The sequence below is a fragment of the Burkholderia sp. Ac-20392 genome (assembly GCF_017104585.1).
GTDB lineage: Bacteria > Pseudomonadota > Gammaproteobacteria > Burkholderiales > Burkholderiaceae > Burkholderia > Burkholderia lata.
The window spans coordinates 1-40,602 of the sequence record NZ_JAAGPB010000026.1 but is presented as its reverse complement, the minus strand read 5'-3'; the positions used below and the strand labels follow the sequence as shown (position 1 = coordinate 40,602).

Below are 40,602 nucleotides of genomic sequence, written 5' to 3'. Positions count from 1 at the left end.
CCGGCGGGCGGCCCGTGGGCGGCGCGCACCGCGGCACCGTTGCGGTGCATGCGGGCTACCGATCAGCCGGTTTGGGGCGACCGACTTCCGGGTATAATTACGGCCTTCCTTTCGCCCCACGTCGCCACCTCGCGCGACTCATCGACGTCAGTCCAGCCCATGGCTCACTTCTCGTGTTTTCCCGGCGCTTCGGCCCTCTCCGATTTCCGTCAAACCCGTCTGCTCGACACGCTCAGGCAAATCGACGCCAACATCGTCGCGGTGCGCGGGCAGTTCCTGCACTTCGTCAATGCGGCCGAGCCGCTGTCGGCCGACGACAGCGCGCGCATCGACGCGCTGATGCACTACGGCGCGCCGTTCGAACCGGCGACTGAAAAGGGCACGGCCGAGACCTTCGTCGTACTGCCGCGCTTCGGCACGGTCTCGCCGTGGGCGAGCAAGGCGACCGACATCGCGCAGCATTGCGGCCTCACGCAGGTGCGTCGCATCGAGCGCGGCGTCGAGTTCACGGTCACGCTGAAGTCGGGCCTGCTCGGCGGCAAGAAGGCGCTGTCGGACGACGCACGTGCGGCCGTCGCAGCCGCGCTGCATGACCGGATGACCGAAAGCGTGGTCGCGGCGCGCGACGACGCGAAGCACCTGTTCGACGAACTGCCGGCCAAGCCGCTCGCGAGCGTCGACGTGCTGGGCGTCGGCCGCGGTGCGCTCGAACGCGCGAACGTCGAGCTGGGCCTCGCGCTCGCCGACGACGAGATCGACTACCTGGTCGACGCGTTCCGCAAGCTCGAACGCAACCCGACCGACGTGGAACTGATGATGTTCGCGCAGGCGAACAGCGAGCACTGCCGCCACAAGATCTTCAACGCGCAGTGGACGATCGACGGCGAAGCGCAGGACATGTCGCTGTTCGCGATGATCCGCAATACCGAAAAGCTGAACCCGCAGGGCACGATCGTCGCGTATTCGGACAACTCGTCGATCATGGTCGGCGCCGAAGCCGAACGCTGGTTCCCGCGCAACGCGGGCGCGGCCGGCGAGCCGGGCGAGCGCTATGGCCGCCACAACGAGCTCACGCACACGCTGATGAAGGTCGAGACGCACAACCACCCGACGGCGATCTCGCCGTTCCCGGGTGCGGCGACCGGCGCAGGCGGCGAGATCCGCGACGAAGGTGCGACGGGCCGCGGTGCGCGCCCGAAGGCCGGCCTCACGGGCTTCACCGTGTCGAACCTCGATCTGCCCGACGCACGCCAGTCGTGGGAAAACGCGCGCGACGCGGCCCAGCCGGTCGGCGAGCGCAACCCGAACGATGCGCACGGCCCGTACGGCCGCCCGGACCGCATCGCGTCGCCGTTGCAGATCATGATCGACGGCCCGCTCGGCGGCGCCGCGTTCAACAACGAATTCGGCCGTCCGAACCTCGGCGGCTACTTCCGCGTGTACGAGCAGAACGTCGGCGGGAAGGTGCACGGCTATCACAAGCCGATCATGATCGCGGGCGGCCTCGGCAACATCGCCGATCAACATACGCACAAGCACGACGTGCCGGCCGGCTCGCTGCTGATCCAGATCGGCGGCCCCGGCATGCGGATCGGGATGGGCGGCGGCGCCGCGAGCTCGATGGCGACCGGCGCGAACACGGCCGAACTCGACTTCGACTCGGTGCAGCGCGGCAACCCCGAAATCGAGCGTCGCGCACAGGAAGTGATCAACGGCTGCTGGCAGCTCGGCGCGGAAAACCCGATCCTGAGCATCCACGACGTTGGCGCGGGCGGCCTGTCGAACGCGTTCCCCGAGATCGTCGACGGTGCGGGCAAGGGCGCGCGCTTCGAGCTGCGCAAGGTCGCGCTCGAGGAATCGGGCCTGTCGCCGCGTGAAATCTGGTCGAACGAAGCGCAGGAGCGCTACGTGCTGGCGATCGCACCGGCCGACCTGCCGCGTTTCGAGGCGATCTGCGTACGTGAGCGCTGCCCGTTCGCGGTGGTTGGTGTCGCGACCGACGAACGCCAGCTGAAGCTCGTCGACGACGAAGCGGCGGGCGCCGACGAATACCCGGTCGACATGCCGATGGAAGTGCTGCTCGGCAAGCCGCCGCGCATGCATCGCGACGTCACGCGCGTGGCGACCGAGCGCGCGCCGGTCGACGTGACGGGCATCGCGCTGTCGGAAGTCGCGGTCGACGTGCTGAAGCACCCGACGGTCGGCAGCAAGTCGTTCCTGATCACGATCGGCGACCGTTCGGTTGGCGGCACGTCGGTGCGCGACCAGATGGTCGGCCCGTGGCAGGTGCCGGTGGCCGACTGCGCGGTCACCGCGCTCGACTACGCGGGCTTCAAGGGCGAGGCGATGACGATGGCCGAGCGCACGCCGCTCGCGGTGATCGACGCGCCGGCGTCGGGCCGCATGGCGGTCGGCGAGGCGATCACGAACATCGCGAGCGCGCCGATCGCATCGCTCGACAAGCTGAAGCTGTCGGCGAACTGGATGGCTGCATGCGGCACGGCCGGCGAGGACGCCGCGCTGTTCGACACGGTCAAGGCGATCGGCATGGAGCTGTGCCCGGCACTCGGGATCGGCATCCCGGTCGGCAAGGATTCGCTGTCGATGAAGACGAAGTGGGACGAGCAGGGCGTCGCGAAGGAAGTGGTGTCGCCGGTGTCGCTGATCATCTCCGCGTTCGCACCGGTCGAGGACGTGCGCCGTCACCTGACGCCGCAACTGCGCCGTATCGCCGACGCAGGCGACAGCGTGCTGATCGCGATCGATCTCGGTCGCGGCAAGAACCGGATGGGCGGCAGCATCTTCGCGCAGGTCACGCAGCAGGTCGGCGACACGACGCCGGACGTCGACGACGCAGAAGACCTGAAGCGCTTCTTCAACGCGATCCAGTCGCTCAATGCGCAGGACAAGCTGCTGGCATACCACGACCGCTCGGACGGCGGCCTGTGGGCGACGGTGTGCGAAATGGCGTTCGCGGGCCACGCGGGCGTGTCGCTGAACGTCGACATGCTGACGCTCGACCCGAATCACGAATCCGACTACGGCGACGCGAAGGACTGGGCGAAGCAGACGAGCGGCCGTCGCGACGATCGCACGCTGCGCGCGCTGTTCTCCGAGGAACTCGGCGCCGTCGTGCAGGTGCGTGCGACCGACCGTGACGCGGTGCTCGGCGCACTGCGCGAGTTCGGCCTGTCGGCGTGCTCGCACGTGATCGGCTCGGTCAACGATCGCGACGTGATCGAGGTGTATCGCGACGCGAAGAAGATCTTCGACGCACCGCGCACCGAACTCCATCGCGCATGGGGCGAAGTGAGCTGGCGCATCGCGCGCCTGCGCGACAACCCCGCGTGCGCGGATGCCGAATACGACGCGCTGCTCGACGCGGCCGATCCGGGCATCTCGCCGGTGCTGAGCTTCGATCCGGCCGACGACATCGCCGCGCCGTTCATCTCAACGGGCGCACGGCCGCGCGTCGCGATCCTGCGCGAGCAGGGCGTGAACTCGCATCTGGAAACGGCCTACGCGTTCGATCGCGCGGGCTTCGATGCACACGACGTGCACATGAGCGACCTGCTGGCCGGCCGTGCCACGCTCGCCGATTTCGCGGGTGCGGTCGCATGCGGCGGCTTCTCGTACGGCGACGTGCTGGGTGCGGGCGAAGGCTGGGCGAAGACGGTCCGCTTCAACGCGAACCTCGCCGACATGTTCTCGGCGTTCTTCGCGCGTCCCGACACGTTCGCGCTCGGCATCTGCAACGGCTGCCAGATGCTGTCGAGCCTCGCGTCGATGATCCCGGGCGCGGAAGCGTGGCCGAAGTTCACGCGCAACAAGTCCGAACAGTTCGAGGCGCGCTTCTCGTTCGTCGAAGTGCAGAAATCGCCGTCGATCTTCTTCGCGGGGATGGAAGGCTCGCGGATTCCGGTCGCGGTCGCGCACGGCGAAGGCTACGCGGACTTCTCGCAACAGGGCGACATCGATCGCGTCGCGGTCGCGATGCGTTACGTCGACCACCGCGGCGAAGCGACCGAGGGCTATCCGTTCAACCCGAACGGCTCGCCGGCCGGCATCACGTCGGTCACGACGGCCGACGGCCGCTTCTCGGTGCTGATGCCGCACATGGAGCGTGTGCATCGCACGGTCGCGATGAGCTGGCACCCGGAAAGCTGGGGTGAAGCGAGCCCGTGGATGCGCGTGTTCCGCAACGCGCGCCGCTGGATCGGTTGATCGGGATGATGTTCGATCCGAACGCGCCGGTCGAGGTCGTCACGCTGCGCGACCAGCGCGCGAGCGAGGCCGACGCGATCGGCCGCGTGATCGTCGCGGCGTTCGCTGGCGAGCCGGAAGGCGGGCAGTTCGAACGGCGGATCGTCGATACGCTGCGTGCGGACGGTGCGTTGAGCGTCTCGCTCGTCGCGGAGCGCGACGGCCGCCTGATCGGTCACGTTGCGTTCTCGCCGGTGTCGATCGGTGGTGAACCGTCGGGTAGCCAGGGCTGGTACGGGCTGGCGCCGCTCGCGGTGCTGCCCGACTGCCAGCGACAGAGCATCGGTGCGGGGCTGGTGCGCACGGGGCTCGACGCGTTGCGCCGGCTTGGCGCACGCGGCTGCGTGCTGCTCGGGGAACCCGCGTACTACACGCGGTTCGGCTTTGCGCCATCCGGCGACATCGTGTTCCCGGGCGTGCCGCCCGAGTATTTCCTCGCGCTGTCGCTCGACGATTCGGCGCTGCGTCCGTCGGGTGACGTTCGCTATCACGACGTGTTTTATCCCGCGTAACCTGCGCATGCGGTGCGCGTGAATCCGGCACGGAAAGGGCCGCTCTCTGGAGAGCGGCCTTTTTCTTTTGCCGGGCTGCAAGCGCATCGTGACGCGCCCGCAAGCAGTGCGCGGGCAATAAAAAAGCCGCTCCGAAGAGCGGCTTTTCGATGCGGCGACGAGCGCCGGCGTTACTGGATCTTTGCCTGCTGGCGCAGACCTTCCTCGAACGCCTGCAGCTTCTGCTGCACGAGCTGCTGCGCGATCTGTGCCTTCACCTGATCGAACGGCGGCGGGGCGATGTCGCGGATGTCGTCGACACGGATGATGTGCCAGCCGAACTGCGTCTTCACCGGCGTGTCGGTCATCTGGCCTTTCTGCAGCTTCTGCGCAGCCGCCGCGAATTCCGGCACGTACGCCTTCGGGTCGGACCAGTCGAGATCGCCGCCGTTCTTGCCCGAACCCGGATCCTTCGAGTACTGCTTCGCGAGATCCTCGAACTTTGCGCCGGCCTTGATCTTCGCGATCAGGTCCTTCGCCTGCTGCTCGTTGTCGACGAGGATGTGGTGCAGGTGGTATTCGCGATTGCCGCCGGCGCCCTTGACGAGGTCGTCGTAGCGCGCCTTCACTTCGGCGTCGGTCGGCTGGTTCTTCTTCAGGAAGCTCTCGATCATCGAACGCAGCACGACGGTCTGCTGCGCGACGGCGACTTGCGCCTTCACGTCCGGACGGTTCGGGATGCCTTCACGGATCGCTTCCTGCATCAGGATTTCGCGGTTCACGAGTTCCTGGCGGACGGCCTGCTGCAGTTGCGGGCTGTCGGTCTGGCCTTGCTGGACGAGCTGAGCAACCATCGCGTCGGCGCGCGACTTCGGAATCGGCGTGCCGTTGACGACGGCGATGTTCTGGGCAAATGCCGGTGCCGCTGCAAAAGCAGCCGCCGCGACCCACAGGCGGGGGGATTTCAGGATCATCGGGAATTCCTAATGAGACTAGATTGAAGATTCGTTGAATTCTTCGGGCGTGTAAGCCACGATCGCGAGCGCGTGAATGCCGCGCTGCATCGCATCAGCGAGCGCATCATACACCAGCCGGTGCCGCGCGACGCGCGGCTTGCCCGCGAAGGCGGCCGACACGATCGTGACCGTGAAGTGGCCGCCGGCGGACGCGCCGGCGTGGCCTGCGTGCTGCGCGCTGTCGTCGCGCACGGTGAGCGACACCGGGGCGAGCGAGGCGGTGAGGCGCGCTTCGATCAGCGCGATGCGTTCGTCAGGCGACGCGTGGAGAAAGGCGTCCGTCATGTCACTCGTCCTTCAGGTATTTCGTGAGCCACAGGCTCTGCAGGATGATGAATACGACCATCGCGCCCGTCGTGCCGAACAGCTTGAAGTTCACCCATTGCGATTCGGTGAAGTTGTGCACCACGTACAGGTTCGCGACGCCGAGCACCGCGAAGAACAGCGCCCAGGCGACGTTCAGCTTGTCCCACACGGGGTGCGGCAGCGTGAGCTGCTTGCCCATCATCTTCTCGATCAGGTTGTTGCCGAACGCATAACGCGCGGCGAGCAGCCCGACCGCAAACAGCCAGTACAGCACAGTCGGTTTCCATTGAATGAATTTCTCGTCATGCAGGACGAGGGTGGCGCCACCGAAAACGACGATCACGCCGAGGCTGACCCACAGCATCGTGTCGACCTTCCGGTGCCGGAAGGCAACCCATGCGACCTGGGCCAGCGTCGCGACGATCGCGACGGCGGTAGCGGTAAAGATGCCCCAGACCTTGAAGGCGGCAAAAAACAGGATGATCGGAAACAGATCGAACAGGAATTTCATGGCGCTCGCAGCTGCGTGAAAGGCCGCTTGCGCGGCCTTTCACCGTTGTAGGGACCCGCCAGGCACCGCCGGAGCGGATCGGGGCGGCGGCGAGGAGTGCCCCGCGGATCCGCCCGGCGCCGCTCATTCGTTTTCGGGTCGGGACTCGAAGTTTAACGCAGCCGAATTGATGCAGTACCGCAAACCGGTCTGGTCGCGCGGGCCGTCCTCGAACACGTGGCCGAGATGCGCGCCGCAGTGGTTGCAGCGCACCTCGACACGCACCATCCCGTGCGAGTAGTCGACCTTTTCGTCGATCACCTCGCCGTTGAGCGGCTTGAAGTAGCTGGGCCAGCCGCAGCCCGAGTGGAATTTGGAGCCGGATTCGAACAGCGGCGTGCTGCAGACGACGCATTTGTAGATGCCGTCGTCTTCGGTGTCGGTGTATTCGCCGGTGAACGCACGCTCGGTTGCCGCATGCTGCGTGACTTCGTACTGCATCGGCGTGAGCCGACGGCGCAGCTCGGCGTCGTCCTTCTCGTACGGGAAGGTCTTGTCGTCGGAATCGTGGGACATGTGGGGTTCTCCTGATCGGTCGGTCGATACGCGCGGGTTGGGGCTCAGGACGAGCAGCTCACTTCGAGCGACCCGGCCCAGTCGGGCGGCAACGCCGCGTACGCTTCATGCTCCGGTTGTTCGTCGAACGGCCGGCGCAGGATCTGCGCGAGACGCTCGACTTCCGAAAAATCCTTTTCCTTTGCGCGCCGGATCGCGACTTCGGCGAGATGGTTGCGCAACACGTATTTCGGATTCACGCGGTTCATCGCGGCCGCACGTGCCGCATCGTCGCGCGTTTCCTCGGACAGCCGCGCGCGGTAGAGGTTCGCCCACGCGTCGAACGCGTCGCGGTCGATGAACAGGTCGCGCACGGGCGCGTCGCGGCTCGCGTCGTGCTTCGAGATCTGCGCGAGCCGGCGGAACGTCAGCGTGAAATCCGCGTGGCTCGCATGCATCGTCTCGAGCAGCTTGTTGGCAAGCTCGGCATCGTTCTCGCGCTCGAGCTCGAGGCCGAGCTTCGCGCGCATTGCACGTTCGAGCGCGGGGCCGAAACGTTCCGGGAATTTCGCGAGCACGGCCTGCGCGTCCTCCACTGCACGTTCGGCGCGCGCATCGTCGTCGGCGATGCCGTGCTGCAGGCCGATCAGCGGCAGCAGCGCCTGCGCGAGGCAATAGCAGTTCCAGTGCGCGATGCGCGGCTGCATCCGGTATGCGTAGCGGCCGCTCGTATCCGAGTGGTTGCAGATGTGGTTCGCGTCGAACGCATCGACGAAGCCGAACGGGCCGTAGTCGATCGTCACGCCGAGGATCGACATGTTGTCGGTGTTCATCACGCCGTGGCAGAAGCCGACTGCCTGCCACTGCGCGACGAGATCGGCGGTGCGCAGCGTCGCGGCTTCGAGCAGCGCGAGGTACGGATCGTCGGCGTGGCGGCAATCCGGATAGAAGCGGTCGATCACGTGATCGGCGAGCTGGCGCAGCAGGTCGGGGCGATCGTTCGAGAAGAAGTGCTCGAAGTGGCCGAAGCGCACGAAGCTCTCGGACACGCGCGTGACGACGGCCGACGTCTCGATCTCCTCGCGCACCACCGGCTGGTCGGAACCGATCACCGTCAGTGCGCGCGTGGTCGGGATGCCGAGGTGATGCATCGCTTCCGAGCACAGGAATTCGCGGATCGACGAGCGCAGCACCGCGCGGCCGTCGCCCATTCGCGAGTACGGCGTGCGGCCGCTGCCTTTCAGCTGCAGCTCGTAGCGGCGGCCGTTCGTGCCGGTGCGCTCGCCGATCGTCAGCGCGCGACCGTCGCCGAGCTGGCCGGCCCACACGCCGAACTGGTGGCCGGAATACACCGATGCATACGGCATCGCGTTCGCAGGCCAGTCGCGCGTCGGGTTGCCGGCAAACAGCTCGGCGAAGCCGGGCTGCGCGGCGATCGACTGCGGCAGGTCGAGCAGTTGCGCGACTTCGTCGGAAAAGCCGACGACGTATGGCGCCGCAAGCGGCGCGGCCGGCAGCCGCGTATGAAACGCGTCGCCGAGCGTGACGAACGCGCCAACGGCGGGCTCGCCGAGCGTGGCGGCGAGGTCGGGGAGGGTGTCAGCCGAATCGGCTGCGCTTCGGGAAAACGACATGTTGAGCGCCTCTGGGTAAGCCGATATTGTAAGGCGGCGCCGCGCCGCCCGCATGGTGGCCCGCGCACCGTGCGCCACGCCCGTCCGGGGCCGCTGACGGGCGCGCCGCAGAGGCACCGATTCGCATCCTCACGGAGAACAAGACGATGGGTAAGCCGTTGCTGGGCCAGATGATGGACATGCCGTTGCTGGTGTCCTCGCTGATTTCTCATGCCGCGCGGCACGCCGGCGATACGGAGATCGTGTCGAAGCGCGTGGAAGGCGATCTGCATCGCTACACGTACCGCGATTGTGAACGCCGCGCGAAGCAGCTGGCGCAGGCGCTTACGCGGCTCGGCGTCGAATCCGGCGATCGCGTCGGCACGCTGGCGTGGAACGGTTACCGGCATCTGGAAGCGTATTACGGGATCGGCGGGATGGGAGCCGTGTGCCACACGATCAACCCGCGCCTGTTCCCCGAGCAGATCGCGTACATCGTCAATCACGCGGAAGACCGCTACGTCTTCTTCGACATCAATTTCGCACCGCTCGTCGCGGCCATCGCGCCGCAATGTCCGCACGTGAAGGGCTGGGTCGCGATGACGGACGCCGCGCACCTGCCGTCCGGCACGACGCCGTTCCTCTGCTATGAAACGCTCGTCGAAGCGGAGGACGGCCGCTACGACTGGCCGCGCCTCGACGAGCAGCAGGCGTCGGGGCTCTGCTACACGTCGGGCACGACCGGCAACCCGAAGGGCGTGCTGTATTCGCACCGCTCGACCGTGCTGCACGCGTACGGCGCCGCGCTGCCCGACGCGATGAACCTGTCCGCGATGGACGCCGTGCTGCCCGTCGTGCCGATGTTCCACGTCAACGCGTGGGGGCTGCCGTACGCGGTGCCGCTCACGGGCGGCAAGCTCGTGCTGCCCGGCAAGGATCTCGACGGGAAATCGCTGTACGAGCTGATGGAAGCCGAGCGCGTGACGTTCTCGGCGGGCGTGCCGACCGTGTGGCTCGGCCTGCTCAACTACATGCGCGAAGCCGGCGTGCGCTTCTCGACGCTGAACCGCACGGTGATCGGCGGCTCCGCGTGCCCGCCCGCGATGCTGCGCACCTTCGAGGACGAATACGGCGTGCGCGTGATCCACGCATGGGGGATGACCGAGCTGTCGCCGCTCGGCACGCTCGCGAAGCTCAACTGGGCGCAGTCGCAGCGGCCGCTCGACGCGCAGCGCAAGCTGCTCGAGAAGCAGGGGCGCGTGATCTGCGGCGTCGACATGCGCATCGTCGGCGAGGACGGCCACGAGCTGCCGTGGGACGGCGTCGCGTTCGGCGAACTGCAGGTGCGCGGCCCATGGGTGATCGACCACTACTTTCGCGGCGAGTCGTCGCCGCTGTCGGACGGCTGGTTCCCGACCGGCGACGTCGCGACGATCGACCCCGACGGCTTCCTGCAGATCACCGACCGCAGCAAGGACGTGATCAAGTCGGGCGGCGAGTGGATCAGCTCGATCGACATCGAGAACGTCGCGATTGCGCACCCGGGCGTGGCCGAGGCCGCCTGCATCGCCTGTGCGCACCCGAAATGGACCGAGCGCCCGCTGCTCGTCGTGGTGCCGCGCGACGGGGCAAACCTGAACCGAGACGCGCTGCTCGCGTTCTACGAAGGCAAGGTCGCGAAATGGTGGATTCCCGACGACGTCGTATTCGTCGAATCGCTGCCGCACACCGCGACCGGCAAGCTGCAGAAGCTGAAGCTGCGCGAGACGTTCCGCGATTACGTGTTGCCGACGGCGGTCTGCGAGCCGTAACGCCGGGCCCGGGCCGGAAGCGGTTCGTGAAGCGGTCGCCCGATCCGTCCCCGGATCGGGCGACCGGCATCGGGAAAAAATTCAAATTGAACGACCGTGCTTTTTCGTTGTATGCTGCCTCCGTTCATCCGGACATGCGGCTGTTCGACCGCGCACAATGAAGCGCAGCCACCCCGGCGCGCGATGCATGGAGGCAGGCAGATGGCAGTGGATTACTCGACTCGCGACGGCGTGGCCGTCCTTACACTCAACAATCCGCCCGTCAACGGGCTCGGCCTGTCGACCCGTCAGGGCGTCATGGACGCGCTCGATCGCGCCGCGCAGGACCCGTCGGTCACGGCCATCGTGCTGACCGGCGCGGGACGCGCATTCTCGGGCGGCGCGGACATCACCGAATTCAATACGCCGAAGGCGTTGCAGGAGCCGACGCTGCACACCGTGATTTACGCGGTGGAGGCAAGCGCGAAGCCCGTCGTCGCGGCGCTGCACAGCGTCGTGATGGGCGGCGGCCTCGAGCTCGCGCTCGGCGCGCACTACCGCGTCGCGGCACCGGGCGCGCAGGTCGCGCTGCCCGAAGTGAAGCTCGGCCTGCTGCCGGGCGCGGGCGGCACGCAGCGCCTGCCGCGTGCAGTGGGGCTCGAAACCGCGCTGAACATGATCGTGTCGGGCGCGCCCGTGCCGTCCGAGCAGCTCGCGAAGAGCGGGCTGTTCGACGAAATGGCCGACGGCGACCTGCTCGACGCGGCCGTCGCGTTCGCCCGCAAGGTCGGTGCGCAGAAGGGGCCGCATCCGCGCGTGCGCGATCGCAAGATCGTCCACCCGAACGCCGCGGGCTTCATCCAGTTCGCGCGCAATTCGGCCCGGGCCGCCGCACCGAACTTCCCTGCGCCGCACAAGTGCATCGATGCGATCGAGGCCGGCGTGCTGCACGGCTTCGACAAGGGCAGCGTTGCCGAGCGCGAAGGTTTCGTCGCGTTGATGATGACGCCGGAAAGCCGTGCGCTGCGACATGCATTCTTCGGCGAGCGCGCGGCGAGCAAGATTCCCGACGTGCCGGCCGATACGCCGTTGCGCGAGATTCGCCGCGTCGGCGTGATCGGCGCGGGCACGATGGGCGGCGGGATCGCGATGAATTTCATCAATGCGGGCCTGCCCGTGACGTTGCTCGAGACGAAACAGGACGCGCTCGAGCGCGGCGTCGCGACGATCCGCAAGAACTACGACGCGCAGGTGAAGAAGGGCAAGCTCACGCAGGAGAAGCTCGACGCGCGCATGGCGCTGATCACGCCGACGCTGTCCTACGACGACCTGAAAGACGCCGACCTGATCGTCGAGGCCGTGTTCGAGGAACTCGGCGTGAAGGAGCAGGTGTTCAAGAAGCTCGACGAAGTTGCGAAGGCGGGCGCGATCCTCGCGTCGAACACGTCGACGCTCGACGTCGACAAGATCGCGGCGTTCACGAAGCGTCCGCAGGACGTCGTCGGCATGCACTTCTTCAGCCCGGCGAACGTGATGAAGCTGCTCGAGGTCGTGCGCGGCGCGCAGACCGCGAAGGACGTGCTGGCCACCGTGATGGCCGTCGCGAAGAAGATCCGCAAGACGGCGGTCGTGTCGGGCGTGTGCGACGGCTTCATCGGCAACCGGATGATCGAGCAGTACATCCGCCAGGCGCTGTTCATGCTCGAGGAAGGCGCGCTGCCCGCGCAGGTCGACCGTGCGATCGAGAAATTCGGTTTCGCGATGGGCCCGTTCCGGATGAGCGACCTCGCCGGCAACGACATCGGCTGGGCGATCCGCAAGCGCCGCTACATCGAGCAGCCCGATCTCCAGTACTCGAAGATCGCCGACCGCCTGTGCGAGCAGGGCCGCTTCGGCCAGAAGACGGGCGCCGGCTGGTACGACTACGTGCCGGGCGATCGCAAGGCGAAGCCGTCGTCGCTCGTCGACGAGATGGTCGTCGCGTATTCGAAGGAGCGCGGCGTCGAGCGGCGCAAGATCGGCGACGACGAGATCGTCGAGCGGCTCGTGTTCGCGCTCGTCAACGAAGGCGCGAAGATTCTCGAAGAGAAGATCGCATCGAAGGCGTCCGACATCGACATGGTCTACCTGACCGGCTATGGCTTCCCGCTGTGGCGCGGTGGCCCGATGCTGTACGCGGACGTGGTCGGCCTCTACAACGTCGAGCGCGCGATTCGCCGCTACGCAGCTGCACCGAACGGCGACGCATGGCAGCTCGCGCCGTCGATCGCGGAGCTCGCGAAGGCCGGCCGCGGGTTCAACGGCTGACGCGCAGGATCGCGGCGCGACGCACACCCGGAGAAACGCAATGAAACGCACCGACGACGTACTGCTCGTGATCGACGTGCAATACGACTTCATGCCGGGCGGCGCGCTCGCGGTGCCCGACGGCGACGCGGTCGTGCCGGTGATCAACGCGCTGGCGCAACGCTTCGACCAGGTCGTGCTGACGCAGGACTGGCACCCGCGCGAGCACGTGTCGTTCGCGGCGAACCATCCGGGCCGCGAACCGTTCTCCACGCTCGCGCTGCCGTACGGCGAGCAGGTGCTGTGGCCCGTGCACTGCGTGCAGGACACCGACGGCGCGGCGTTGCATCGCGACCTCGACATCCCGCACGCGCGGCTCGTGATCCGCAAAGGCGGCGACGCGCAGGTCGACAGCTATTCCGCGTTCGTCGAAGCCGACCGCACGACGCGCACCGGGCTCGCGGGCTATCTGCGCGAGCTCGGCGCGAAGCGTGTGTGGTGCTGCGGGCTCGCGACCGACTACTGCGTCGCGTGGTCGGCGCTCGATGCGCGCGCGGCCGGTTTCGAAGCCGCAGTGATCAACGATGCGTGCCGCGCGATCGACCTGAACGGGTCGCTCGCCCACGCATGGCAACAGATGCAGGCAGCGGGCGTCGCGCATGTGACGTCCGCGGGCGCGCGCCCGGCGGCGTAGCGCAATTCCCCATCCGATTCAGGACATGATGCAGGACCGAAGGAGACTCGCATGACCGAAGCCGTAATCGTATCGACCGCCCGCACGCCGCTGGCGAAATCCTGGCGCGGTGCTTTCAACATGACGCATGGCGCGACGCTCGGCGGCCACGTGGTCGCGGCCGCGCTCGAACGCGCGAAGCTCGACCCCGCACGCGTCGAGGACGTGATCATGGGTTGCGCGAACCCCGAAGGCGCAACCGGCGCGAACATCGCGCGGCAGATCGCACTGCGCGCGGGGCTGCCCGTGACGGTGCCGGGGATGACCGTGAACCGTTTCTGCTCGTCCGGGCTGCAGACCATCGCGCTGGCCGCGCAGCGGATCATCGCGGGCGAAGGCGAAGTGTATGTGGCAGGCGGCGTCGAATCGATCTCGTGCGTGCAGAACGAGATGAACCACCACATGATCCAGGAAGGCTGGCTCGTCCAGCACAAGCCCGAGATCTACTGGAACATGCTGCAGACGGCCGAGAACGTCGCGAAGCGCTACGGCATCTCGAAGGAGCGGCAGGACGAGTACGGCGTGCAGTCGCAACTGCGGGCGGCAGCCGCGCTGGAAGCCGGGCGCTTTCGCGACGAGATCGCGCCGATCACTGTGCTCGCGGGCATCGCCGACAAGGCGACGGGCCGCCTGTTCACGAAGGAAGTGACGGTCTCGGCGGACGAAGGGATCCGTCCCGACACGACGCTGGAAGGCGTGTCGAAGATCCGGTCAGCCGTGCCGGGTGGCGTGATCACCGCCGGCAACGCGAGCCAGTTCTCGGACGGCGCGTCGGCCTGCGTCGTGATGAGCGCCGACGCCGCGCAGCGCGAAGGGCTGCAGCCGCTCGGCGTGTTCCGCGGTTTCGCGGTGGCCGGGTGCGAGCCGGACGAGATGGGCATCGGCCCCGTGTTCGCGGTACCCAAGCTGCTGAAGCAGGCGGGGTTGAAGGTCGACGATATCGGCCTGTGGGAACTGAACGAAGCGTTCGCGGTGCAGGTGCTGTACTGCCGCGACACGCTCGGGATTCCTGAGGATCGTCTGAACGTGAACGGCGGCGCGATCGCGGTCGGCCATCCGTACGGCGTATCGGGCGCGCGCCTGACGGGCCATGCGCTGATCGAAGGCAAGCGGCGCGGCGTGAAGTACGTGGTCGTCACGATGTGCATCGGCGGCGGGCAGGGCGCAGCCGGCCTGTTCGAAATCCTCTGATCTTTGGCAGATGGCGGCCGCGGTTTCGCTTCGGCGAGGCAGGCGGCCGCGATGCGAATCGGTGCGACTGACCCACCATTCGAAACAATCGGGAAGCAAAAGGCATGCACCCGGCAATGCCGTTTCCCCTTACTTGTCAAACGAATTGCCCCACCTATACTTGCTCTGACATTTGCCTTTCGGCACGATGGGCCGGATCGTGCGTTGCGCGATCCGTGCCGCGAAGGTTCGAACCAACGCAGCAGACCGACCGGGGACCGAATGAGTACGACCTATGCAGCCGGGGAACCGCCGCGCGTCGTCAGCGCGGCCGCGAGGCTCTACGCGAAATGCCTGCTGATCGGATTCGCGTTGCTGCCTGCCTATCTGATCGCCTATCTGTGGTTCTTCAGCGACCCGCACGTCGTGTTCGAGAGCCACGCGTTCCATGAAATCGCAATCGCTGCCGCGACCCTCGAAGGCGCATTCGTCACCTACGTAACGTGGGTGTGCTACCGGTCGTCCGGCGAGCCGCTGCTGCGCTGGCTGACACTTGGCTTTCTCGGCTTCGCGATGATCTACGCGCTGCACGGTGCGTTCACCGGAATGGCGCATCACAACATCTGGCTGTTCCTGCTGTACGGGCCTGCGTCGCGGCTCGTGATGTCGATCCTGCTGCTCACGGGCCTGCTGTCGTATTCGCGCCCGCCCGATCGGATCGAGAAGCGTACCAGCGTGCGCACGTGGCTGCCGTGGATCGTGTTTTTCCTGATCGTCAACGTGGTCGTGGCGTACATCGCGTATTCGCCGGTCGCGGGCGCGCTGGGCACGCGGCTGTCGATGGAGGGCGGCGCGCTCGTGTTCTCGCTGCTGAACGTCGCCGTGCTGCTCGCGCGGCGGATCCGCTCGCCGCTGATGGTGATCTACGGCGTGTCGATCATGGCGTTCGCGCTGTCGTCGCTCGCGTTCATCCTCGGCAAGCCGTGGAATCACATGTGGTGGCTTGCGCACGCGATTTTCGCGGGCGGCTTCTTCCTGCTCAGCTACGGTGTCGTGCAGGCGCTGCAGACGACGCGCTCGTTCTCCGCGATCTACAGCCAGGAAGACCTGATGAGCCGGCTGTCGGAATCGATGGCGCGCACCGAGAGCGCATTGCAGGAACTGCGCCGCACGAACCAGAAGCTCGAATACATGGCCGCGACCGATCCGATGACGGGCGCGTCGAACCGCCGGCAGTTCATCGCGCAGGTCGAGCGCGAGATGGTGCGGGCCGAGCGTGACGGCACGCCGTTCTGCCTGCTCGCGCTCGATCTCGACAATTTCAAGAACATCAACGATGCATACGGGCACCAGATTGGCGACGAGGTGCTGCGCGGCGTCGTGCGCCAGTGCCTCGATGCGATCCGGCCGGCCGGCGGGCTGGCGCGGGTCGGCGGCGAGGAGTTCATGGCGCTGCTGCCGGAGATGCCGCTCGAAGGCGCGCGGATGACGGCCGAGCGCGTGCGCTCGTCGATCGCGAGTTCGCCGTTCGGACTCGATTTCAAGCGCGTGCAGGTGACGGTCAGCGTCGGCGTCGCGCAATACGGGGCCGACGGCAGCACGGTGGATGCGCTGTTGCGCGTGGTCGACGAACGCTTGTACCAGGCGAAGCGGGAAGGGCGGAACCGGGTTGTGTCGCGGTGATGCGGGGTTGCGCTGCACGCGGGCGATAGTGATTTAACGCGGGACGATCAGCAATGCGGTCGTGCGGTTGAGGTGTCGATCGCTTCAATGTCTACTGAAGCCCCGGGGGCGGTGACGCTCCCGGGGCTTTTGCATGCCGGTCAGCACGCGACTGGCGATGCGTTACCGCGACGCCAGGGTCGCCGCGCTCTGCTTTGGCTGCGCGTCCTGCATCCGCTGCGACGCCTGCCACCAGTACTTGCCGGCGCGCTGCTGCGGATCGCGGATCGCGAGATACGTCGTACTCCAGAGCTGCGCCGCGTTCGCCTCGGTGGCGTCCGCGCTGCGCGTGCCGAATGCATCGGTCTGGTACTTGCCGTTCACGTAGGACCACGTCCACATCTCCGACGTGCGCATGTCGCGTCCGTTCGAGATCACCTGCCAGATCGTCTGCCGCGCCTGCGTGAGCAGCGTGCGTGTCGCGGCCGACAGGTCCTGGCGCGCGAGCTGGCGATCGAGCCCGGCCACCCACATCGCCTGCTGCCACGACCAGATCACCGTGCCGTGATACGCGGAACTGGTGAACTTCGGCCACAGCGCCTGGCTTGCATACGCGGGATTCGCGATCAGCATGCCGGCATCGGTCACGAGCCCGGTCGGGAACGGCCGCGTGACGTCGGCGACGATCCGCTGAAGTTCGTCGTCCGGCGGCGTGCCGAACAGCAGCGCGAAGCCGCCGTCCGAATTCATCACCGGAATCGGATTGCCCTGCTGATCGAGCGACAGCGCGTAGAACGCCAGCGGTACGCCCGGCTCGGCGCCGGCCGGCACGCCGGCGGAAGGCGCATAGGCCGACACGTCGGTGGCCGCCTGCGCGGCCGGCACGCTGACCTGGAACAGCGGCGGTGCCTGCGTTTCCCACGTGGCCGCCTGGTTTGCCGTGTTGGCGAGCGTCGCGCGCTGTCCGGCATCCAGATACGGATCGAGCAGGCCGCGCGTGAGGAATGCGTTCGCCGCGCGCAACGCGGCCGGCACGAGCACCGCATTCACGTCGTACGGGTACACGCCGCCGCCGAGCCCGTCGGTGCTGTCGCGCCAGTTGCCGACGATCTCGCCGGGCCGCAGGTGGATCAGGTTCGCGACCGACGGCTGCTGCGCGAACGGCTGCGCGGTCGTCGCGACGTGCAGCAGGTTGACGACCAGGCGGCTGCCATTAGTCTGCCCGTCGCTGCCGCGCTGCGCGAGGTACGCGGCCGCGCGGGCCTGGCCGCGCGTATCGTCGATCAGCCACGCGGCCGCGATCGGCGCGAGCAGATAGTCGCTGTCGATCATCTTGTAGTCGTAGGTTGGCGTCGGGTCGTTCGGCCGTCCGTTCTTCTGGTTGTCGACGAGGGCGAATTCGCCGATCCCTTCCTCGTGCGCGACCTTGCCGTCGGTCGACAGCCGGCTCAGCACCGACGACAGGCCGGACTCGATCGCCGCGGGTTCGAGCACGGGCATCAGCATGCGCACCGAGATCAGCGTGTCGCGGCCGAAGTAGGTGTCGTACTGCCACGAGCCGGCCAGCAGCTTGTCGTGGAAGCTCAGGAACTCGAGCACGTTCTGGCTCACCGGGTCGGGGTTCACGGACGGCGCGAGCAGGTCGGCGCGCGTGATCGGCGACAACGGCGTCTCGCCCGACAGCGCATCGACATGCAGCCGCAGCGTGTGCGAGCCCGCCGGTGCGCTCAGGACGAGCTTGCCGCCCGCTGCCGGTGTAATGCTGCCGCCGTCGCGCAGCGTGATGCGCAGTGAATAGCCGGGCGCGCCGTCGATCCGGTCGCGCTGCCATTGCGCGGCGCTGCCCTGGGCCGTCGGCGCGGTGAGGATCTGCTGCGGAATCGTTGCACCGCCGTTGAAGTCGCGCAGGAAGCGCACGTTGCTGAGCACGCCCTGGCGGATCGTCAGCGTGTTGGTGTCGACCGACACGTCGGCGCCGATGCCGTACAGCGGGCGGCCGTGAGTATCAGGTGTCGATAGCGCGGACGGCGGCGTGTCGAGGCTCCAGTTCACCGGCTGAGCGGTGTCGTCGAACCACAGCCCGGTGCCGCTGTTGCCGGCGGGGAAGACCACCAGCAGGCGCGGTTTCGTCGACGAGCGCACCAGCAGGTGTGCGGCGACCTTGTCCTGTCGGTAGAACGCGTTGATCTGGCCGCCGGTGTCCATGCGGAACGACAGCGCAGCGTTGTTCGACGGCGGGTTGCTCGATTTGACGTCGTCGTCGTTGCAGGCCGCGAGCAGGCCGGCGCAGATGAATCCGAGACACAGCGACTTCGCAAGGCGATGCATGTTGATGTCCCTCCTGATGACTGGTGATTTTTATGAGAATTATCGAATGAGCAGGTGCTCGATCTGCTTCGTCCGGTATTGCGGAATTCCTGAGAATCGCGGATTTAATCCGGGGGTGCTTCGGGGGCGAATTGAATGGGAAGTAACCGATTGGCGGTTAATGCCGGAATTGAAAACAAAAAGAGGTGCTGCCCCGGCCAGGCATGAAAGACTTCTCTGTTAGCGTTCCGATGCCTTGCCGGCATTGGCGCGTGCGCGGCGTGTGAAACAAAACGTAAGCTGTCGTAGGAGATTCTAAAGTTCGGATAAAGTCGAAGTCAATAATGATTTTATGGTTTTCGAATAATGCTCTGAAATGAGGTTGCAATTATTGCTTGCCGGGTCGGTAAAATGTGCGAATTCATGAAGAAATGGAAGCGCGCTGATTATCGCGTTTGGTGAAATTCAATTGGCAATCGATGTCCGAATTGGCGATTGATTCCGAACCGGGATTGAATCGTGACGGTTCGCCTGTCGCCATGTCTCGGGGTGTGCAAACGGAAGGCGCGGATTGCGATGGATTCGGCGATACGGAGTGTGAGCAACCGGTGTTCCTGCGACCGGACCGGTGGGTGATTCCGTGACCCGGGCTCCATACGATCACGCCAGCGGCGCCGGCAAGTTTGGTAGGCTTGGGGACCGCTTCCGTTTATCGAATTGACGCAGTCGGTCACTGATACGATTCGATATTCGTCTTTTGCGGGGCTGACGATTTTGCGACTGAGCGACTCTTCATCGATGGCCGATGGCGGTTGATGTCGCCTTCACTCCGGAGAATGCGCCGTGCTGCACGTGTCCGACGATTCAGTGGTCGTATTGGTTGATTTTCAGGCGCGGCTGATGCCGGTGATCCACGAAGGGGCGTCCGTCGTCACGCAGGCTGTCCGACTTGCCCGAATTGCGCAGATCATCGGGGTGCCGGTGATGGGTACCGAGCAGAGCCCCGTCCAGCTGGGCCGGAACGTATCGGAAATCAAGGAGCTGTGCTCGCACACCGTCGTCAAGGACCATTTCGACGCGTGCGCGGAGGGCCTGGTCGAGGCATTGCCGGCCGGGCGCAACAGTGTCATCGTCGCCGGCTGCGAGGCGCACGTGTGCGTGTTGCAAACGGCGTTCGGGCTGTTGCGCAGCGGCCGCAAAGTCACGGTGGTCAGCGATGCCGTGGGGTCGCGCAGGACGATCGACCGGGACGCGGGGATCGCCCGGCTCGGCGCGGCGGGGGCGCAAATCGCGACGGTCGAGATGATCGGGTTCGAATGGCTGGGCTCCAGCCGGCATCCGTGTTTTCGCGATGTGCTGCGTCTGATCAAGTGAGTTGCGGCGCTGGTGCGCTGACGGAAACGATGTTCCAGGTGCCGGATGAGTGAATCTCGGAATGTCGGCCATTGGGCCGGCAGGTTCGGTAGGCTGGCTGCCGGCGGTCGCAGGCGGGATTCTCGCGTCGGCGGACTGCACGGATAAGAGTCGCGCATCGTTGCCGGTATGAGGCGACGCCTGTTTCGATCCCTGCCTTTCAGTGCCCGGCCGCGCCGGTCTGCGCGCGAGCAAATGGTGGGGCGGCGGAACATGCGTGAGCGGCTAGGGTTTCAGCCGGAACGGCCAATTTCGGATGCTCTGTCCATTTCCTCGATATGTCGATCCGAGACCGCTACGTAAGCGAATCGCCCCGCCGCATGATTTTCGCTTTGTCGTAATCGCTTACTGCACCGCGATATCCGCAAGCCTTCGCCAAGTCACTGCGCCAAGCATTTTTTCGCGTTTATTTGCCTTCCGCCACCATCCCGCCAACCGAGCGATCCACTATCATCTGGCGTTGCGGAACCACGATATGGCGCTTGGCGATGACCTCCCAACTAAGCGCCATCTCGATACAGGCAATCGGGCGAATTTCAACAATGGCGACGGCGCGATCGCGTTGTACGCGGACCTCAGAAAAGAAATGACAGATCCCGTCACCCCGCCGCGCCAGCCCGACTTCCTCACGCCGCTGCCACGCCCGCACGGAGATATCCAGACCGCGGTCGTGAACCTCGTCGGCCGCCTGGCGCCACTCGTTCCCGTTACACGTCAGCCATCTCTCGCACGAAAAATCGCCGAAGTGATCGCCGGCAGGCCGAGTTCAATGGCCAACAACATGTTTGTCCGCCAGAGCATTATCCGCGGGGGCGCCGCGACGGACGACCAGGTAATCGAGGGCCTGGCGGCATGGGTCACGGTCCTGTTCGATCTCGGCAACCTGCAACACGACCGGCGCCGTGCGCTGGACGTCGAAGCCCGAATCCCCGGCAAAGCGCTGGCCTGTCTCGCGCACGCGCTTTCGAAATCACGCAACGGCTGCATTCTCGCGGTCCCGCACATCGGCAGCATCGAACTGTTCGCGGCGCATCTCAAGGACCATGGATTCAACCTTGGCTTCGTCTATTCGATAAGCGACCAGCCGACGCTGACCGAACGCTGGATTTACGAAGGCCGACGTGCCGTCCACGGAACCCCGATCGCGTTCGGCCGCAGGAACACCGGCGCCGAGATCTCGCAGGTTCTCGCGAACAATGGCGTCGTCGTGATGGTCGTGGATGTCTACCCAAGCGCCAGATTCAAGGGCATCGTCGCCAGGGTCCACGATGCCGAATTCAACTTGCCGCCGGGACCTGGGAGGTACGCTCGGTCCGGAACGCTGATCCTGCCGGGTTTCGCATCGCGCCGGGATGAGCGGGGCTTTGCGATGAACATTCTCGCCCCGATCGAATACCATGCATCGATGCCGGAGCAGGACGCGGCCGCCGCGCTTACCCAAACGCTTGCCAGCCATATCGCCGGGTTCACTGCCGAACAGCCGGAGGCTTACTGGCTCTGGCATCCGATCCCCAATGATCCGTATCTGGCCGTTGCGCAACGGTACCGGCCGGACTTGCTGAACGCGTCTGCCGCACCGCCCCCCGACGACGAAGCAACGGCGCTGGCGGTGGAAGCGGCGAGCGCGACGCTGACAACATGACGCGCCGGCTCATGAATCGGCCGCTGGCCGTGATCTTCGCCACCGTCGTGCTCGATGCGGCGGGGATCGCGCTGATCTTCCCGATCCTGCCGGGTCTGCTCCGCTCGATGACCGGTACGGACGACGTGTCGTCGCTGTTCGGTGCGATGCTCGCGATATACGCGTTGATGCAGTTTGTCTTCGCGCCTGTCCTCGGCGTGCTGTCGGATCGTTACGGCCGCCGGCCCGTGCTGCTCCTTTCCCTCGCGGGCGCGGCCATCGACTACCTGATCATGGCGTTCACGCCGCATCTTTGGCTGCTGTTCGCCGGCCGCGCGGTGGCGGGGTTGACCGCGGCGAACACGGCGGTCGCGATGGCCTACATCGCCGACATCACGCCCGAGGCCGGGCGCGCGCGCCGCTACGGCTTGTTCCACGCGTTCTTCGGTGCCGGCTTCGTCATGGGGCCCGTCATCGGCGGCGCGCTCGGCGACGTTTCGGTGCGCGACCCGTTTCTCGCCGCCGCCGCGCTGAACGGTGTCAACCTGTTGCTCGCGTTGTGGATGCTACCCGAGTCGCATCGGCCCACGCGTGCGCCGATCGATTGGCGCGCGCTGAATCCGTTCGCGCCGCTGCGCTGGGCGCTCTCGTTTCGTGCGCTCGTGCCGCTGCTCGCGGTGTTCCTGCTGATCAGTCTCGTCGGGCAGACCTACAGCACCGTCTGGGTGCTCTTCGTCGAAGACCGCTTCGGCTGGACCGGAACCGAAGTCGGCGTGTCGTTGGGCATCTTTGGCGCGCTCGTCGCGCTCGCGCAGGGTTTCGCCGTGGGGCCGGTCACGCGATGGCTCGGCGAACGCGGCACGCTGCTGGTCGGCATCGTCTGCGAAGCGGCGGCCTTGCTCATCCTCGCGTTCGCGCGGGCAAGCTGGATTGCATTCGCGTTGATACCGCTGCTCGCGTTCGGCGGAATCGGGCTGCCCGCGCTGCGATCGCTGCAGAGCAAGGCCGTCGACGGCGAGCGCCAGGGGCAGTTGCAGGGCGTCGTCGCGAGCTTCGTCAGCTTGGCGGCGATTTTTGGGCCGCTCGTGTTCAGTTGGATTTACGCGCTGTCGCGGCCGGGCTGGAATGGGCTCGTGTGGATCGTGGGCGTCGCGATCTACGTGCTCGCCGTGCCGGTCGTGCTAGCGGTGGCAGGGCGGAGCAGGGCGCAAGGAATGGCTTGAAAGGTCATGACATTCATGGCGCGTGGCGTTCCCCGGCTGTCGCTGTTATCTCCCCGCGCTTCGTCGACGGCTTGTGTTAACGCCTCCAGGAAGCCGGTTCGAAAACGCTGATCTCCAAGGGGCGCGAGCGCCCGGCCACGACCCTTGGGGAGGGCGACGACAGTTCTCGTTGAACTGTCGCGCCGGCTCGAAACCTCGCCGTCGTGGGGGGGGCGTGGTTTCTCGGCCGTCGACGTCGTTCAGGCTGCTGCCGCCTGACGAACCGAGTCGTGCTGCTCGCCACCCAGGATGTCGATGAGACTGGTCAACATCCGCGCCAATTCGCCGGTCATCAGCGTGACATCCGAGTCGAAGCGTTCAGCGTCGTTCTGCGCGGTCGGATCCGCCGCTTCCTTGATCACGTCGAGCGGCGTCACGCGCTTGATCGTCAGCGACGGCGTCAGCACGAAGGAGATCCGGTTGTCCCAGGTCATCGCAAGGCGCATGCATTGCTTGCCGGCCTCGATATGCCGGCGCATGTCGTTCGCTTCCAGCGCGTGGCCGACGTATCGCACCGTGGCGCCGCCTTCGCCGCTCGAGCGCAACTCGGCGTCCTGGTCCACGGTGAATCCGCCCGGCGCCTCGCCGGACAACAGCCAGTCCGTCATCGCGGCTACCGGCGAATGCGCCACCTGAACACCGGCGAGCGGCAACTGGTCGATCGATTTGACGAGCAGGCCGCGAACGTCGTCGGCAAGCGCCTGTGAAGTCGCATCGATGACGAGCCAGCCGTTCACCGTATCGATCCACACGCGGGTATCGCGGCGAATGGTGAACGCGCGCGGGAGCAGTTCGTCGGTCACCTGCTCCTTGAGTTCGCGCATCTGCTTTCGCCCGACCTTGAAGCCCTGCTGCTCCTCGACTTCAAGCGCTCGATCCTTGGTTACCTGATTGACGACCGATGCCGGGAGCAGCTTCTTTTCGGCACGAAACGTCAGCAGCATCTGCCTGTTGATCGAATACACCAGTGCACCGTCGTCACGCGGCGACGCCCATCCGAAGCTCTGCATTTCGACGCTGGTGCCCGGCTGAAACGCGTGGGGCGCCAGCCATTTTTCCATCTGATCGGGGGTAACGGCCCAAGGAGCAGGAAGACGATGAAGCTGAAGGTTCTTGAACCACATAGGAGTACGGGCAAAGCACATCATTCTATATGACGGTGATGCTTCCGGTGCTAATTTGGTCGCTCGGCGTGACGGTCCAAGTCGTTGACGAAACGGGCCGAAATGTCTGGCAGAGGATCGGGCTTATCCGCACGCCTCTTTCTCTACGTCGTCGAGCCAGTTCGCCCACGCTTGCATCATCTCTCGACGCTCCGGCAAATACTTGGCATGGTTGTACGTCGAACGAGTCCTGTCCTTGTCTTTGTGCGACAACTGCATTTCAACCACCTCGTCCTTCCATCCCATTTCGTGAAGGTTGGTCGATGCGGTTGCTCGAAAGTCATGGCCCGTTATTGGTTCGGGGTTGTTCGGAACCATGTAGTCGATCGCCCGATTGATCGTTGCACGACTCATGTGTGGACGCGTTCGGTTGCTATGCAGAATCGGCAGGATGTACCCGCGATCTCCATACATCTCCTGAAGCTCGCGCAGCAGTCCAAGCGCTTGTTTGGGCAGCGGAACGATATGGAGTCGTCGAGACTTGATTTTTTCCGGGGGCACCTTCCATTCCGCGCTCCCTAGGTCGATTTCTTCCCATCGCGCCCGGCAAAGTTCGATCGTTCTCGGAAACAGCATCATCAGCAATTGAATCGCAATCGCGGTTCGTCTGCTCTTGTAGGTCGGAAGCTGTCGAAAGAGCGTCTTTAGTTCGTCGCGGCTCAACGGCTGAGCGTTCTCTGTCGGCGGCTTCAGGACCGATCCTCGCAGCACCGACGCGGGGTCTGTGTCTGCCCGCAGTGTTATCACCGCATACTGGAACACGTTGGACACGTACTGCCGCAGTTTGATCGCTACGGAAGGGGAGCCGCGCTCTTCGACCCGGCGCATCAAAGCAAGCACATCGTGGGCGGTAAGAGAGCGTAAGGGACGGTTCCCGGTGTACGGGTACGCATCGGTTTCGAGCATGCGCAGAATCTCGCCAAAGTGTCGCTCGGTCCACGTCTTGCGCTTCTTCTCAAGCCACTCGTCGCAGACTGCTAGAAAAGTCGCTTTGCCTTCGTTGATACGGGCCGATAGGACTTCCGTCGCGCATGGGATGGGTGCAGTCCTTTGTTGACGAGTTCACGCGCACCGTCGCATTCAGCGCGCGCGCCTTGAAGGCTGACGCTGCGACATTCTCCGATAACAAAGAGATTTTCCTTCCCGGCAATTCTGTACTTGTATCGCCAGAGCCTGGAGCCGGACGGCTTCATCAACAGATCCAGTCCATTGAAGTCGGCAAGTTTGGTAGGCTTATTACCTGCCGTTGCTTGTCGGATCTTGATGGCATCAAGTGGCACGGTGAAAATGTGGGTATCGTCGCCGGCTGATTGAAGCGATACCCGCTTTATTACTCGCATCTTGCTCGGCTAGACGCCTTCCTGGCGCACGCGAGCAAACGGCGAAAGGGCGTAAGATGCCCGATTGGCAAGGGTGACAGGCAAGTCGCCGAACCAGAACGAACAGGAGCAACCGAAGTGATCCGTCATATCGTCATGTGGAAGTTGCATTGAAATATCAATGTTTAAGTCATTGATATTTAATGAAATACATATTCATTTGATCGCTTGATACCCCCATCGATACCCCCTTTTTGCTGCGCTGGGGTAGAAGCCGGGTGGGCATGAGTTTCCGTACCCCCTGTAGCCTTCTTCAGTTTCTTGCAGCGCCGCCGATAACCCTCTTGGACCGTCTCGCGCCAGAGGTGTCCGTTTCATTTCCCGCCCTCACTCTTCCCCCGAGGGCGGGACTTTTTGCATGTAGGGCGTGTCCGTCAAAGCTGCTTTGGTCCCAAATATTGATCAGCTATATTGAAAGTGTCTCGGGGATGGGACACAGGACGGGAACAAAATGAAATACACGCACAATGAGAATGCAGGCCCCATCTGGGGTGTTGTCGCGGGTCTTCTTTTGACGGCCGTCGGGCTAAGCATGGGACTCTTTCCCAAGCTGCTGGATAGCGCCGGCTCGCTGAACGATTTCGTCTCGTCGGGCGTTACGATGGTTGGAATCTTTCTAGTCGTTTACGCTGTCCGCGAGACGCGGCGGAAGCATCAGCGCTGAAGGTCAAAGCTGGCACTGCATGCGTCGACGAGTAGGTCATCGACGATGATCTCGCCTGCAGAACGGCCGGCGCGCAATGCATCGAGGCTGTCGACAAAAGGCTTGCCCTGTTCGTCGGCCAAGCGAATCGGCGCTAGGAAAAAAGATCGTGTGTGTGCTGCGCGCACCTGGACTATTGCGAGGTAGCCGAGCGGCGTCTCGCAAGAGACCGAAGATTCTTGAGACGCTTCGGCCTTATGTTCGCAATGAACGTCGATCGTATATCCACGGTAGGTGTATGAGCTGGTCATGTTCGCCTCGCTGCGGGTAGAGCGACGTTCGAAAGTTTGCACGCGGAAGTATAGCTACGTGCTCTCGAAATGCGACATGAATCTTGCCTATGAGCGCCAATCGTTGCCGTAGGCCAACTCGATGATTTTCTTCGTGGGAATACTTGCTCGCAATTTTGCGACGGCATCGTGACGGAACAGTTTGCAGCGGGCGATTTCGTTGCTTGGTTGCGGCTTCAGGGCGGCGCTGAGTTCACCAATAAACACATGGTGCAGCTTTGAGAGGCCGCCGAAGTGCATCGCATACGTAAGGTCCAAGTCGACCAAGCCGGTCTCTTCCAACAGCTCCCGATGCGCCGCTTCTAGAGGCGTCTCGCCGGCCTTAATTGTCCCGCCTGGCAGCGCCCATCGCGATGCCGCGCGAGCGACCAGCAATACATAGTCTCCTTGGAGGCACACTACCGTTGCGCGTTCTTTTACGGGTATAGCGACGCTATCTTGGAAGCTCATGACGGCTGAGGCTTGAGTGTTTTTAGTATTCTAGCGCGGCCGTAGCGACTGCCGGTCGGCAGCCCAAAATTATGTTCAGACTTGACGTAATCGCGTTCGAGTCATCGCTGTTTGCGAGCCAGCGGAGTATTTGGTAGCTCGATCGCTGAACCGTGATGTTCAGGTGAGCGCCACAGCGTCGGTATAGTGCCGGCACCGTGGCGGATCGTTGGCGCGTGTCATTGAGCACAGGATGCTTCTGCCGAAGTGATTGATCTAATCCATGCTTGTACTTCGGTCTCCGCCCATAGAGACAGATTGCGTACACGTCGCGGCTTCGGGAAGCTCCCTTCCTTCATCATGTCGTAAATCGTTGTCTTGCCTAGGCCCACCATGCCGATAACGCTTGGCAGGCGCAGAAGGCGTTCATTGGTAGTGCTCAATTAAAATTTCCTCGATGTTCTGTTTCGGGCTGCGTTGCGCGAGCGAGTTGCATAAAGCCAGTCTCAAGCGTGGTCGCGGCCGTTGCTGCCCAGGTGCGTGTGTCTTGGGCTGCTTTGTGGCGGGCGTACGAACCAACTTCGTCGGCCATCAGGTCCAGCAACTCGATGTCGGCCGCGTGAGAGATCTCGGTGATCAGCGTGCGGATCTCGTTGCGAAGGGCATCAAGTCGCGCGAGCCTGCCTTGGCGGGTGTCCGCCAAGGCTTCGTTATTCTGGATCGTTGTTGCGGGCGTTAGCCCGCTGCTGTTCGACTGCATTGAAGTGCCGTTGACGCTCGCCAGTGCGATAGCCGGGCGCTTCTTCGCGTGTTCCCGCTTTCGCGGCAGCGGACGTGGGGTAGAAGGGGCCGGGCGAGGCATCACGAAGCCTCCTTCGTGGTCGCATAAATGGCTGCCAGCTCGGGCGTCCATTCGGGGTCAGGCATCGCATACAATTTGTCGAGCCACGCATGCACGATCGGTGCGTCTTTCGATTTCGCGTAACTGGATGACTGCATGACGCGCGTCATGTCTGACACCGAACCACGGATTGCTTGCCCGCGTGATGGCACAAGCGCGTTGCAGGTTGGAGGTGATATCGCGGTTACGGGTGGAACCGTAAAAATCGCAGGAGGCGTAGTTTGGCATTCGGTCAATTTGACGCCGCTCGATCTGAATAATGGCGGGACACTCAAAGGTCCATTGTGGCTGGCCCCGAGTGCCCGGATCTATCTGTCGGAGGGCACGCCGCAGAATCCGTCGCTTACGTTCGACAAAGACGGAGCGCCGGATACGGGTCTGTACCACATCACTGACGGCGCGTTCGGCATCACCTGTAACGGGGTCGTGACGGCACGCTTCACGGCCGATAAAGGCACGATCTTTGATCGTCCGGTGCAAGTCCCGACGGTGGCGGCTGGCGATAGATCGAATAATGCCGCGTCGACAGCGTACGTCGTCGACGCCATTTCGTCGGCGTCGATCGGTCAGATCATCTTCGAGGTGCGAAACAGTGTGCGAGCGGGCTGTCTGAAGCTCGACGGTGCCTTGCTGAAGCGAGCTGACTATCCGCAGCTCTGGGCGTACGCACAGGCGAGCGGAGCGCTTGCAACGGAAAAGGATTGGGCTGCTGGGTGGTGGGGGTGCTTCTCTATCGGTGACGGCGAGACAACCTTCCGCATTCCCGAGTTTCGCGGTGAAGGTATCCGGTGTGCTGACGGTGGGCGTGGTGTAGACGCCGGTCGGGGTGTCGGTTCTTGGCAGGACAGTCAGAACCGATCGCATGTACACGGAGCCTCGTCAAGTGACGCCGGCGATCACTCCCACAGCGCTTGGACCGATGGGTCCGGTTGGCATGGGCACAACATTTCGCAGCAGCCGCACTCTCACGGGTTCGGTCTCGGGTCGAATGGCGCGTATTCGACGAGCACCGGGCGTGGTTACGGTATGGACAACGGTCGTGCGAACAACTTGGGGACGGATGGGGCAACGATCCCGATTGGCATTGACGGCAATGGGCAGCATACGCACGTCGTCGGGATCGGCGGGGTGGGTGGGCACTCGCACGCGATCAGCATCGCGGCCGATGGTGGTGCGGAGGCGCGTATGAGAAACATCGCCTTGCTTGCGATGATCCGCGCATATTAATTCGAGGGGTAGACCATGCTTTGCAACCAATATGACAGTTTGACAGGGCAGTACGTCGTGAGCTTTCTCGCCGATGTCGATCCGATGAATACGAGCCGCTATCTGGTTCCCGCGTTCTGTACGCTCGAACCGCTGCCCGAGCGTGACCCGCGCACCTGGCCGTTCTGGCGTGACGAAAAATGGGAAATGCTGCCCGACTATCGGGGCGTGCGCCTGTATCGCACGGAGTCCGGTGTGGCGTCAGAGATAACCGTGGCAGGAGTGACGCCTGACGACGTGGGCCTGACCGACAAGCCGCGTCCGACCGATACGCACGTATGGCGCGATGGCGCGTGGGCCGTCGACGAGAAGGTCGTTGCGGACCGGGCGCGTGAGGCGGCGATGAATGACTTCTTTGCTCGACTGGAAAGCGCCCGCCAGAAGAATCGCGGCAAATCGGACGCGCGGATGACGGGGCGGCTGTCGGATCTCGAAGAAGCGACGTTCGACGCATGGGCCGACTATCAGGTCGAGCTGGTGAATGTTGTCGAATCGCCGACTTTCCCGGCGAAGATCACGTGGCCGTCCGAACCTGATCCCGCGTTTCCCGGCACACGACTGCTATGTCGAAGTGTTTGCAGGCGGGGCCGCGCTGTACTTCATGCGCCCGCCGGCGAAGGTCGAAGTGGTCAACGATATCAATGGAGAGCTGATTAATTTGTATCGTGTCGTGCAGCATCACGTCGACGAGTTCGTGCGCCAGTTCAATTGGGCGTTTACGAGCCGTGAGCTGTTCGGCTGGTTGAAGCACACGATCCCGGAAGCACTCACCGATATCCAGCGTGCTGCACGCTTCTACTACCTGCAGAAAAGTTGCTTTGGCGGGAAGCTCGAAGGGCAGACGTTCGGATCGAAGACGCTGGCCGCGCCGGGATTGAATCCCATTCGCCTCAAGGAGGAGCTATCCGTCGCACATCAGCGGTTGGCGAATGCCTTCATAGAGCGCTTGGATTGGGCTGCGTGTATCGACCGATACGATCGGCCGCACACGCTGTTCTATCTCGATCCGCCGTATTACGAGACGCAGGGGTATGGCGTGCCGTTTCCTTTCGCTGAGTATGAAAAGATGGCTGAGCGGCTGCGCCGTCTCAAGGGGCGCGCGATTGTGAGTCTCAACGATCACCCGGACATTCGACGCGTGTTCGAAGGGTTCTACATCGAGACCGTGCCAATCCAGTACACCGTCGGCGTTGAGGCCGTCGACCGGAACGAGCTGATCATTTTCAGTTGGGATGACGCGGCGCAGCCGGTGGGGCTGTTCTAACCGAAGATGCCGGTGCGATCAATCATGCCGGCATCGCGTTCAGGGTGCAGGCCGGAAGCGTCAGTCGAAGCGAGCGCCCTCGATCATGCGACGGAGCTGGTCGAGGGCAAACGAGTCGGGATAGCCGTTCTTCTTCAATTCCAGCTCGGCAGCGCAGACCATTTTCTCCATGAGTCGCAGCGTCCGGCGGACGTGCACGACTTCCAACACAAAACGCTGTTCGATTGTGAGCGCACGATTTTTCTTGTACTGGGTTGCGCTCCACGCGTCGCGCAACTCCTCCCATGTCAGGCGTTGGAATTCCGGCAGCTTTGTTGCCTTGTCGGAACCGGGATCTGGTTCGCCAGGTACATCGTGAAGCCGGAACTTCATGGCTTCGCGAGCGCGCCACTCGTCAGAGAACGGAGCAACGGAAGCGCGCGGATTGCCCATGCGTCCGGCCCGCATGATCTCCTTATCGATCTTGTTTGACAGGCGGCGCAGCGGGGCTGCGTATTGCAGCTCCTCGGCACGATCAAGGTACGCGATCATTCTCGCGGCATTGCCGGTCAGGGTGCCCATCTCACGCAGCGTAATTCGCAGGTGTAGCACTTCGAGAATCAGCCGATGAACGTCGGCATACGTGCACGTGCGCCACCATTGCGACATAGCGTCAAACTGGGGCGGGTCGAATGGGGGCAAGATCATGATGCGAGCAAAACACTGTATGGATATACAGTTTATCGCGGAGTAAGATGAGGCCGTCAAGTCTCAAAAATGGGGGCGGGCTGTGTGCACAAATTACAAGGCACCAACCGAAGATCCAGGCATCAACGAGCTGAAGATCGGCATTGGCGATTTGTACCGCCTTGACCCGTGGGAGCCGGATGTGTACCCGGACTATGCTGCGCCGATTGTATTGGCGGACGGGGATGGCCTGAGCGTCGTCAAGGCAGTGTTCGGCTTCTGGCCGAAGTTCATGCAGCCTGAGCGTGTCGACGAAGACGGCAAGAAGCGGAGAAAGCTCGACACGGTCAACGTCCGTTCGGAAACGGTCGGTGAGTCTCGGCTATACGGCAAGGCCTGGCGATCCGGACAGCGCTGCTTGATCCCAGTTCGATGGATATACGAGCCTTCTTACGAGACTGGACGAAACGTTTGGCAATGCATCGGCCTTACCGACTGGCAGCCGTATTGTGTCGCTGGTATATGGAGACGTTACGAAGGGGATGACGGCCGCACGCTGATCGGCATGAGCATGCTGACCGTCAACGCTGATGGTCACGCGGTGATGGGGCGTATGCACAAGCCGGGCGACGAAAGGCGATCGATCGTCATACTGAGATCTTCCGGCTACGATGAATGGCTACATTCAAACAATGTCGAAGCGGTACGTACAATGCTCCAGACTTATCCTGCTGATGAAATGATCGCTGCACCAAAGTGAATTGGCTCGAACGAATGGGCACAAACATAGTATTGGAGGCTATTTCCTCGTTATGGCTTCTATAAACGGAGCTTTGAACGATTCATAGCTAGCCATTTGATTCGCGGTTCTATCGTGGTCAAAATCGTTTTCTGATAGCCACGTGCAAATTTCACCTGCGGACGATCTACCATCAAGCGCCTCATCTAGGCGCATCTTGGCGGAATTTGGTGCCGCATCATTTCCGGGCAAATCTTCTAATACGTCGCAGCCTTGATAGGGATTGTCCTTGACGGCACATAGAAGCCATGCTTCGGATTTTGGCTTGGGCAGCATCGGTACGCCTCTCGTGTGCCCGGCTCGCGCAAAGCCTTGGCAAATCGAATCGAATTTACGATTCCAATCAGCTGGCGTCGAATTTGTTCCGTCCGAATCTCGGAACAATACGGCGACTGACGGCTGTTTGTTTTTTTGTTCGTGCTCAAGCGCAATTTCTCCCAGCATCCAAGCATTTATATAGAAATAACCGGTCTCTTGAGCGCGTCCTTTTCCTGCGAGTGCCATCGACCGCTGTTCACGTTTCGCCTTCGCGCGATCGACTAGTTCTCCTTTGCCAATGAAGATATATGCGTCGCGATTGTGCGCCAAGGGGCTGAAATCGTGATGCTTTTCAATCAAACTGTCGATCAGATGTGTCATCGGGCCAGGTTTAAATTCGTCGCCCGTACAAGTGCCCGCGCCGTTATTGCATGTGCCGATGTCTGTTGGTCCTTCGCCGCTCATTACATAAATCATTTTTCCTCCTGAGTCGGCGGGTTCCGCATAATTTTTTTGGATATGGATCTCTTAAATTCTTCGAGTTTGTTTTTCTCGACTTGGTCCAGCTCAATGGCTTCGTTAACAAGGGCGGGCAGGCTCGTGTCGATGAATGCTTCTCCGGGGCCCATAATCTGAAGTTTCTCAGTCGCGCGTGGCAATTGAAAAAATGGTCGCGCCTTCGTGCTACCATCTCCCGATCTATATATGAACTGGATAGCATTCATTGCGACATTGTCTTCTAAATAGTTGAGTACCACTGGGCTATGTGTGGTCACAATAATTTGACCGGAGCACCGTTGCAAAGCGTCAACAAGTTTCTCAACGATTTCTGGATTGACGCCATTTTCAATTTCATCAAAAAGAAGCGTCGATTCCGTCATGGCCGTCTGCGCCAGAATGGCTAAAATGCGTAGTAATCCATCGTTCGTGTATTTTGCTTCCGATTCTATGCGTTTTCCACCATGCTCTTCGATAATGGAGAGTCGCTTCCAGCCCGCTCGCTGCTGCACCACTTTGTAATCAACTATTGATGGATAGAATGATTTTAGGAGGTGGATGAGTGCTGCGCGTTGGTCGCCTTTTATTTTGTATAAAAACGCAGAAAGTTTTTCGCCACCAATGCCGATATCAACGTCACTTTCTCGAGAAACTGATCGCATTAAGTGTGGTGAAAGTAATTCGAGTGATCGGATATTGCGGATTCCGTCGCGTAACGCAACGATATCCTCCGTCAGAAGTTCCTTTTTTAGAAGTGAAAGAAGGGAGCCTTCGTAATTAAATGAGATGTCGATTTTATCGGATTTTCCGATTGAGTACTTGCCTCGCCGGACGTCGAATAGAATGTTGTCCGGGTGTGGGTCAAATATGTCGAGATCATCGCGTTCTAAATCGTTGACGACATAAACATCTTCGCGTGTGCAGCTGCCAGTTTGGCGATTGAATGCTGATCGCCATTTTACGAGTTTCCCTGAAGGCAGCTTAAAGGTGATGAATGTAACAATGTTGACTGCGGTCGAGAGTCTGGAGTGAAGGTCTTGCGATTTCCATCCGCGTTGCTTAAGCCATTGCTCAACATCGCCGCGCATTAAATGGGAGGCGAAATCGATTGCCTGAAGGATGCTGGTTTTTCCTGCTCCATTCATCCCAACGAAGCAATTAAAGGTTTCGGAAAATCTAAGCTTCGTATCTACGATCGATTTAAAATTTCTAACTCTGAGTGATACTATCATTAACTTGTCCCTTCTTGACGAGAGGGGCTCGAAGCAGTGTGGTCGATGCGCTCATTTGTCCCTTTGTCGCTCGGAATGCACGAAACTGCTCGCATTGGGGAGCGCTCCGCAAAGTCACAATGTCGTCGATGTACTGCATTTTTCGGAGAGCCGTGGTGCGTATGCTCGAATCATACCCTTTCTGTATTGATACATCGATCCCTACTTCGCGGCCTTGGCTAGGGTGCTGTTCCGTGTTGGAGCACGGTGATCGTTGATGCCACCGATCCCATCGACGGGCTACGCGGGCCGTTCGTGTGCCGTTCTAGCGGAATTTGAATCGGTTCTACTAGCATTTGGGAAATCGCCGCCACGTAGCGGCCGGCGCCGCCACGTAGACCTTTCGTTACGATGATTGAGTAGGTGCCAGCGGTACTGGCGCAGCAGAGGGAGAGCCCGCGGACCACATACGGCCGATCGTGCTTCGCATTGCGAATCAGCTCTTTGGGTGTACGAACTTGCGGTACTTTGCGTACGAATCCGGGCGGCCACCTCGCGTGCGCTTGTGGAAGAACTCCTCGTTTGCGAGATCAAGGGCACCCCGTGCTGCACCGATCGACGTAAATCTCGTTTCGTCACCGCTTTCTTCGTCGCAGGGTGGATTATCGAGTTCCCCCATCTTTAGTGCGGGTAATCCGCGCTGGAGGTCTTGATCGACCTCTTGCATCGATTTATATCCTGCGGTCAATACTTCGATCAGAAACTCTTCAATCGAATCACTATCAGCCACCTCGCGGTCCGGAAATATTTCCAGGAGATATGAGTGCATTATGTCTTGATTGATTGGAATTGGCTCTTCGTCGTTTGCTACTTCTATATTTTTTAGATTGTTGCGAAAATCGCTAATTTGCTTTGAAAACATTTCAAAGTGGGTGTCTGCTACATAAAAAAGCCCACTGAGTGCGTGGAAATCTCTTTTTAATTCGGCTGGTATTCCGAATTCGCTTTTGTAGTCTATGTGGTGTGAGACCGCGGCCCATGCATCCATCGCGATAGTCCGAACCTGCAACTCGAAAGCAATTCCCTTGACAGGGTCATATCGAGGGCCGTTAAAATTTTCCCCTAGCTCGCAAACAAGGTGATCCGACATATAGCCAAATGAAGTGACGTCACTGCTACGTGTTTTTCGATCTTCTTCAATTACATTGAACGTGCGTCGAACTTGATTGACGATTTGTTCGATTTGACCCAAAAACATACAAACGACGCGAACGCCAATCACGTCTTTCAAGCCAAAATGATATCGTGGCTCGGGGTCGAACAGGTACATCAGTCCATTTTTTTGCTCAGTGCGCCGTAACTTGCCTTCAATCGATTCTTTCGATTTTATTCGGCTTGAAATGGTGTGAACTTTAATGCCTGCTTCTGATAACGCGTGCCGCAAGGCATGCTCGACCTCATTGGCGAGTTCATGATAGCGCTCTGCATACTCTGCATACTTCGTTTGCCAGGGAGGTGAATCCCAAGCTGGCCCCGTTGTCATAGTAATCCTTTGGTCAAAAAATTGGCTACGTCTACTCAGGGTAAGCATAGCGTATACTACGCCCCGATAACGGAAGAGGTACGCTGCGACCGATACTGCCTAGCGCGAATGATGAAATTGGAGCAGATTGGATGTTGGCTATTTCAGCATTGTGCTGCCACGCCGGTGGCGCTCTCATGGTGCATGCAAATATCCGTCTGATGTGCTGTCGGTTGACCGTTTCAGTATCGCTATTGAATTGGAGGCCTGGATTGGCTTGTTCCAGGGGATTGCTATCAGAGTCTCAGCGGTGATTTTTCTCCTTTTGCCATGACATCTTTTAGGTCATACAAAGGTACTTCAATAATCCATGATCCGAAAGCGTACGCAGCTACCGTATACGGGGCGAAGAAAAAAATGAGTTTCCCGTCTGATATCGTGAAGGTCTCAAAATTTGAAAGTGCTGGGGAGGTGGCGGTTTGGAAGGTGTCGGCCCAGAACTCATCGGTAGTAATGTCGTGGCCACTTCTATTCCAATACTCGCGGGCGATTGATTTTCTGCATTCTTGGCTTATTATCTCGGCGGCCCTGTTGGTATCGGAGAATAATTCCATCAGGCTGAGTGAGTAGAGGCGGTCATTGGAAATTGTAAAATTATACGTTTCGTGAAATTCATTGGTGTGAGCGGCCCCGGCACCGTACCAGCTGCAATTATAATATACGCTGACGTTTTGCTCGGTGGCCGATGCTATGCCAAAATTGTCCCATCGACCATTCGAGTGAAAGGCATTGAATTCGCCATCAGGATTTGGATATAATTCGCGATCTATATCCCATGGCTTTGTGCGATTCTCGACGAGCAGTCGAGTGGCTCTTCCCTTGTAAAGGGTATTTAGGGATTGAGCTATTCCCGGAAAATTGCCTGAAGAAAATTCGGGATAATCGATGGAGATTTCGTATCCTGGTTGACCTACTTCTTTTTCCGTAATGGTTCTGGAGGATACCTTGAAGGGTCCGTGTGCGACTCCATCTAATATCGCAACATCTTGTTGTTCTGCTGCTCGCATGATCGAGGCGACAATCTTGTTTTTTGCGCCTGGGTCATTGTATCCAATATATTGGGCGCGTCTGGATATCTCATCAGGCACGTCGCACGGCTCGAGAAGCACTGGGATGAGATAAATGTCATCTGCGTGTTTGTACTGTAGATTCTGAACAGCAGTATTGGCCTCACGCGTCACAAACGAGCGCTTCTTAACCGAACGAGGACTCATGAATAGTACGACAACGTTCGCTTCGTTCAGGGCTCGATCGATCTCGCGCTCCCATGCCTGGCCCGGAAGTAGGCGCTCCGTGTCCATCCAAGGATCTAACCCTAACGCCTTGAGATGATCATGAAATTCTTTGACGACCGCGTTGTCTTCTTTGGCGTAGCTCAAAAACACTTTCAAGGCTGCCTCTCATTTTGGTGGTAACGCGCTTCGGGATGGCGCTCGCGTTGCTCTACGCGCGACTCGAACTGGCGGATCTGCTCAAAGTGATTCTAAATGCAAGCAGTGTGATTTGGGCATGGGTCGGAAGAGCAATCAGGGGTTGACTCGGTGTTTCCAGTAGGGATGTACGTTGGTCGTGGCGTAGGTTTTGGAGTTGACCGCCCGTCAGATAAGGCGCAAGTACTGCTGCATCATTGGTCATTGATGGAAGCGCTTGCGGTACCCCCGTCTCGGCATGCCTCTTCCTCGACGTCGTCGAGCCAGTTCGCCCACGCTTGCATCATCTCCCGGCGCTCTGGCAAATACTTGGCATGGTTGTACGTCGAGCGCGTCCTGTCCTTGTCTTTGTGTGACAACTGCATTTCAACCACTTCGTCCTTCCACCCCATTTCATGGAGGTTGGTCGACGCAGTTGCTCGAAAGTCATGACCCGTTATCGGTTCGGGGTTGTCCGGAACCATGTAGTCGATTGCCCGATTGATCGTCGCACGACTCATGTGTGGACGCGTTCGATTGCTATGCAGAATCGGCAGGATGTACCCGCGATTTCCATACATCTCCTGCAGTTCGCGCAGCAGTCCCTGTGCTTGCTTGGGAAGCGGAACGATATGCAGGCGCCTTGATTTGATCTTCTCCGGGGGCACCTTCCATTCCGCGGTGCCCAGGTCGATTTCTTCCCATCGCGCCCGGCAAAGTTCGATCGTTCTCGGAAATAGCATCATCAGCAATCGAATCGCAATCGCGGTTCGTCTGCTCTTGTAGGTCGGAAGCTGTCGAAAGAGCGTCTTTAGTTCGTCGCGGCTCAGCGGCCGAGCATTCTCTGTTGGTGGCTTCAAAACCGATCCCCGCAGCACCGACGCGGGGTCTGCGTCTGCCCGGAGCGTGATCACCGCGTACTGGAACACCTTGGACACGTACTGCCGCAGTTTGATCGCTACGGAAGGGGAGCCACGCTCTTCGACCCGACGCATCAATGCAAGCACGTCGTGGGCGGTAAGAGAGCGCATGGGGCGGTTCCCGATGTATGGGTATGCATCGGCTTCGAGCATGCGGAGAATCTCGCTGTAGTGGGGCTCGGTCCACGTTTTCCGCTTCTTCTCCAGCCACTCGTCGCTGACTGCTCGAAAAGTTGCTTTGCCTTCGTTGATGCGCGCCGACAGGATTTCCTGTCGCGCGTGGGAAGGGTGCAGCCCTTTCTTGACGAGTTCACGGGCATCGTCGCGTGCCGCGCGTGCGTCTTGAAGGCTGGTGGTGGGATACTCGCCGATCGCGAAGAGATTCTCCTTCCCGGCAATTCTGTACTTGTATCGCCAGAGCTTGGAGCCGGACGGCTTCACCAACAGATACAGGCCATTGCCGTCGGTAAGTTTGGTAGGCTTGTTGCTCGCCTTCGCTTGTCGGATCTTGATGTCGGTAAGTGGCACGGTGAAAAAGGGGGTATCGTCTCTGGATCGTCGAAATGGTACCCCCTTTTATACCCCCTTTTTTCTCGGCTGGACACGATTTCCGGCGAACGTATGCGAACGGTGGAAGGGCTTGAAACGCCCGACTGGCAAGGGGTTGCGGCAAATTGCCGAACCATCACGAACTGGAGCGAACTAAGTGATTAGACACATTGTCATGTGGAAGTTGAAAGAATCGGCCGAAGGCGCGACGCGCGCACAGAACGCGCTGAAGCTGAAGGAAAAGCTCGAAGGCTGCCGCGACCTCGTGCCGGGCACGCTGCAGATCGACGTCGGCGTGGCGACGCCCGGCCTCGACGCGACCGCGGACATCGTGCTCGTGTCCGATTTCGCGGACAAGGCCGCACTCGATGCCTACCAGGTGCACCCGGTTCACCAGGAAGTGAAGAAATTCGTCGTCGCGGTGGCTGAATCGCGCGAGTGCGTCGACTACATCGTCGACAGCGCACGATGAGCGACGCGGCAACCCCGACGGACGGCCCGTCGATCGAAAGCCCGTTCGTCGACATGCTCGGCGTGCAGCTCGTGTCAGCGAAGGACGGCGCAAGCGAGATTGTGCTGCCGCTCGAAGAGCGGCACATGAACACGTGGAGCATCGCGCACGGCGGCGTGACGATGACGCTCGCGGACATCGCGCTCGCGATGGCCGCACGCAGCCTGACCGACGACGGCATCGGCGTCGTGACGGTCGAGATGAAGGTGAACTTCATGCAGCCGGGACGCGGCGAGTTGCGCGCTTACGGGCGCGTGATGCATCGCTCGACGACGATGGCTTACTGCGAAGGCGAAGTGCGCGACAGCGACGGCAATTTCGTCGCGAAGGCGCTCGGCACGTTCAAGTACATGCGGCGGCTCGCGGTGGGCCGCGACATCAAGCGGCAACGCTCGCGCACGGCGCCGGACGCCCAGCCCGGCCCGAGCGACGCGTAAGCGCCCGGACGCACGGCGGCCCTGCCTCTTCACCGGCAGGGCCGTTTTGTTTTGCGGCGTGCATTGGCACACCGGAATCTCGACGCGCATGACACGGTGCGCTCGCCTGACGCGCGCATGGCATCATGCACGCTTGTCCGTTCACGGTGCCACGCCGGCGCCGTCCTAACCGATGCCGCTGAATCCGAAGATCGCCCAGGTGCTCGACATGATCGAGCGTGCGAAACGTCCGTCCTATCACCACCAGACGCCGCAGCAGGCGCGCGCCGCTTACGAGAAGAGCGCGCCGATCCTCGACGTCGCATCGGCGCCGATGCATTCGGTCGAGGAATGCGTCGTGCCGACGCGCGACGGCCGCACGATCGGCGCACGGCTGTACTTGCCGGTCGCGCCGAGTCTCGCGGAGCCGCTGCCCGCGCTCGTCTACTACCATGGTGGCGGCTTCACGGTCGGCAGCGTCGATACGCACGACGCGCTGTGCCGGATGTTCGCGCACGATGTGCAATGCGCGGTGCTGTCGGTCGGCTACCGGCTCGCGCCGGAACACCGGTTCCCGACCGCGGTGAACGACGCCGACGACGCGTTGCAATGGTTGCATCGCGAGGCCGCCACTTTCGGCATCGATGCCGAACGGCTGGCGGTCGGCGGCGACAGCGCGGGCGGCACGCTCGCCACCGTCTGTGCGGTGCTCGCACGCGACGCAGGCATTCGCCTTGCGCTGCAGATGCTGATCTATCCGGGCGTGACGGGCTACCAGGACACCGAATCGCACGCACGGCTCGCGAACGGCTACCTGCTGACGCAGGACACGATCCAGTGGTTCTTCACGCAATACGTGCGCGATCGGGCGGACCGCGACGACTGGCGTTTCGCACCGCTCGACGGCACGCGCGATGCACCGTCGTTCGCGGGCGTCGCGCCGGCGTGGATCGCGACGGCCGAATACGATCCGCTGAGCGACGAAGGCGCCGCGTATGCGGAGAAGTTGCGCGCGGCGGGCAACGTGGTCACGCTGGTCTGCTATCCGGGGATGATCCACGAATTCTTCAAGATGGGCGGCTACGTACCCGAGGTACGGGCCGCGCATGCCGATGCGGTCGCGGCGCTGAAGGCCGCATTCGACGACGTTTGACGGCGGTTGTTGAGCGGCGAACGCGCCGCATGGGAGCTGCGATGACGGACGGCGTAGTGGAAACGGGCGACTGGACGGTGCTGGGTGGCGACGCCGCGCGGATTCGCGACGCGGTGTTCGTGCGCGAGCAGCAGATTCCGCCGGAATGGGAGCTCGACGACGACGATCCGCTGTCGCTTCATGCGGTGGCGTACCGGGTCGATGCGGCGACCGGCAGACGGCGCGCGGTCGCGACGGGGCGGCTGCTGCCGACCGGG

36 protein-coding genes and 2 pseudogenes are annotated in these 40,602 nt (G+C 62.1%); 20 read left to right on the top strand and 18 right to left on the bottom strand.

Features of this window, described 5'->3' with window-relative positions; translation table 11 throughout:
- The first annotated feature begins 159 nt into the window (after window positions 1-159).
- Window positions 160-4,224, top strand: a complete 4,065-nt coding sequence (purL, locus tag G3N99_RS06350; RefSeq protein ID WP_206121938.1) for a phosphoribosylformylglycinamidine synthase — start codon at window positions 160-162, stop codon at window positions 4,222-4,224.
- A 5-nt stretch (window positions 4,225-4,229) separates the two neighbouring features.
- The gene (locus G3N99_RS06345) at window positions 4,230-4,775 is read left to right on the top strand and encodes an N-acetyltransferase (RefSeq protein WP_206121939.1); all 546 of its coding nucleotides are present in this window, start codon (window positions 4,230-4,232) and stop codon (window positions 4,773-4,775) included.
- A 170-nt stretch (window positions 4,776-4,945) separates the two neighbouring features.
- Here G3N99_RS06345 and G3N99_RS06340 read toward each other — a convergent pair whose 3' ends face one another.
- The 5 genes from G3N99_RS06340 to G3N99_RS06320 all read right to left on the bottom strand — a co-directional run bounded on the left by G3N99_RS06340 (window position 4,946) and on the right by G3N99_RS06320 (window position 8,755).
- Window positions 4,946-5,728: a peptidylprolyl isomerase gene (locus G3N99_RS06340; RefSeq protein WP_069256899.1), complete on the bottom strand. Its 783-nt coding sequence runs from the start codon at window positions 5,726-5,728 to the stop codon at window positions 4,946-4,948.
- 18 nt (window positions 5,729-5,746) lie between these two features.
- The gene (locus G3N99_RS06335) at window positions 5,747-6,055 is read right to left on the bottom strand and encodes a BolA family protein (RefSeq protein ID WP_174941195.1); all 309 of its coding nucleotides are present in this window, start codon (window positions 6,053-6,055) and stop codon (window positions 5,747-5,749) included.
- A 1-nt stretch (window position 6,056) separates the two neighbouring features.
- Window positions 6,057-6,587 (bottom strand): septation protein A, encoded by a 531-nt coding sequence (locus G3N99_RS06330; protein ID WP_069745154.1) that lies wholly within the window; start codon window positions 6,585-6,587, stop codon window positions 6,057-6,059.
- Between the two features lie 123 nt (window positions 6,588-6,710).
- Window positions 6,711-7,142 carry a peptide-methionine (R)-S-oxide reductase MsrB gene (gene msrB / locus G3N99_RS06325; protein ID WP_011352349.1) on the bottom strand — a complete coding sequence of 144 codons (432 nt, stop codon included), beginning with the start codon at window positions 7,140-7,142 and terminating at the stop codon, window positions 6,711-6,713.
- 44 nt (window positions 7,143-7,186) lie between these two features.
- Window positions 7,187-8,755, bottom strand: coding sequence for a protein adenylyltransferase SelO (locus tag G3N99_RS06320; RefSeq protein WP_206121937.1), 1,569 nt, complete (start codon window positions 8,753-8,755; stop codon window positions 7,187-7,189).
- Between the two features lie 146 nt (window positions 8,756-8,901).
- Between G3N99_RS06320 and G3N99_RS06315 the strand changes: the two genes are divergently transcribed.
- From G3N99_RS06315 to G3N99_RS06295, 5 genes are all read left to right on the top strand, one after another.
- Window positions 8,902-10,545 (top strand): 3-(methylthio)propionyl-CoA ligase, encoded by a 1,644-nt coding sequence (locus G3N99_RS06315; protein ID WP_174941599.1) that lies wholly within the window; start codon window positions 8,902-8,904, stop codon window positions 10,543-10,545.
- A 201-nt stretch (window positions 10,546-10,746) separates the two neighbouring features.
- Window positions 10,747-12,831, top strand: coding sequence for a 3-hydroxyacyl-CoA dehydrogenase NAD-binding domain-containing protein (locus G3N99_RS06310; protein ID WP_206121936.1), 2,085 nt, complete (start codon window positions 10,747-10,749; stop codon window positions 12,829-12,831).
- A gap of 40 nt (window positions 12,832-12,871) precedes the next feature.
- The gene (pncA, locus tag G3N99_RS06305; protein ID WP_046545910.1) at window positions 12,872-13,504 is read left to right on the top strand and encodes a bifunctional nicotinamidase/pyrazinamidase; all 633 of its coding nucleotides are present in this window, start codon (window positions 12,872-12,874) and stop codon (window positions 13,502-13,504) included.
- Window positions 13,505-13,555: 51 nt separating this feature from the next.
- On the top strand, window positions 13,556-14,734 hold the full coding sequence (locus G3N99_RS06300) for an acetyl-CoA C-acyltransferase (RefSeq protein ID WP_206121935.1): 1,179 nt from the start codon (window positions 13,556-13,558) through the stop codon (window positions 14,732-14,734).
- Between the two features lie 261 nt (window positions 14,735-14,995).
- The gene (locus G3N99_RS06295; RefSeq protein WP_174941185.1) at window positions 14,996-16,396 is read left to right on the top strand and encodes a sensor domain-containing diguanylate cyclase; all 1,401 of its coding nucleotides are present in this window, start codon (window positions 14,996-14,998) and stop codon (window positions 16,394-16,396) included.
- Window positions 16,397-16,558: 162 nt separating this feature from the next.
- On the opposite strand, the gene G3N99_RS06290 is transcribed toward G3N99_RS06295, so the two are convergent.
- Window positions 16,559-18,703 (bottom strand): hypothetical protein, encoded by a 2,145-nt coding sequence (locus G3N99_RS06290; protein WP_206121934.1) that lies wholly within the window; start codon window positions 18,701-18,703, stop codon window positions 16,559-16,561.
- 822 nt (window positions 18,704-19,525) lie between these two features.
- On the opposite strand from G3N99_RS06290, the gene G3N99_RS06285 reads away from it, so the two are divergent.
- From G3N99_RS06285 to G3N99_RS06275, 3 genes are all read left to right on the top strand, one after another.
- Entirely contained in the window at window positions 19,526-20,056 is a 531-nt protein-coding gene (locus G3N99_RS06285; protein WP_206121933.1) for an isochorismatase family protein, read from the top strand.
- A gap of 514 nt (window positions 20,057-20,570) precedes the next feature.
- A complete protein-coding gene (locus tag G3N99_RS06280) occupies window positions 20,571-21,737 on the top strand; it encodes a hypothetical protein (protein WP_174987269.1) in 1,167 nt (388 codons plus the stop codon).
- Window positions 21,738-21,748: 11 nt separating this feature from the next.
- Window positions 21,749-22,939: a TCR/Tet family MFS transporter gene (locus tag G3N99_RS06275; protein ID WP_174987271.1), complete on the top strand. Its 1,191-nt coding sequence runs from the start codon at window positions 21,749-21,751 to the stop codon at window positions 22,937-22,939.
- Window positions 22,940-23,178: 239 nt separating this feature from the next.
- On the opposite strand, the gene G3N99_RS06270 is transcribed toward G3N99_RS06275, so the two are convergent.
- Complete coding sequence (locus G3N99_RS06270) at window positions 23,179-24,102, bottom strand: recombination-associated protein RdgC (RefSeq protein ID WP_206121932.1); 924 nt, start codon at window positions 24,100-24,102, stop codon at window positions 23,179-23,181.
- A 123-nt stretch (window positions 24,103-24,225) separates the two neighbouring features.
- Window positions 24,226-25,047, bottom strand: coding sequence for a site-specific integrase (locus G3N99_RS06265; protein ID WP_206121931.1), 822 nt, complete (start codon window positions 25,045-25,047; stop codon window positions 24,226-24,228).
- A gap of 125 nt (window positions 25,048-25,172) precedes the next feature.
- Between G3N99_RS06265 and G3N99_RS41815 the strand changes: the two genes are divergently transcribed.
- Together G3N99_RS41815 and G3N99_RS06255 are read left to right on the top strand one after the other, a co-directional pair.
- Entirely contained in the window at window positions 25,173-25,451 is a 279-nt protein-coding gene (locus tag G3N99_RS41815) for a hypothetical protein (protein WP_241011503.1), read from the top strand.
- 520 nt (window positions 25,452-25,971) lie between these two features.
- Window positions 25,972-26,184, top strand: a complete 213-nt coding sequence (locus G3N99_RS06255; protein ID WP_206121929.1) for a hypothetical protein — start codon at window positions 25,972-25,974, stop codon at window positions 26,182-26,184.
- On the opposite strand, the gene G3N99_RS06250 is transcribed toward G3N99_RS06255, so the two are convergent.
- From G3N99_RS06250 to G3N99_RS06230, 4 genes are all read right to left on the bottom strand, one after another.
- A complete protein-coding gene (locus tag G3N99_RS06250) occupies window positions 26,175-26,474 on the bottom strand; it encodes a hydrogenase maturation factor (protein ID WP_206121928.1) in 300 nt (99 codons plus the stop codon). The genes G3N99_RS06255 and G3N99_RS06250 overlap by 10 nt on opposite strands.
- An 87-nt stretch (window positions 26,475-26,561) precedes the next feature.
- Entirely contained in the window at window positions 26,562-26,963 is a 402-nt protein-coding gene (locus tag G3N99_RS06245) for an NUDIX hydrolase (protein ID WP_206121927.1), read from the bottom strand.
- 418 nt (window positions 26,964-27,381) lie between these two features.
- A complete protein-coding gene (locus tag G3N99_RS06235; protein WP_346778473.1) occupies window positions 27,382-27,702 on the bottom strand; it encodes a hypothetical protein in 321 nt (106 codons plus the stop codon).
- A gap of 101 nt (window positions 27,703-27,803) precedes the next feature.
- Complete coding sequence (locus G3N99_RS06230) at window positions 27,804-27,953, bottom strand: hypothetical protein (RefSeq protein WP_206121924.1); 150 nt, start codon at window positions 27,951-27,953, stop codon at window positions 27,804-27,806.
- Here G3N99_RS06230 and G3N99_RS06225 point away from each other — a divergent pair.
- The 3 genes and pseudogenes from G3N99_RS06225 (at window position 27,952) to G3N99_RS06215 (ending at window position 30,373) form a co-directional block, all read left to right on the top strand.
- On the top strand, window positions 27,952-29,070 hold the full coding sequence (locus G3N99_RS06225; protein ID WP_206121923.1) for a phage tail protein: 1,119 nt from the start codon (window positions 27,952-27,954) through the stop codon (window positions 29,068-29,070). The two genes, G3N99_RS06230 and G3N99_RS06225, sit on opposite strands and share 2 nt — an antisense overlap.
- A gap of 15 nt (window positions 29,071-29,085) precedes the next feature.
- Window positions 29,086-29,583, top strand: a pseudogene (locus G3N99_RS41810) (tail fiber assembly protein); the annotation flags it as partial.
- Between the two features lie 7 nt (window positions 29,584-29,590).
- Entirely contained in the window at window positions 29,591-30,373 is a 783-nt protein-coding gene (locus tag G3N99_RS06215) for a DNA adenine methylase (RefSeq protein WP_206121922.1), read from the top strand.
- Between the two features lie 60 nt (window positions 30,374-30,433).
- On the opposite strand, the gene G3N99_RS06210 is transcribed toward G3N99_RS06215, so the two are convergent.
- A complete protein-coding gene (locus G3N99_RS06210; protein WP_206121921.1) occupies window positions 30,434-30,934 on the bottom strand; it encodes a hypothetical protein in 501 nt (166 codons plus the stop codon).
- Between the two features lie 208 nt (window positions 30,935-31,142).
- On the opposite strand from G3N99_RS06210, the gene G3N99_RS06205 reads away from it, so the two are divergent.
- Entirely contained in the window at window positions 31,143-31,799 is a 657-nt protein-coding gene (locus G3N99_RS06205) for an SOS response-associated peptidase family protein (RefSeq protein ID WP_206121920.1), read from the top strand.
- A gap of 39 nt (window positions 31,800-31,838) precedes the next feature.
- Here the strand turns inward: G3N99_RS06205 and G3N99_RS06200 are convergent, their stop codons facing one another.
- From G3N99_RS06200 to G3N99_RS42520, 5 genes are all read right to left on the bottom strand, one after another.
- Window positions 31,839-32,573, bottom strand: coding sequence for a hypothetical protein (locus G3N99_RS06200; RefSeq protein ID WP_206121919.1), 735 nt, complete (start codon window positions 32,571-32,573; stop codon window positions 31,839-31,841).
- Window positions 32,570-33,826, bottom strand: coding sequence for an ATP-binding protein (locus G3N99_RS06195; protein ID WP_206121918.1), 1,257 nt, complete (start codon window positions 33,824-33,826; stop codon window positions 32,570-32,572). Before G3N99_RS06195 ends, G3N99_RS06200 begins: the two co-directional genes overlap by 4 nt.
- Before the next feature lie 475 nt (window positions 33,827-34,301).
- Entirely contained in the window at window positions 34,302-35,348 is a 1,047-nt protein-coding gene (locus tag G3N99_RS06190) for a RelA/SpoT domain-containing protein (RefSeq protein WP_206121917.1), read from the bottom strand.
- Window positions 35,349-35,623: 275 nt separating this feature from the next.
- A complete protein-coding gene (locus G3N99_RS06185) occupies window positions 35,624-36,772 on the bottom strand; it encodes a TIR domain-containing protein (protein WP_346778474.1) in 1,149 nt (382 codons plus the stop codon).
- A 239-nt stretch (window positions 36,773-37,011) separates the two neighbouring features.
- A complete protein-coding gene (locus G3N99_RS42520; protein WP_206121915.1) occupies window positions 37,012-38,244 on the bottom strand; it encodes an integrase arm-type DNA-binding domain-containing protein in 1,233 nt (410 codons plus the stop codon).
- A 178-nt stretch (window positions 38,245-38,422) separates the two neighbouring features.
- Here G3N99_RS42520 and G3N99_RS06175 point away from each other — a divergent pair, with 178 nt between their 5' ends.
- From G3N99_RS06175 to G3N99_RS06160, 4 genes and pseudogenes are all read left to right on the top strand, one after another.
- On the top strand, window positions 38,423-38,737 hold the full coding sequence (locus G3N99_RS06175; RefSeq protein WP_027787175.1) for a Dabb family protein: 315 nt from the start codon (window positions 38,423-38,425) through the stop codon (window positions 38,735-38,737).
- Window positions 38,734-39,213, top strand: coding sequence for a PaaI family thioesterase (locus tag G3N99_RS06170; protein WP_046545900.1), 480 nt, complete (start codon window positions 38,734-38,736; stop codon window positions 39,211-39,213). Before G3N99_RS06175 ends, G3N99_RS06170 begins: the two co-directional genes overlap by 4 nt.
- A gap of 172 nt (window positions 39,214-39,385) precedes the next feature.
- On the top strand, window positions 39,386-40,345 hold the full coding sequence (locus tag G3N99_RS06165; protein ID WP_206121914.1) for an alpha/beta hydrolase: 960 nt from the start codon (window positions 39,386-39,388) through the stop codon (window positions 40,343-40,345).
- 41 nt (window positions 40,346-40,386) lie between these two features.
- Window positions 40,387-40,602: pseudogene (locus G3N99_RS06160) on the top strand (GNAT family N-acetyltransferase); the annotation flags it as partial.

Excerpts from the sequence above, each read along its gene's own strand:
- G3N99_RS06165 (WP_206121914.1), top strand. The coding sequence starts at position 39,386 with ATGCCGCTGAATCCGAAGATCGCCCAGGTGCTCGACATGATCGAGCGT.
- G3N99_RS06345 (WP_206121939.1), top strand. The coding sequence starts at position 4,230 with ATGATGTTCGATCCGAACGCGCCGGTCGAGGTCGTCACGCTGCGCGAC.
- G3N99_RS06250 (WP_206121928.1), bottom strand. The coding sequence starts at position 26,474 with ATGACCAGCTCATACACCTACCGTGGATATACGATCGACGTTCATTGC.
- G3N99_RS06225 (WP_206121923.1), top strand. The coding sequence starts at position 27,952 with ATGTCTGACACCGAACCACGGATTGCTTGCCCGCGTGATGGCACAAGC.
- purL (WP_206121938.1), top strand. The coding sequence starts at position 160 with ATGGCTCACTTCTCGTGTTTTCCCGGCGCTTCGGCCCTCTCCGATTTC.
- G3N99_RS06255 (WP_206121929.1), top strand. The coding sequence starts at position 25,972 with ATGAAATACACGCACAATGAGAATGCAGGCCCCATCTGGGGTGTTGTC.
- G3N99_RS06315 (WP_174941599.1), top strand. The coding sequence starts at position 8,902 with ATGGGTAAGCCGTTGCTGGGCCAGATGATGGACATGCCGTTGCTGGTG.
- pncA (WP_046545910.1), top strand. The coding sequence starts at position 12,872 with ATGAAACGCACCGACGACGTACTGCTCGTGATCGACGTGCAATACGAC.
- G3N99_RS06190 (WP_206121917.1), bottom strand. The coding sequence starts at position 35,348 with ATGACAACGGGGCCAGCTTGGGATTCACCTCCCTGGCAAACGAAGTAT.
- G3N99_RS41815 (WP_241011503.1), top strand. The coding sequence starts at position 25,173 with ATGGGATGGGTGCAGTCCTTTGTTGACGAGTTCACGCGCACCGTCGCA.
- G3N99_RS06310 (WP_206121936.1), top strand. The coding sequence starts at position 10,747 with ATGGCAGTGGATTACTCGACTCGCGACGGCGTGGCCGTCCTTACACTC.
- G3N99_RS06330 (WP_069745154.1), bottom strand. The coding sequence starts at position 6,587 with ATGAAATTCCTGTTCGATCTGTTTCCGATCATCCTGTTTTTTGCCGCC.
- G3N99_RS06215 (WP_206121922.1), top strand. The coding sequence starts at position 29,591 with ATGTTGTCGAATCGCCGACTTTCCCGGCGAAGATCACGTGGCCGTCCG.
- G3N99_RS06210 (WP_206121921.1), bottom strand. The coding sequence starts at position 30,934 with ATGGGCACCCTGACCGGCAATGCCGCGAGAATGATCGCGTACCTTGAT.
- G3N99_RS06320 (WP_206121937.1), bottom strand. The coding sequence starts at position 8,755 with ATGTCGTTTTCCCGAAGCGCAGCCGATTCGGCTGACACCCTCCCCGAC.
- G3N99_RS06235 (WP_346778473.1), bottom strand. The coding sequence starts at position 27,702 with ATGCAGTCGAACAGCAGCGGGCTAACGCCCGCAACAACGATCCAGAAT.
- msrB (WP_011352349.1), bottom strand. The coding sequence starts at position 7,142 with ATGTCCCACGATTCCGACGACAAGACCTTCCCGTACGAGAAGGACGAC.
- G3N99_RS06340 (WP_069256899.1), bottom strand. The coding sequence starts at position 5,728 with ATGATCCTGAAATCCCCCCGCCTGTGGGTCGCGGCGGCTGCTTTTGCA.
- G3N99_RS06245 (WP_206121927.1), bottom strand. The coding sequence starts at position 26,963 with ATGAGCTTCCAAGATAGCGTCGCTATACCCGTAAAAGAACGCGCAACG.
- G3N99_RS06195 (WP_206121918.1), bottom strand. The coding sequence starts at position 33,826 with ATGATAGTATCACTCAGAGTTAGAAATTTTAAATCGATCGTAGATACG.
- G3N99_RS06230 (WP_206121924.1), bottom strand. The coding sequence starts at position 27,953 with ATGACGCGCGTCATGCAGTCATCCAGTTACGCGAAATCGAAAGACGCA.
- G3N99_RS06200 (WP_206121919.1), bottom strand. The coding sequence starts at position 32,573 with ATGATTTATGTAATGAGCGGCGAAGGACCAACAGACATCGGCACATGC.
- G3N99_RS06295 (WP_174941185.1), top strand. The coding sequence starts at position 14,996 with ATGAGTACGACCTATGCAGCCGGGGAACCGCCGCGCGTCGTCAGCGCG.
- G3N99_RS06170 (WP_046545900.1), top strand. The coding sequence starts at position 38,734 with ATGAGCGACGCGGCAACCCCGACGGACGGCCCGTCGATCGAAAGCCCG.
- G3N99_RS06335 (WP_174941195.1), bottom strand. The coding sequence starts at position 6,055 with ATGACGGACGCCTTTCTCCACGCGTCGCCTGACGAACGCATCGCGCTG.
- G3N99_RS06290 (WP_206121934.1), bottom strand. The coding sequence starts at position 18,703 with ATGCATCGCCTTGCGAAGTCGCTGTGTCTCGGATTCATCTGCGCCGGC.
- G3N99_RS06280 (WP_174987269.1), top strand. The coding sequence starts at position 20,571 with ATGGCGCTTGGCGATGACCTCCCAACTAAGCGCCATCTCGATACAGGC.
- G3N99_RS06275 (WP_174987271.1), top strand. The coding sequence starts at position 21,749 with ATGAATCGGCCGCTGGCCGTGATCTTCGCCACCGTCGTGCTCGATGCG.
- G3N99_RS06265 (WP_206121931.1), bottom strand. The coding sequence starts at position 25,047 with ATGCTCGAAACCGATGCGTACCCGTACACCGGGAACCGTCCCTTACGC.
- G3N99_RS06270 (WP_206121932.1), bottom strand. The coding sequence starts at position 24,102 with ATGTGGTTCAAGAACCTTCAGCTTCATCGTCTTCCTGCTCCTTGGGCC.
- G3N99_RS06300 (WP_206121935.1), top strand. The coding sequence starts at position 13,556 with ATGACCGAAGCCGTAATCGTATCGACCGCCCGCACGCCGCTGGCGAAA.